General features: G+C 73.3%; 45 protein-coding genes and 3 tRNA genes (2 of these 48 running past the window's edge). 22 read left to right on the top strand and 26 right to left on the bottom strand.

Annotated features, from left to right (window positions below; all coding sequences use genetic code 11):
• Both ACZ67Q_RS19960 and ACZ67Q_RS19965 read right to left on the bottom strand, forming a co-directional pair.
• Window positions 1-142: the 5' portion of a molybdopterin oxidoreductase family protein gene (locus ACZ67Q_RS19960; RefSeq protein ID WP_471183700.1), read on the bottom strand. 2,027 nt of this gene lie to the left of the window's left edge; the window shows 142 of its 2,169 coding nt (coding positions 1-142); its start codon is at window positions 140-142; the stop codon falls past the left edge of the window.
• 160 nt (window positions 143-302) lie between these two features.
• Window positions 303-974, bottom strand: a complete 672-nt coding sequence (locus ACZ67Q_RS19965) for a SanA/YdcF family protein (protein WP_471183703.1) — start codon at window positions 972-974, stop codon at window positions 303-305.
• A gap of 161 nt (window positions 975-1,135) precedes the next feature.
• Between ACZ67Q_RS19965 and ACZ67Q_RS19970 the strand changes: the two genes are divergently transcribed.
• The 7 genes from ACZ67Q_RS19970 (at window position 1,136) to ACZ67Q_RS20000 (ending at window position 11,104) form a co-directional block, all read left to right on the top strand.
• A complete protein-coding gene (locus ACZ67Q_RS19970; protein WP_471183705.1) occupies window positions 1,136-1,984 on the top strand; it encodes a sirohydrochlorin chelatase in 849 nt (282 codons plus the stop codon).
• 166 nt (window positions 1,985-2,150) lie between these two features.
• Entirely contained in the window at window positions 2,151-2,798 is a 648-nt protein-coding gene (locus ACZ67Q_RS19975) for an acetate uptake transporter (protein WP_471183708.1), read from the top strand.
• Window positions 2,795-4,795, top strand: coding sequence for an acetate--CoA ligase (acs, locus tag ACZ67Q_RS19980; RefSeq protein ID WP_471183711.1), 2,001 nt, complete (start codon window positions 2,795-2,797; stop codon window positions 4,793-4,795). The genes ACZ67Q_RS19975 and acs overlap by 4 nt, the downstream gene beginning before the upstream one ends.
• 128 nt (window positions 4,796-4,923) lie before the next feature.
• Window positions 4,924-6,180, top strand: coding sequence for a deoxyguanosinetriphosphate triphosphohydrolase (locus ACZ67Q_RS19985; RefSeq protein WP_471183714.1), 1,257 nt, complete (start codon window positions 4,924-4,926; stop codon window positions 6,178-6,180).
• 145 nt (window positions 6,181-6,325) lie between these two features.
• Window positions 6,326-7,591 (top strand): NAD(P)/FAD-dependent oxidoreductase, encoded by a 1,266-nt coding sequence (locus ACZ67Q_RS19990; RefSeq protein WP_471183717.1) that lies wholly within the window; start codon window positions 6,326-6,328, stop codon window positions 7,589-7,591.
• 200 nt (window positions 7,592-7,791) lie between these two features.
• Window positions 7,792-9,711 (top strand): DNA primase, encoded by a 1,920-nt coding sequence (gene dnaG / locus ACZ67Q_RS19995; protein ID WP_471183720.1) that lies wholly within the window; start codon window positions 7,792-7,794, stop codon window positions 9,709-9,711.
• 220 nt (window positions 9,712-9,931) lie between these two features.
• Entirely contained in the window at window positions 9,932-11,104 is a 1,173-nt protein-coding gene (locus ACZ67Q_RS20000) for an RNA polymerase sigma factor (RefSeq protein WP_471184223.1), read from the top strand.
• A 39-nt stretch (window positions 11,105-11,143) separates the two neighbouring features.
• Here the strand turns inward: ACZ67Q_RS20000 and ACZ67Q_RS20005 are convergent, their stop codons facing one another.
• From ACZ67Q_RS20005 to ACZ67Q_RS20020, 4 genes are all read right to left on the bottom strand, one after another.
• Window positions 11,144-13,072 carry an ABC transporter ATP-binding protein gene (locus ACZ67Q_RS20005; protein ID WP_471183722.1) on the bottom strand — a complete coding sequence of 643 codons (1,929 nt, stop codon included), beginning with the start codon at window positions 13,070-13,072 and terminating at the stop codon, window positions 11,144-11,146.
• Window positions 13,072-14,805: an ABC transporter ATP-binding protein gene (locus ACZ67Q_RS20010; protein ID WP_471183725.1), complete on the bottom strand. Its 1,734-nt coding sequence runs from the start codon at window positions 14,803-14,805 to the stop codon at window positions 13,072-13,074. Before ACZ67Q_RS20010 ends, ACZ67Q_RS20005 begins: the two co-directional genes overlap by 1 nt.
• 127 nt (window positions 14,806-14,932) lie before the next feature.
• Window positions 14,933-16,372, bottom strand: coding sequence for an FGGY family carbohydrate kinase (locus tag ACZ67Q_RS20015; protein ID WP_471183727.1), 1,440 nt, complete (start codon window positions 16,370-16,372; stop codon window positions 14,933-14,935).
• A 184-nt stretch (window positions 16,373-16,556) separates the two neighbouring features.
• Window positions 16,557-16,871, bottom strand: a complete 315-nt coding sequence (locus ACZ67Q_RS20020; protein ID WP_471183729.1) for a YtxH domain-containing protein — start codon at window positions 16,869-16,871, stop codon at window positions 16,557-16,559.
• Between the two features lie 159 nt (window positions 16,872-17,030).
• Between ACZ67Q_RS20020 and ACZ67Q_RS20025 the strand changes: the two genes are divergently transcribed.
• The 3 genes from ACZ67Q_RS20025 to ACZ67Q_RS20035 all read left to right on the top strand — a co-directional run bounded on the left by ACZ67Q_RS20025 (window position 17,031) and on the right by ACZ67Q_RS20035 (window position 17,443).
• Window positions 17,031-17,103, top strand: a tRNA-Asn gene (locus tag ACZ67Q_RS20025).
• 5 nt (window positions 17,104-17,108) lie between these two features.
• Window positions 17,109-17,181, top strand: a tRNA-Asn gene (locus ACZ67Q_RS20030).
• Window positions 17,182-17,369: 188 nt separating this feature from the next.
• A tRNA-Ile gene (locus tag ACZ67Q_RS20035) sits at window positions 17,370-17,443 on the top strand.
• A 104-nt stretch (window positions 17,444-17,547) separates the two neighbouring features.
• On the opposite strand, the gene bla is transcribed toward ACZ67Q_RS20035, so the two are convergent.
• The 3 genes from bla to ACZ67Q_RS20050 form a co-directional block, all read right to left on the bottom strand.
• Window positions 17,548-18,489, bottom strand: coding sequence for a class A beta-lactamase (bla, locus tag ACZ67Q_RS20040; RefSeq protein ID WP_471183732.1), 942 nt, complete (start codon window positions 18,487-18,489; stop codon window positions 17,548-17,550).
• A 300-nt stretch (window positions 18,490-18,789) separates the two neighbouring features.
• Window positions 18,790-18,957: a hypothetical protein gene (locus ACZ67Q_RS20045; RefSeq protein WP_471183734.1), complete on the bottom strand. Its 168-nt coding sequence runs from the start codon at window positions 18,955-18,957 to the stop codon at window positions 18,790-18,792.
• Window positions 18,958-19,022: 65 nt separating this feature from the next.
• Window positions 19,023-19,748: an ANTAR domain-containing protein gene (locus ACZ67Q_RS20050; protein ID WP_471183736.1), complete on the bottom strand. Its 726-nt coding sequence runs from the start codon at window positions 19,746-19,748 to the stop codon at window positions 19,023-19,025.
• Window positions 19,749-19,949: 201 nt separating this feature from the next.
• Between ACZ67Q_RS20050 and ACZ67Q_RS20055 the strand changes: the two genes are divergently transcribed.
• Together ACZ67Q_RS20055 and ACZ67Q_RS20060 are read left to right on the top strand one after the other, a co-directional pair.
• Complete coding sequence (locus ACZ67Q_RS20055; RefSeq protein WP_471183739.1) at window positions 19,950-20,303, top strand: STAS domain-containing protein; 354 nt, start codon at window positions 19,950-19,952, stop codon at window positions 20,301-20,303.
• A complete protein-coding gene (locus ACZ67Q_RS20060) occupies window positions 20,300-21,244 on the top strand; it encodes an anti-sigma factor RsbA family regulatory protein (RefSeq protein WP_471183741.1) in 945 nt (314 codons plus the stop codon). The genes ACZ67Q_RS20055 and ACZ67Q_RS20060 overlap by 4 nt, the downstream gene beginning before the upstream one ends.
• A 186-nt stretch (window positions 21,245-21,430) precedes the next feature.
• Here the strand turns inward: ACZ67Q_RS20060 and ACZ67Q_RS20065 are convergent, their stop codons facing one another.
• From ACZ67Q_RS20065 to ACZ67Q_RS20085, 5 genes are all read right to left on the bottom strand, one after another.
• A complete protein-coding gene (locus ACZ67Q_RS20065) occupies window positions 21,431-22,468 on the bottom strand; it encodes a rod shape-determining protein (RefSeq protein WP_361632077.1) in 1,038 nt (345 codons plus the stop codon).
• Window positions 22,469-22,624: 156 nt separating this feature from the next.
• Complete coding sequence (locus tag ACZ67Q_RS20070) at window positions 22,625-26,956, bottom strand: SAV_2336 N-terminal domain-related protein (RefSeq protein ID WP_471183744.1); 4,332 nt, start codon at window positions 26,954-26,956, stop codon at window positions 22,625-22,627.
• The gene (locus ACZ67Q_RS20075; RefSeq protein ID WP_471183747.1) at window positions 26,946-27,956 is read right to left on the bottom strand and encodes an AAA family ATPase; all 1,011 of its coding nucleotides are present in this window, start codon (window positions 27,954-27,956) and stop codon (window positions 26,946-26,948) included. The genes ACZ67Q_RS20070 and ACZ67Q_RS20075 overlap by 11 nt, the downstream gene beginning before the upstream one ends.
• 20 nt (window positions 27,957-27,976) lie before the next feature.
• Window positions 27,977-29,629, bottom strand: coding sequence for a VMAP-C domain-containing protein (locus tag ACZ67Q_RS20080; RefSeq protein WP_471183749.1), 1,653 nt, complete (start codon window positions 29,627-29,629; stop codon window positions 27,977-27,979).
• Window positions 29,626-30,090 (bottom strand): CU044_2847 family protein, encoded by a 465-nt coding sequence (locus ACZ67Q_RS20085; protein WP_471183752.1) that lies wholly within the window; start codon window positions 30,088-30,090, stop codon window positions 29,626-29,628. Before ACZ67Q_RS20085 ends, ACZ67Q_RS20080 begins: the two co-directional genes overlap by 4 nt.
• 157 nt (window positions 30,091-30,247) lie before the next feature.
• Here ACZ67Q_RS20085 and ACZ67Q_RS20090 point away from each other — a divergent pair, with 157 nt between their 5' ends.
• Window positions 30,248-33,883 (top strand): S8 family serine peptidase, encoded by a 3,636-nt coding sequence (locus ACZ67Q_RS20090; protein WP_471183754.1) that lies wholly within the window; start codon window positions 30,248-30,250, stop codon window positions 33,881-33,883.
• A 277-nt stretch (window positions 33,884-34,160) separates the two neighbouring features.
• Here ACZ67Q_RS20090 and ACZ67Q_RS20095 read toward each other — a convergent pair whose 3' ends face one another.
• The 3 genes from ACZ67Q_RS20095 to ACZ67Q_RS20105 form a co-directional block, all read right to left on the bottom strand.
• On the bottom strand, window positions 34,161-35,498 hold the full coding sequence (locus tag ACZ67Q_RS20095; protein ID WP_471183757.1) for a carboxyl transferase domain-containing protein: 1,338 nt from the start codon (window positions 35,496-35,498) through the stop codon (window positions 34,161-34,163).
• The gene (locus tag ACZ67Q_RS20100; RefSeq protein WP_471183760.1) at window positions 35,491-36,939 is read right to left on the bottom strand and encodes an acyl-CoA synthetase; all 1,449 of its coding nucleotides are present in this window, start codon (window positions 36,937-36,939) and stop codon (window positions 35,491-35,493) included. The genes ACZ67Q_RS20095 and ACZ67Q_RS20100 overlap by 8 nt, the downstream gene beginning before the upstream one ends.
• A gap of 72 nt (window positions 36,940-37,011) precedes the next feature.
• Window positions 37,012-37,614, bottom strand: a complete 603-nt coding sequence (locus tag ACZ67Q_RS20105) for a hypothetical protein (RefSeq protein WP_471183762.1) — start codon at window positions 37,612-37,614, stop codon at window positions 37,012-37,014.
• Window positions 37,615-37,758: 144 nt separating this feature from the next.
• On the opposite strand from ACZ67Q_RS20105, the gene ACZ67Q_RS20110 reads away from it, so the two are divergent.
• Together ACZ67Q_RS20110 and ACZ67Q_RS20115 are read left to right on the top strand one after the other, a co-directional pair.
• Window positions 37,759-38,532: an IclR family transcriptional regulator gene (locus ACZ67Q_RS20110; protein ID WP_471183765.1), complete on the top strand. Its 774-nt coding sequence runs from the start codon at window positions 37,759-37,761 to the stop codon at window positions 38,530-38,532.
• Window positions 38,529-39,380: an SMP-30/gluconolactonase/LRE family protein gene (locus ACZ67Q_RS20115; RefSeq protein WP_471183767.1), complete on the top strand. Its 852-nt coding sequence runs from the start codon at window positions 38,529-38,531 to the stop codon at window positions 39,378-39,380. Before ACZ67Q_RS20110 ends, ACZ67Q_RS20115 begins: the two co-directional genes overlap by 4 nt.
• 433 nt (window positions 39,381-39,813) lie before the next feature.
• On the opposite strand, the gene ACZ67Q_RS20120 is transcribed toward ACZ67Q_RS20115, so the two are convergent.
• The 6 genes from ACZ67Q_RS20120 to ACZ67Q_RS20145 all read right to left on the bottom strand — a co-directional run bounded on the left by ACZ67Q_RS20120 (window position 39,814) and on the right by ACZ67Q_RS20145 (window position 46,295).
• A complete protein-coding gene (locus ACZ67Q_RS20120; protein WP_471183769.1) occupies window positions 39,814-41,229 on the bottom strand; it encodes an FAD-dependent monooxygenase in 1,416 nt (471 codons plus the stop codon).
• A 28-nt stretch (window positions 41,230-41,257) separates the two neighbouring features.
• Window positions 41,258-42,436, bottom strand: a complete 1,179-nt coding sequence (locus tag ACZ67Q_RS20125) for an MAB_1171c family putative transporter (RefSeq protein WP_471183772.1) — start codon at window positions 42,434-42,436, stop codon at window positions 41,258-41,260.
• Window positions 42,433-43,872 (bottom strand): MAB_1171c family putative transporter, encoded by a 1,440-nt coding sequence (locus ACZ67Q_RS20130; protein ID WP_471183775.1) that lies wholly within the window; start codon window positions 43,870-43,872, stop codon window positions 42,433-42,435. The genes ACZ67Q_RS20125 and ACZ67Q_RS20130 overlap by 4 nt, the downstream gene beginning before the upstream one ends.
• Complete coding sequence (locus ACZ67Q_RS20135) at window positions 43,869-44,375, bottom strand: toxin (protein WP_471183778.1); 507 nt, start codon at window positions 44,373-44,375, stop codon at window positions 43,869-43,871. The genes ACZ67Q_RS20130 and ACZ67Q_RS20135 overlap by 4 nt, the downstream gene beginning before the upstream one ends.
• A 118-nt stretch (window positions 44,376-44,493) precedes the next feature.
• Window positions 44,494-45,726, bottom strand: a complete 1,233-nt coding sequence (locus ACZ67Q_RS20140; RefSeq protein ID WP_471183780.1) for an MAB_1171c family putative transporter — start codon at window positions 45,724-45,726, stop codon at window positions 44,494-44,496.
• Complete coding sequence (locus tag ACZ67Q_RS20145) at window positions 45,723-46,295, bottom strand: toxin-antitoxin system, toxin component family protein (RefSeq protein WP_471183782.1); 573 nt, start codon at window positions 46,293-46,295, stop codon at window positions 45,723-45,725. Before ACZ67Q_RS20145 ends, ACZ67Q_RS20140 begins: the two co-directional genes overlap by 4 nt.
• 265 nt (window positions 46,296-46,560) lie before the next feature.
• Here ACZ67Q_RS20145 and ACZ67Q_RS20150 point away from each other — a divergent pair, with 265 nt between their 5' ends.
• The 6 genes from ACZ67Q_RS20150 (at window position 46,561) to ACZ67Q_RS20175 (ending at window position 52,810) form a co-directional block, all read left to right on the top strand.
• Window positions 46,561-47,910, top strand: a complete 1,350-nt coding sequence (locus ACZ67Q_RS20150; RefSeq protein ID WP_471183784.1) for an extracellular solute-binding protein — start codon at window positions 46,561-46,563, stop codon at window positions 47,908-47,910.
• Complete coding sequence (locus ACZ67Q_RS20155) at window positions 47,907-48,848, top strand: carbohydrate ABC transporter permease (RefSeq protein WP_471183787.1); 942 nt, start codon at window positions 47,907-47,909, stop codon at window positions 48,846-48,848. The genes ACZ67Q_RS20150 and ACZ67Q_RS20155 overlap by 4 nt, the downstream gene beginning before the upstream one ends.
• On the top strand, window positions 48,845-49,708 hold the full coding sequence (locus ACZ67Q_RS20160) for a carbohydrate ABC transporter permease (protein ID WP_471183790.1): 864 nt from the start codon (window positions 48,845-48,847) through the stop codon (window positions 49,706-49,708). Before ACZ67Q_RS20155 ends, ACZ67Q_RS20160 begins: the two co-directional genes overlap by 4 nt.
• A 23-nt stretch (window positions 49,709-49,731) precedes the next feature.
• Entirely contained in the window at window positions 49,732-50,694 is a 963-nt protein-coding gene (locus ACZ67Q_RS20165) for an arabinan endo-1,5-alpha-L-arabinosidase (RefSeq protein WP_471183793.1), read from the top strand.
• 81 nt (window positions 50,695-50,775) lie between these two features.
• On the top strand, window positions 50,776-52,290 hold the full coding sequence (arfA, locus tag ACZ67Q_RS20170) for an arabinosylfuranosidase ArfA (RefSeq protein ID WP_471183795.1): 1,515 nt from the start codon (window positions 50,776-50,778) through the stop codon (window positions 52,288-52,290).
• Window positions 52,291-52,348: 58 nt separating this feature from the next.
• The gene (locus ACZ67Q_RS20175) at window positions 52,349-52,810 is read left to right on the top strand and encodes an RrF2 family transcriptional regulator (protein ID WP_471183798.1); all 462 of its coding nucleotides are present in this window, start codon (window positions 52,349-52,351) and stop codon (window positions 52,808-52,810) included.
• A 48-nt stretch (window positions 52,811-52,858) separates the two neighbouring features.
• On the opposite strand, the gene ACZ67Q_RS20180 is transcribed toward ACZ67Q_RS20175, so the two are convergent.
• A complete protein-coding gene (locus ACZ67Q_RS20180) occupies window positions 52,859-53,539 on the bottom strand; it encodes a hypothetical protein (RefSeq protein ID WP_471183801.1) in 681 nt (226 codons plus the stop codon).
• Window positions 53,540-53,713: 174 nt separating this feature from the next.
• Here ACZ67Q_RS20180 and ACZ67Q_RS20185 point away from each other — a divergent pair, with 174 nt between their 5' ends.
• Window positions 53,714-54,364: a DUF4360 domain-containing protein gene (locus ACZ67Q_RS20185; RefSeq protein ID WP_471183804.1), complete on the top strand. Its 651-nt coding sequence runs from the start codon at window positions 53,714-53,716 to the stop codon at window positions 54,362-54,364.
• 112 nt (window positions 54,365-54,476) lie between these two features.
• Here the strand turns inward: ACZ67Q_RS20185 and ACZ67Q_RS20190 are convergent, their stop codons facing one another.
• A complete protein-coding gene (locus ACZ67Q_RS20190; RefSeq protein WP_471183806.1) occupies window positions 54,477-56,087 on the bottom strand; it encodes a pyridoxal phosphate-dependent aminotransferase in 1,611 nt (536 codons plus the stop codon).
• 105 nt (window positions 56,088-56,192) lie between these two features.
• Window positions 56,193-57,266: the 3' portion of an aldose epimerase family protein gene (locus ACZ67Q_RS20195; protein WP_471183809.1), read on the bottom strand. The gene runs 90 nt beyond the window's last position; the window shows 1,074 of its 1,164 coding nt (coding positions 91-1,164); its start codon lies off the right edge, out of view — the gene reads right to left on this strand; the stop codon is at window positions 56,193-56,195.

Here is a 57,266-nt window from a genome sequence, read left to right on the forward strand (position 1 = left end):
CCTTGCCGCACAGCGCGCCCCGGTTCACCGGGAAGTCCGCGCGCTCCGTCACCTCCACCGTCCCCTGGGGGGTGGGCGTCAGATTCATCCCGCACTGCAGGGCGCAGTACGGGCAGTGCGTGGGCGTCGCGGTGTTCTGCATGCCCCTCAGCCTGCGTCGGCCGTGTTACGGGCCCGCACGACGTGGTGTTACACGGCCCGAACGGCGACCTCCCCGCGCCCGGCCGGGCACCGTGAGGCGACGGTCGGAGGAGGCCGGGCCCGGTCGGGCGGCGGCCGCCGACGGCCGGACAGGGCGAGGGTCAGCGGCCGCTCGCCAGGGCCCGCGCCACGCCCGGCTCCTTCGGGCCGAGGAAGCGCGGGTCGGGCCGGAAGAGGGCGTCCAGCGCCGCCTTGCCGGCCGCGAAGACCTCCCGGGTGCCGCCGTAGTACCAGGTGGCGTCGTGCCACTCGTCCACACCGACGCCGTACGACGTCACCCCCGCCGCCTCGCAGAGCGCCACCGCCCGCCGGATGTGGAAGCCCTGGCTGATCAGCACGGCCCGGTGCACCCCGAAGATCTTCCGGGCCCGCACACAGGAGTCCCAGGTGTCGAAGCCGGCGTAGTCGCTGACGATCCGCTCGGTCGGCACCCCGTGCTTGCGCAGGTAGGTGCGCATGGCGTCCGGCTCGTCGTAGTCCACACGGCTGTTGTCCCCGGTCACCAGCACGACCTCGATGCGCCCCGCCCGGTACAGCGCGGCCGCCGCGTCCAGCCGGTGCGCCAGATACGGCGACGGTTCCCCGTCCCACAGGCCCGCGCCGAAGACGACGGCGACCTCGGTGTGCGGCACGTCGGCCGCACCGCGCAGCCGCTCGCCCGCGACGGTGTACAACCAGGTCGAGGGGAGCAGCGCCAGCACGCACACGGCCATCGCCGCCTGCACCAACCGGCGCTGTCCGGTACGCGTCCGGGGCAGTCTCCAACGGCGCATCGTTTCTCCGGCCCCTCCTGATCGGTCCCGATCCATCAGGACGCGCCGGCATCCGATCCGGTTCGCTCACGTCGCACACGGGCCCGCGGTGAGCCCCACGAAAAGACAGCCGTCACGGCCCCGCAACGGGGACGCAACCTCACCCGGCCAGGATCCCTTCCATGACGGCGTCGAACCCTCCCCGTGACGAAGCCCCCCTCGACACCACGGCGCACCTGATGACCGCGATCGGCACCGAGCTGGCCGGCCGGCTCCGCCTGGTCCGCCCCGACGGCCGGCGCCGTCCCGCCCCTCCCGCCCTGGTCCTCGTGGCCCACGGAAGCCGCGACCCGCGCGCCCTGAGCACCGTGCGCACCCTGCTGGAACGGGTCCGCGAACTGCGCCCCGCGCTGCCCGTGCACCTCGGCCACATCGAGCTCAACGCCCCCCTGCTCTCCGACACCCTCACCGCCCTGGGCGACACGGAGGCGGTGCTGGTCCCGCTGCTGCTCACCCGCGGCTACCACGTCAAGCACGACATCCCCGAGCTGGCGGCGGCCTCCCCGGTACGCGCACGCGTGGCCGCCCCGCTGGGCCCCCACCCGCTCCTGGTGGAGACCCTGTACGCCCGCCTCACCGAGGCCGGCTGGCCGGTGCGGACGACGGAGAGCGAGCGCCGGGCGAGCGCCGTGGTCCTGGCCGCGGCCGGCTCCCGCGACCCGGACTCCACGGCCGACACCCGCCGCACGGCCCACCTCCTCGCCGACCGCCTGGGCGTACCGGTCGTCGCGGCGTACGCCTCGGCGGCGACCCCGACGGTGGAGACGGCCCTCCGTGCCCTGACCGCGAGGGGCCGCCACCGCATCGCCGTGGCCTCCTGCTTCACGGCCCCGGGCCGCTTCGCGACGCAAGTCGCGGCGGCGGCTCCGTGGATGGCGGCACAGCCCCTGGGTGCCCACCCGGCGATGGCGCGGCTGGTGCTGCAGAGGTACGACCAGGCGCTGCGGATGCCGGTGACGAGCGCCGCCTAGAAATCCGCTTCCGGGAAACTCGGGGGGTGCCCCGACCGCGCCGGACGTTCGTCGTGCAGGCGGCACCGGTCACTCCGTGCAGGCTGTGCGCGAGGCGTCCACACGCATAGGTGGTGCCTACAATGGATCTGCATCCTTGTGATCCATGTCACAGCAGGAGGCGCACATGAGCACCCCGACCACCGAACAAGGAAAAATCGCCGACCCCGGTCCGCTCGGCCTCGCCGCCTTCGCCGCGACGACCTTCGTTCTCAGCACCTTCAACGCGAATCTCATCCACGACAAGACACTGGTCGCCGTCGTCCTGCCGCTCGCCCTCTTCTACGGCGGGCTCGCGCAACTCCTCGCCGGCATGTGGGAGTTCCGCAAGGGCAACACATTCGGCGCCACCGCGTTCGGCTCCTTCGGCGCCTTCTGGCTGTCGTACGCGGCCTACGCGAAGTTCGTCGCGCCCGGTCTGCCGGCGTCCACCGCGCACCAGGCCACCGGCCTGTTCCTGCTGGTGTGGGCGGTCTTCACGGTCTACATGACCGTCGCGGCGACCCGCACGACAGGGGCGGTCCTCGCCGTGTTCGTCACGCTGTCCGCGACGTTCATCGTCCTGTGCGTCGCCGAATTCGCGCAGTCCCCGAACACCGCCAAGGCCGGCGGCTGGCTGGGTCTGGTCACGGCCGTGTGCGCCTGGTACGCGTCCTTCGCCGGCGTCACCAACTCCACGTACCAGCGTGCCGTCATGCCGGTCTTCCCGAACCTCGGTGAACACCTGCGGCCGCACCGCACGCACCATCGCGGACCCTTCGGAGCCCACGCATGACCGACTCCGGTGGCGGAACACTCTCCAACCTGCTCCACGAGGAGCGACGGTTCCCGCCGCCCCCGGAGCTGGCCGACGCGGCGAACGCCACCGCGGCGGACTACGAACGCGCCGACGCCGACCGCCTCGCCTTCTGGGCCGAGGCGGCCCGCCGGCTGGACTGGGCACGGCCCTTCGACGAGGTCCTGGACTGGAGCCGTGCCCCGTTCGCCCGCTGGTTCACCGGCGGGCGCCTGAACGCGGCGTACAACTGCCTGGACCGGCACGTGGCGGCCGGTCTCGGGGAGCGGGTCGCATTCCACTGGGAGGGCGAGCCCGGCGACACCCGCACGATCACCTACGCCGACCTGACGGCGGAGGTCTGCCGGGCGGCAAACGCCCTGCGCTCGCTCGGGGTGCGCACCGGCGACCGGGTGGCGATCTACATGCCGATGATCCCGGAGACGGTGGTGGCGATGCTGGCCTGCGCCCGCATCGGCGCCCCGCACACCGTGGTCTTCGGCGGCTTCTCCGCCGAGGCGCTGCGCGGCCGGATCCTCGACTGCGACGCGCGTGTGGTGATCACGGCCGATGGCGGCTACCGCAGGGGCAAGCCCTCGGCGCTGAAACCCGCGGTCGACGAGGCGCTGCGCGAGTGTCCCGACGTACGCAGCGTCCTGGTCGTCCGGCGCACCGGACAGGAGGTGGACTGGACCGACGGCCGGGACGTGTGGTGGCACGACCTGGTGGACACCCAGCCCTCCGAGCACGAGGCCGAGGCGTTCGACAGCGAACACCCGCTGTACATCATGTACACCTCCGGTACGACGGCCCGCCCGAAGGGCATCCTGCACACCACCGGCGGCTACCTCACCCAGGTCGCCTGGTCGCACTGGGCGGTGTTCGACGTCAAACCGGAACGGGACGTGTTCTGGACGGCGGCGGACATCGGCTGGGTCACCGGCCACTCGTACATCGTCTACGGCCCGCTGGCCAACGGCGTCACCTCCGTGATGTACGAGGGGACACCGGACACCCCGCACAAGGGCCGCTGGTGGGAGCTGGTCGAGAAGTACCGTGTGTCGATCCTCTACTGCGCGCCCACCGCGATCCGCACCTTCATGAAGTGGGGCGGTGACGTCCCGGCCGAGTTCGACCTGTCGTCGCTGCGCCTGCTGGGCTCCGTCGGTGAGCCGATCAACCCGGAGGCGTGGATCTGGTACCGCAAGCACATCGGCTCCGACCGCTGCCCGGTCGTGGACACCTGGTGGCAGACGGAGACCGGCGCCCAGATGATCAGCCCGCTGCCGGGCGTGAGCGTCTGCAAGCCCGGCTCGGCCCTGCGGCCCCTGCCCGGCATCGCGGCCGACGTCGTCGACGACAGCGGCAAGCCGGTGCCCGACGGCTCCGGCGGCTACCTGGTCCTGACCGACCCGTGGCCCGGGATGCTGCGCACCATCTGGGGCGACGAGCAGCGGTACATCGACACGTACTGGTCCCGCTTCCCCGGGATGTACTTCGCCGGGGACGGCGCCAAGAAGGACGAGGACGGCGACATCTGGCTGCTGGGCCGGGTCGACGACGTCATGAACGTCGCCGGGCACCGCATCTCCACCACGGAGGTCGAATCCGCCCTCGTCTCCCATCCGACGGTCGCGGAAGCAGCCGTGGTCGGCGCGACCGACCCGACGACCGGGCAGGGCGTCGTGGCCTTCGTCATCCTGCGCGGCGACGCGGCAGACCCGGGGGCCGGCGGGCCGGCCGGCGCAGAAGAGGTGGCGGCCGAACTGCGCGCCCACGTCGCCAAGGAGATCGGCCCGATCGCCCGGCCCCGGCAGATCATGGTCGTCGCCGAACTCCCCAAGACCCGCTCCGGCAAGATCATGCGCCGCCTGCTGCGGGACGTGGCCGAGAACCGCGCGCTGGGCGACGTCACGACACTCACGGACTCCTCCGTGATGGACGAGATCCGCGAGCGGCTGCCCTCCGCGGGTTCGGCGGGAGAAGAGGAGGCATAGGCACGACGGGCACGGCCGTGACACCGCTCCGGCCGGCCCGGCCCGGAACCCGCGCCCGGAAACCGGAAACGGAAACTCGGCAGACGCGTAGGCGCACGTTTGTCACACCCCGCGCTTACTGTCGAGACATGCCGTACGACGCGCAGGACACCGAACGCTGGGCCCCCGAACCGGAAAAGCGCCCCGGCCGCACCGCATTCCAACGCGACCGGGCCCGAGTCCTGCACAGCGCGGCCCTGCGAAGGCTCGCCGGCAAAACCCAGGTCGTCACCCCCGGCGGGACCGGCGCGTCCGCCTGGGACGCCAGCCCCCGCACCCGCCTCACCCACTCCCTGGAGTGCGCCCAGGTGGGCCGGGAGCTCGGCGCGGCCCTCGGCTGCGACCCGGACCTCGTGGAGGCCGCCTGCCTCTCGCACGACCTCGGTCACCCGCCCTTCGGTCACAACGGCGAGCAGGCGCTGAACGAGTTCGCGCAGGACTGCGGTGGCTTCGAGGGCAACGCCCAGTCCCTGCGGCTGCTCACCCGCATCGAACCCAAGCGGTTCACCGAGGAGGGCTCCGTCGGCCTCAACCTCACCCGCGCCGCCCTGGACGCCGCCACCAAGTACCCCTGGCCGCGCGGCGCCCACCCCACCGACCCGGCCTCGGGGAAGTTCGGGGTGTACGAGGACGACCGCCCGGTCTTCGACTGGGTGCGCAAGGAGGCCCCCGGCGCGCGCACCTGCTTCGAGGCACAGGTCATGGACTGGTCCGACGACGTGGCCTACTCGGTGCACGACGTGGAGGACGGACTGCACGCCGGCCACATCGACCCCGTCTGCCTGCACGCCGAGCCCGAGCGGCAGGACGTCTTCCAGGTCGCGATCAGCCGGTACGTGCCCGCGGACACCGACCCCGAGGAGCTGGCCGCCGCCCTCGACCGCCTCCAGGACGAGGAGTGGTGGCCGCACGGCTACGACGGCTCGGCCGTCGCCCAGGCCCGGCTGAAGGACGCCACCAGCCAGCTCATCGGCCGGTTCTGCCTGTCCGCCGAGGGCGCCACGCGGGAGGCGTACGGCGCGGGACGGCTCACCCGGTACGCCGCCGAGCTGGTCGTGCCGTGGGAGACCCGCCTGGAGTGCGCGGTGCTGAAGGCGGTCGCCGACCGGTACGTCATGCAGCGCGACGAGCAGGAACGGCTGCGTGCCGACCAGCGCATCGTCGTCCTGGAGCTGGCCGCCGCGCTCACCGCCCGCGCCCCCGAGGGCCTGGACCCGCAGTTCCGCGCCCTGTTCGACAAGGCCGGCGACGACCGCGCACGCAAACGGGTGATCGTCGATCAGATCGCCTCCCTGACCGACGCCTCGGCTCGTTCCCTTCACGCCAGGCTGACGAGACAGACGTGACACTGGGAGGCGCATGTGCCGTAACCACCCATCCGGACGCAACCCAATGTGACCCTCCGTGGCCTGATCGGGCCACACCCTCTTCCCCCATCACGCTCCGTGCGGGACGCTCCCCTGTGGCGGCACCCTTACGAGGAGGCATCAAGTGGTCGACGCGGACCAGACATTCGTCATCGTCGGAGGCGGCCTGGCCGGCGCCAAGGCGGCCGAGACGCTGCGGGCGGAGGGCTTCAACGGGCGCGTGATACTGATCTGCGACGAGCGCGACCACCCCTACGAGCGCCCCCCGCTGTCCAAGGGCTACCTCCTCGGCAAGGAGGAGCGCGACAGCGTCTTCGTGCACGAACCCGCCTGGTACGCGCAGAACGACATCGAGCTGCACCTCGGCCAGACCGTCGACGCGATCGACCGTGCCGCCAAGACGGTCCGCTTCGGTGACGACGGCACGCTCGTCCACTACGACAAGCTCCTGCTGGCGACCGGCGCCGAGCCGCGCCGGCTGGACATCCCGGGCACCGACCTGGCCGGCGTGCACCACCTGCGCCGCCTCGCGCACGCCGAGCGGCTCAAGGGCGTGCTGAGCGCGCTCGGCCGGGACAACGGCCACCTCGTGATCGCCGGCGGCGGCTGGATCGGTCTGGAGGTCGCCGCGGCGGCCCGGGAGTACGGCGCCGAGGTCACGGTGATCGAACCGTCGGCGACCCCGCTGCACGGTGTCCTCGGACCCGAACTGGGCAACGTCTTCGCGCAGCTGCACCGTGAGCACGGCGTGCGCTTCCACTTCGGTGCGCGGCTCACCGAGATCGTCGGCCAGGACGGCGTGGTCCTCGCCGCCCGCACCGACGACGGCGAGGAGCATCCGGCGCACGACGTGCTGGCGGCCATCGGGGCGGCGCCCCGCACCAGCCTCGCGGAGGCGGCCGGGCTGGAGATCGCCGACCGGGCGCACGGTGGCGGGGTCGTGGTGGACGAGCGGCTGCGCACGTCCGACCCGGACATCCACGCGGCCGGTGACGTCGCCTCCTTCCCGCTCGCCCTGTTCGGCACCCGGCTGCGGGTCGAGCACTGGGCGAACGCGCTGAACGGCGGCCCCGCGGCCGCCCGCGCGATGCTCGGCAAGGACGTCGTCCACGACCGGGTGCCCTACTTCTTCACCGACCAGTACGACCTCGGCATGGAGTACAGCGGCTGGGCGCCGCCGGGGACGTACGACGAGGTGGTGATCCGCGGGGACGCCGCGAAGCGGGAGTTCATCGCCTTCTGGGTGAAGGAGGGCCGCGTCCTGGCCGGGATGAACGTGAACGTGTGGGATGTCACAGAGCACATCCAGAAACTGATCCGCTCGGGCAGGCCGGTGGACCTGGACGCCCTGGCCGACCCGCACGTCCCGCTGGACAGCCTGGCTTCCTGAGCCTCCGGAAGGCCGGCCCCGACCCCGTGCCGTGGTCCCGGGGGGCAACCCCCGGGCCCCCGGCCGGGGGCGGGAGGTCTCGTCCGAGGAGTGCCGGTCCGGCCCCGTGCCGTGATCCCCGGGGGGCAACCCCCGGGCCCCCGGCCGGGCGCGGGACGTCTCGCCCCAGGAGTGTCGGTCCGGCCCCGTAGAATCTCCACGTGGCAGGACGGATCAGAGACGAGGACGTGAAGGCGGTTCGGGACGCTGTCCCGATCGACGCCGTCGTCTCCGAGTACCTCCAGCTGCGCAACGCCGGCGGTGGCAACCTCAAGGGCCTGTGCCCCTTCCACGACGAGAAGACGCCGTCCTTCCAGGTCAGCCCGAGCAAGGGACTCTTCCACTGCTTCGGCTGCCAGGAGGGCGGCGACACCATCGCCTTCGTGATGAAGGTCGATCACCTGACCTTCTCCGAGGCCGTCGAGCGCCTCGCCGGCCAGGCCGGCATCACCCTGCGCTACGAGGAGGGCGGCTACAACCCCGCCCACCAGCGCGGCGAACGCATCCGCCTGGTCGAGGCGCACAAGGTCGCCGCCGAGTGGTACGCCGAACAGCTCGCCACCAGCCCCGAGGCCGACACCGGCCGGATCTTCCTCGCCGAGCGCGGCTTCGACCAGAACGCCGCCCTGCACTTCGGCGTGGGCTACAGCCCCCAGGGCTGGGATCACCTCGTGCGCTATCTGCGCGGCAAGGGCTTCAGCGACAAGGAGCTGCTGCTCTCCGGCCTCGCCCAGGAGGGCCGCCGCGGCCCCATCGACCGCTTCCGGGGCCGTCTGATGTGGCCGATCCGCGACATCGGCGGCGACGTCGTCGGCTTCGGCGCCCGCAAGCTGTACGAGGCGGACAACGGCCCGAAGTACCTCAACACGCCCGACACGGCGATCTACCGCAAGAGCCAGGTGCTGTACGGCATCGACCTGGCGAAGAAGGACATCGCGAAGTCCTCCCGCGCGGTCGTCGTCGAGGGCTACACCGACGTCATGGCCTGCCATCTCGCCGGGGTCACCACGGCCATCGCCACCTGCGGCACCGCCTTCGGCACCGACCACATCAAGATCCTGCGCCGCCTGCTGATGGACAACGGCAGCGCGCGGGTGATCTTCACCTTCGACGGTGACGCGGCCGGCCAGAAGGCGGCCCTGCGCGCCTTCGAGGACGACCAGAAGTTCGCCGCCGAGACGTACATCGCGATCGCGCCCGACGGCATGGACCCGTGCGAACTGCGCCTCGTGAAGGGCGACGAGGCGGTCGCCGACCTGGTCGAACCGCGCACCCCGCTGTTCGAGTTCGCGCTGCGCCAGATGGTCGCCCGCTACGACCTGGACACCCCGGCCGGCCGCGCGGCGGCCCTCGACGAGGCGGCCCCCGTCGTCGCCCGCATCAAGAACAGCGGCGCCCAGCACGAGGTCGCCGTGCAGCTCGCCGGGATGCTCGGCATCCTCGACACGCAGTTCGTCGTCAAGCGGGTCGCCCAGCTGGCCCGCTGGGCCCGCGACCGCGGCGGCAAGGGCCCGGCGCCGGCCACGCAGCCGGACCGGCAGCAGCCGGACCGGCAGCAGTGGGCGGCCACCGGCGGCCCGGCGTTCTCCGGCCCGGCCCTCACCCTGCGCAACCCCGTCTACGCCACCGAACGCGAACTGCTCAAGCTCGCCCTGCAACGCCCCGAACTGGTCTCCCCGGCCTTCGACGCGTACGGCGTCGACGAGTTCACCGCCCCGCCCTACGCCGCCGTACGCCAGGCGATCCTGGACGCGGGCGGTGCCGAGCAGGGCCTGACGGACGCGCAGGAGTACCTGGTCCGGGTCCGTGAGGCCGCCCCCGACGACCGGGTCCGCGCGATGGTGACGGAGCTGGCCGTCGAGGCGATCCTGCGCCGCACGGTCGACGAGACCTACGCCGGCACGGTCCTGGTCACCGTCCGCCGCCGGGCCGTGGAACGCCGGATCACCGAGGTCCAGTCCCAGCTGACCCGCCTCGGCGCCGCCGGCGACCCGGCCGCCCTGGCCGCCGTACAGAACGAGCTGTGGGTGCTTCAGCAGTACGACCAGGCGCTTCAGGCGCACGGAGCCGCGGCGCTCTGACCCGGAGCGGCCCCGTGCGGCCCCGGCGCTCCGGTCCTGCGCGCCCGCCGGGATCACCAGCCGGTCACGAAGCGGACGCAAAAAGTCATCGCACGCCCCTCGTTTCCGCGATGTGTCGTACTCCACACTGGGGTGCGGTGCCTGAGTCCCCGGAGCGCGGCCGATCCGTCCCCACGCGTCCCACACCCGCGCGGTCCGCTCACCTCAGCAGCGATCACCCCTGGAGGTCGCCCCCGTGCAGACCCAGACCCTCGTCCAGAACGACAGTTCCGACGGCGCGGAAGCGGAAGCGGACGCCGAGGCCGGTCTCCTGGCCGCCGTTCCGCCGCAGAGCCCCGCCGCGCACCACCCCGAGGCCATGCCCGAGCCCGGCGAACCGCCGGCCGAGGCTCTCACCGAAGCCGAAGCCGAAGCCGAAGCCGAAGCCGAAGCCGAAGCCCGGGCCGAGGCCGTCTCGGTGCCCGCCCGGGCCGAGAGCACCGGGCCCTCCGCCGACCTGTTCCGCCAGTACCTGCGGGAGATCGGCCGCATCCCGCTGCTCACCGCCGCCGAGGAGGTCGACCTCGCCCGGCGGGTGGAGGCCGGCCTGTTCGCCGAGGAGAAGCTCGCGAACACGCCGGACCTGGACAGCCGGCTGGCCCACGACCTGGACCGGCTCGTCGTCCTGGGCCGTCTCGCCAAACGGCGGCTCATCGAGGCCAACCTGCGTCTCGTCGTGTCGGTCGCCAAACGCTACGTCGGCCGCGGGCTGACCATGCTCGACCTCGTGCAGGAGGGCAACCTCGGTCTGATCCGGGCCGTGGAGAAGTTCGACTACGCCCGCGGCTACAAGTTCTCCACCTACGCCACCTGGTGGATCCGCCAGGCCATGTCCCGGGCGCTCGCCGACCAGGCCCGCACCATCCGCGTGCCCGTCCACGTCGTCGAACTCATCAACCGGGTCGTGCGGGTACAGCGCCGCATGCTCCAGGAACGCGGCTACGAGCCCACCCCCGAGGAGGTCGCCGGCCAGCTCGACCTGCCGCCGGAGCGGGTCGGCGAGGTGCTGCGCCTCGCGCAGGAGCCGGTGTCGCTGCACGCGCCGGTGGGCGAGGAGGAGGACGTCGCGCTCGGCGACCTGATCGAGGACGGCGACGCCGCCTCCCCCGTGGAGTCGGCCGCGTTCCTGCTGCTCAGGGAGCACCTGGAGGCGGTGCTGTCGACGCTCGGGGAGCGTGAGCGCAAGGTCGTCCAGCTGCGCTACGGGCTCATCGACGGCCGCCCGCGCACCCTGGAGGAGATCGGCCGCCTCTTCGGCGTGACCCGGGAGCGGATACGGCAGATCGAGTCCAAGACCCTCGGCAAACTCCGCGACCACGCCTTCGCCGACCAGCTGAGGGGCTACCTGGACTGAAGCGGCGGGTCGCCCGGCACCGGGCGACCCGCCGGAGGGTCAGTCGACCTCGGCGACCGCCTGCGCGAACTGCGCCTGGTACAGCCGCGCGTACGCCCCGCCGGCCGCGAGCAGCTCCCCGTGCGAGCCCTGCTCGACGATCGAGCCGTTCTCCATCACGAGGATGGTGTCCGCGTCCCGGATCGTGGAGAGCCGGTGCGCGATCACGAAGGACGTCCGGCCGTGCTGGAGCTTGGCCATCGCCTTCTGGATCAGCACCTCGGTGCGGGTGTCGACGGAGCTGGTCGCCTCGTCGAGGACCAGGATCACCGGGTCGGACAGGAACGCCCGCGCGATGGTGATCAGCTGCTTCTCACCGGCGGAGACACCCGTGCCCTCGTCGTCGATGACGGTGTCGTAGCCGTCGGGCAGGGTGCGCACGAACCGGTCGGCGTGCGCCGCCCGCGCCGCCTCCTCGATCTCCCCGCGGGTGACCTCGCGCGCCGCGCCGTAGGCGATGTTCTCCGCGATGGTGCCGCCGAACAGCCAGGTGTCCTGCAGCACCATGCCGATCCCGGCGCGCAGTTCGTCCCGGGACATCCGCGCGATGTCGACGCCGTCGAGGGTGATGCGCCCGCCGGTCACCTCGTAGAACCGCATCAGCAGGTTGACCAGCGTGGTCTTGCCCGCGCCGGTCGGGCCGACGATGGCGACCGTCTGGCCGGGCTCCACCTTCAGCGACAGGTCCTCGATGAGCGGCTTGTCGGGGTCGTAGCGGAACTGCACGTGCTCCAGCTCCACCCGTCCGCGCAGCTCGGCGGGGGTCTCGGCCGGCACCGGGTCGCTCTGCTGTTCCTCCGCGTCCAGCAGCTCGAAGATGCGCTCCGCCGAGGCCACGCCCGACTGCACCAGGTTCGCCATCGACGCGACCTGCGTCAGCGGCATGGAGAACTGGCGGGAGTACTGGATGAACGCCTGCACGTCACCGATCGACAGCGCGCCCGACGCGACCCGCAGACCACCGACCACGGCGACCAGCACGTAGTTCAGGTTCGACACGCACATCATCAGCGGCTGCATGATCCCGCTGTTGAACTGCGCCTTGAACCCGGCCTCGTACAGCGCCTCGTTCTGCTCGGCGAACTGCTGCGCCGACTCCTGCTGCCGGCCGAACACCTTCACCAGGGCGTGCCCGGTGTACATCTCCTCGATGTGCGCGTTCAGCTTGCCCGTGGTGCGCCACTGCTGCACGAAGTGCGGCTGCGAGCGCTTGCCGACGCGGGTGGCGACCACGAACGACAGCGGCACGGTCACCAGCGCGACCAGCGCGAGGATCCAGGAGACGTAGAACATCATCGCCAGGACGCCGATGATCGTCAGCAGCGAGTTGATGAGCTGGCCCATCGACTGCTGGAGCGTCTGCCCGATGTTGTCGATGTCGTTGGTCGCGCGGGACAGCACCTCGCCGCGCTGCCGCTGGTCGAAGTACGACAGCGGAAGCCGCGACAGCTTCGTCTGCACGTCCTCGCGCAGCCGGAACATGGTGCGGTTCACGGCCCGGTTGACCAGGCGCGTCGCCACCGCCATCAGCAGACCGGCGATGAGGAAGGTGCCGAGCGCGAGCAGCAGGACGTCGCCGACCGCGCCGAAGTCGATGCCCTTGCCGGGCGTGAAGTCGGTGCCGCTGAGCATGTCGGCGACTTGGCCCTGCCCCCGCGCCCGCATCGAGTCGAGGACCTGCTCCTTGGTCGCCCCGGCCGGCATGCGCCGGCCGATGATCCCGGCGAACACCAGGTCGGTGGCCTTGCCGAGGATCTTCGGGCCGACCACGTTCAGCCCGACGCTGACCACCACGCACGCCAGCAGCGCGTAGATGGTGACCCGCTCCGGCCGGAACTGGGAGACCAGCCGTTTGCCCGAGTTCTTGAAGTCCAGCGAACGGCTGTCGGGACCGCCCCCGGCCATCATCCGCCCCATGGGCCCCGCCATCAGGCAGCCTCCGCTTCCGTCAGCTGGGAGAGCACGATCTCCCGGTAGGTCTCGTTGTCCGCCATCAGTTCGTGGTGGGTGCCGCTGCCGACGACCCGGCCCTCGTCGAGGACGACGATCCGGTCGGCGTCGCGGATGGTCGACACCCGCTGGGCGACGATCACCACGGTCGCCTCGGCGGTCTCCCGGCCCAGCGCGGCGCGCAGGGCCGCGTCGGTGGCGTAGTCGAGCGCGGAGAAGGAGTCGTCGAAGAGGTAGATCTCCGGCCGCTGCACCAGGGTCCGGGCGATCGCCAGGCGCTGGCGCTGACCGCCGGAGACATTGGTGCCGCCCTGGGCGATCGGTGCCTCGAGCCCGCCCTCCAGCTTGGTGACGAAGTCCTTGGCCTGTGCCACCTCCAGCGCGTGCCACAGCTCCTCGTCGGTGGCGTCCGGATTGCCGTAGCGCAGGTTGGAGGCGACCGTCCCGGCGAACAGGTACGGCTTCTGCGGCACCATGCCGACCGTGCGGGCCAGCAGCTGCGGCTCGACCTCGCGCACGTCCACCCCGTCGACGAGCACCTCCCCGTCGGTGGCGTCGAACAGCCGCGGGACCAGGCCGAGCAGCGTCGACTTGCCGCTGCCGGTGGAGCCGATCACGGCCGTCACCTCACCGGGCCGGGCGACCAGGTCGATCGCCTTCAGAACCGGCTCCTCGGCACCCGGGTAGCGGAAGCCGGCGGCGCGGATCTCCAGATGGCCGTGCCGGCGCAGCTCGCTGACCGGCGCGAGCGGCGGCACGACGCTCGACTCGGTCTCCAGGACCTCCTGCACGCGCTCGGCGCACACCTCCGCGCGCGGCACCATCATGAACATGAAGGTGGCCATCATCACGGACATGACGATCTGCATCAGATAGGCGAGGAACGCCGTCAGGTCGCCGATCTGCATCCCGCCGCTGTCGATGCGGTGCGCGCCGAACCACACCACGGCGATCGACGACAGGTTCACCACCGTCATCACGATCGGGAACATCAGCGCGAGCAGGTTGCCGGTGCCCAGCGCCATCTCGGTGAGATCGTTGTTGGCCTTGCGGAAGCGCTCCTGCTCGTAGTCGTCGCGCACGAAGGCGCGGATGACACGGTTGCCGGTGATCTGCTCGCGCAGCACCCGGTTCACCGTGTCCAGCCGCACCTGCATGGCGCGGAACAGCGGCCGCAGCCGGCGCACGATCAGCGTGACGCAGATCGCCAGCACCGGGACCACCGCGACCAGCACCCCGGACAGCGGCACGTCCAGACCGAGCGCCAGGACGATGCCGCCCACGCACATGATGGGCGCCGACACCATCAGGGTGAACGTCATCAGGGCCAGCATCTGGACCTGCTGCACGTCGTTCGTCGTACGGGTGATGAGCGAGGGCGCGCCGAAGTGACCGACCTCACGTGCCGAGAAGGACTGCACCCGGTCGAAGACGGCACCGCGCACGTCCCGGCCGAGCGCGGAGGCGGTGCGCGCGCCGAAGTACACGGCGCCGATGTTGCACACGACCTGTGCCAGCGAGATGCCGATCATCAGGGCGCCGTGGCCGAGGATGTAGCCGGTGTCGCCGTTGACGACACCGTTGTCGATGATGTCCGCGTTCAGGGTGGGCAGGTACAAGGTGGCGCAGGTCTGCAGGAACTGCAGCCCCACCAGCAGGGCGATCGGTTTCTTGTAGGGCCTGAGATAGGTCCGCAGGAGTCGTATGAGCACGCTGGGTTCTCTCGGAGTCGGCGACGGGGGCGGTTCGGTTGCCCGTGGCCCCTATCGTCGAACACTCCACCCGCGTTACCTCAACCGATTAACCCGAACCGGCGTGCCCCGGACGAGGGGACACCCCCTACGGCCGCATCGCCCCCGGATGGGTCTGCTCGCGCACCGACACGTACTGCTGGCGCACCGCCTGGCCCACCGCCAGCTCCTCACCCGGCTCCAGCACCTGCGCCGCCGCGCCGTGCCAGGCGGGGGGATCGCGTCGATCGAGGGTGCCCTGCGACACCCCGAGCGCCCACGCGGCCTGCCGCGCCGCGCCGATCGCCGCGTAGTCCGCGGGCTGCGGTACGACGACCTGCGCGCCGAACAGCGCCGGTGCCGCCGCCTGTACGGCCGGCAGCTCGGCCGCCGCGCCCAGCAGGAAGATCCGCCGCACCTCCACGCCGCGGCCGCGCAGCACGTCCAGTGCGTCCGCGAGCCCGCACAGCATCCCCTCGAACGCGGCCCGCGCGAGATGTTCCGGCTTCATCGACTCCCGCCGCAGCCCGGCGAGCGTGCCCGCGGTGTGCGGCAGATGAGGCGTCCGCTCGCCCTCCAGATACGGCAGCAGCACCAGCCCGTGCGCGCCCGGCGTCGACTTCATCGCCAGCTCCGACAGGCTCTCCAGGTCCGGCAGCCCGAGGAGTTCGGCGGTGCCGCGCAGGGCCCGTACGGCGTTGAGGGTGGTGACGACGGGCAGGTGCATCCCGGTCGCGTCGGCCAGCGAGGTGATCATCCCGGTGCTGTCGACGAGCGCCTCGGGGTGGACGGCCATCACGGACCCGGAGGCGCCGAGCGAGACGACCGCGTCCCCGAGCCCGATCCCGAGCCCGAACGCGGCGGCCATGGTCTCGCCGGTCCCGGCCGAGATCAGCAGCCCCTCCGGTGTCGTACCGGCCGCCTCGGCGGGGCCGATGACCTCCGGCAGCATCGCCTGGTGGCCGAGCGCCAGCTCGACCAGGTCCGGACGGTAGGCACCGGTGGCCGCCGACCAGTACCCGGTGCCGGAGGCGCCGCCGCGGTCGGTGGTCCGGCGGACCGGCCGGCCCAGCAGCTGCCACACCAGCCAGTCGTGGGCCTGCATCAGCACCGACGCGCGGCGCGCGTTGTCGGGCTCGCTGCGGGCCAGCCAGCGCAGCTTGGTCACCGGCTGCGCGGCCTGCGGCACGCACCCCACGGCCTGCGCCCACGCCTCGCGTCCGCCGAGCGCGTCGATGAGGTCGGCCGCCGCGACCTGCGCCCGCTTGTCGCCGCCGGCCAGCGCCGGGCGCACGGTGGCGCCCTGCGCGTCCAGCGGGATCAGCGCGTTCTGCTGCGCCGACACGCCGATGGCCTGCACGCCCTCCAGCAGGCCGCCGCCGGCCGCCTCACCGAGGGACAGCAGCCAGGCCTGCGGGTCCACGTCGCTCGGGCGTCCCTCCAGGGGATGCGGGGCATATCCCTGGCGTAGTACGGCACCGGTGTCCGTGTCGCAGACCACGATGCGCGTGAAGTCCGGTGAGCTGTCCAAGCCGGCGACTATCCCCATGGCCACCGATTGTGCCGTAGCGCTGCGCCGGCTCGGGCGGGGGGCGCCCTATCGGTGGGGGTGCCGGTCTTGTTCGGCGGCTGCGGGTGGGAGGTGGTTGCTCGCGCCCACGCGGCGGCGCCGCACATCGGCAGAGTCCCGCGCCCCTGGGTGGGTGCAGCCACCCCTTGCCCGAACTCCGCCGTTACGTGTTGCTGGTGCCCCAGTCGTCGCTTCCGCCTCCGTTGTGGGCGCTGCGGGCCCGGAGGGTCTTGACGCGGTGGGCGACGGAGTCCGGGACGTGGACGTGGTCGCCGACCTTGTCGCTGACGGCGTGATAGGCCTTGCCCGCGAACTGGCGGCCCTGCATGGCGGCCGTCTCTGCGGTGTTGCGCACGGCCGGGTTCTGCGTGACCTGGCGAGCGGACTTCTTCAGCTGCTCGTAGCGTTCGCGCCCGGCCTTCGTGCCCAGTACATAACCCAGGGCGAGTCCGGCGACGAACGTGAGCCGGTAGCGCATGGCGGCCACCCTTCCTCGTGTCGGTCCTGCGGTGCGGCGTCGGCGCCCGGGGGTACCGATTGGCGGAGCACCCCCCTGCTTGCGCTAATGTATGTGTCGCAGCGAGCGAGCGCCCCCTGGCGAATACCCCAGGAGGTCCGTTCGATGCGAACGAGGCATTCCTCCGTAGCTCAATTGGCAGAGCAGCCGGCTGTTAACCGGCAGGTTACTGGTTCGAGTCCAGTCGGGGGAGCTCGGTCCTCCGTAGCTCAATTGGCAGAGCAGCCGGCTGTTAACCGGCAGGTTACTGGTTCGAGTCCAGTCGGGGGAGCATGCTGAACGAGGACCCCGATGGGGTCCTTTTTCATGTGCGCGGGAACCGCGCGCACGGCGTCGCGGTCCTCATGGACGTGACGTGGTCGTGGCGGGCGTGCGAGATCGCCCCTGCGAAGCAGGAGATCGTATGAGCGGCTATGCTGCGGCACACGGCGCGTACACATGTACGCGACACGCCGCTATGGGGCGGTAGCTCAGCCGGTTAGAGCAGCGGACTCATAATCCGTCGGCCGTGGGTTCGAGTCCCACCCGCCCCACCGCGCAATACGGGCGCAGAATCGATCTGACCTGCGGTCCCTCAGCGGCGGCGGTCGCCACGCCGAGGCGGCGACCGCCGTTCACCCGCTCGGGGGCGCCTTCCTCACTCACCCGGCGCCAGGCTGCGGGCCAGAAGGCGCGCCGCCTCCTCGATCAGGTGGTTGTCGACCGGGGCGTCGGGCGCGGCCTTCGACGTCAGCACGGTCAGAACGAGCGGCGTGCCCCTCGTCGTCCACGCCACGCCGACGTCGTGCGCGCTGGCGTAGTCACCGGTGCCGGTCTTGTCGGCGACGGTCCAGCCGGCCGGCAGCCCCGCGCGGAAGCGTTCGCCGCTGGTGGTGTTGCCCTTCAGCCAGGTCACCAGCTGATCGCGGCCCGCGTGGGACAGGGCGTCGCCCAGCGTCAGGGTCGCGTAGGAGCGGGCGAGGGCCCTCGGTGTGGTGGTGTCGCGCGGGTCGCCGGGGACGGCGGTGTTCAGCTGGGGCTCCCAGCGGTCGAGCCGGGTCACCCGGTCGCCGAGCGAGCGCAGGAACCGGGTCAGCCCGGCGGGGCCGCCGATCTGACGCAGCAGCAGATTGCCGGCGGCGTTGTCGCTGTACCGGATCGCCGCCGCGCACAGTTCGTCCACTCGCATCCCGGTGGCGACGTGCTTCTCGGTCACCGGCGAGTTCGGCAGCAGGTCGGCGGCCGGGTAGGCGACCACCCGGTCGAGCGGGGCGCAGTGGCCGTGGTCGCGCAGCACCGCGGCGGCGGCCAGCGTCTTGAACGTCGAGCACATCGCGAACGGCTCGTCGGCCCGGTGGGACACGAACTGCCCGGTGCGCGCGTTGCGGGCGTACACGCCGAGCCGGGCGCCGTAGCGCTCCTCCAGGTCGCGCAGCCGGCCCTCGGCGTCGCGCAGCCGCTCCGGGGACGCCGGCCCGGCGGGGGAGGCGGCGGAGGCGGTGGCGGAGGCGGCGAGAACGGCGGCGGGCGCGGTGAGGCCGGCCTTCAGCAGCGGGCGCCGCGCCGGAGTGGGCGAGCTGGTGGTGGTGGTGGCGGTCATCGCGGGGCCTCCCAGGGTCCGTCGTGCCGGTGATCGACGGGCCCAGCGAAACAGCCGCACCGCGCGCCTGTCCAAGAGCTCCGCCCGCGTTTCGCGGACAGAGACGCGATGACGCCATGACGCCCTGCCGCAATGCCGCTACGAGATGGAGCGTCCGCGCGTGGGTGGTCTGTCCGGGGCTCGTCGGCCCCACCACGCCGGTGGCGCGCAGTGAAGGCGTGCCCGGTGCGCGGAACCGTCGGCGGCGCGCGGGCGGCGGCCGCCGCCGGTGGTGGGTCCGGGACGGCGGCCGGTCCGGGATCACTGCGCTGTGTCGGCGGTCGCCGTCACCTCGGTGTCGTCGTCGCGTTCGCCCTCGGCCTGGGACGGTGTCGTCTGCGGGCTCGTCGGCTCGTCGGTCGGGTCGGACGTGTCGTCGGCGGTCTGCCGCTCGCCCTCGGCCTGCGACGGGGTGGGTTCGGTGGTCATGGCTTCCTCCCGGGTCCGTCGGTCGCCGCCCGAGTACCCCGGGAGATCACCGGACCACACCGGTGTCAGGACCGGTCGTGCCGGGAGTGGTGGTGGGACAGTGCCGTGCGCAGCGCCGAGCGGATCTGTGCCGGCGGGGGAGCGCCGCCGGCGCCGGCCCCGGCGGTGAGCATCGTCGCCACCGCGCGCAGCTTGGTGTTGGCCAGCTGGGAGGTCTCCCGCAGAATCGTCCACGCCTCCTGCGAGGTGCAGCCGTGCGCGGCCATCAGCATGCCGCGCGCCAGGTCGATCACCGGCCGGGAGGCGATCGCCTGCCGCAGCTGGGCGATCTCCTCCTGCAGCGTCCGCAGCCGCTCCGCCCGCTCCAGCGCCACCGCCGAAGTGGTGCGCGGCGGCGGGGCGGCCGGTCCCGCACCGCCGTGGGCGGCGCCGCGCAGCGGTTCCTCGGTGTCCAGGCCGGCCAGCTCCAGGATGCGGCGCGGCTGGCCCTGCCAGTGCGCGGTCCGCACCGGTACCCCGTGCCGGTGGCGATGGTCGTCCAGCAGGTCCAGGAAGCCCAGCCCGGCCGTGTCCATGAAGTGCACCCCGGACATGTCCAGCTCGATCTCCCGCACCCCGTCCGGCAGCCCGGCGAGCGTGTCCGCCAGGGTCCGGGCGCAGCCGTGGACCAGCTCCCCGTGAGGCCGCAGCTCGGCCCGCCCGTGGACCACGCGGGCCTCGACGACCAGCGCGTCCAGCTGTCCGGTCAGCGGCGTACGGTCTGCGCCCCGGTGGTCTGCGACGGTCCTCACGGCGTCGTGTGCCCCCTGTGCCTTTCGGTTCGGTGTGCCGGCCGCGGTCTCCCGCGCGCCCGCGAGGTTCCGGGCTCCTCGCTGTCACGCTGCGCCTGCCCGGCGTACTGTCTCCTACACACGTGCTCCCGCACGGTCGGCGCCGGGCGGCATGGCCGGGTGCCGGGCGGGTAGACAGAGATCGTCGAGGAGGTGGCGGTCATGGGTGACCTGGACGGGGTGCCGACCGCGCCCGTCGACGCGATGCCGGCACTGATGCTGGCCCCGCTCTCCGGGCGGTCCGGGCTGCGGGCCGCGGGCGAGATCAGCCTGGGGACGCGTGGGGAGTGGGAGCGTGCCCTGCGAGATGTGCTGTGCGAGGACGATGATGTGTACTACCTGGAGCTGTCCGCGGTGACGTTCGCCGATGTCGCCGGGGTCGGTGCGCTCGCGGACGCGGCCCGGCGGCTGCCCGACGGGCGCCGTATCGTGCTGCACTGTCCGCCGGCCGTGGTGAGCAGGGTGCTGGAACTGTTCTGGCCCGGGATGGCGGCGATCGAGGTGTCGATGTCATGAGTACGAGCGAGGCGCCAGCCCCGGCCGATCCGTTCGTCCACCCTGCGCTCTTCTACCGCGACCCGCAGGAGTACCTCACCGGCACCGTCCCCTTCGTGCGCGCCGGGCTCGACGCCGGCGAGCCCGTCGCCGTCGCCGTCCCCGGCGACAACCTGGAGCTGATCCGCGCCGAGCTGGGCGACGACGCCCGCCGGGTGCGGCTGCTGGACATGCGCGAGGCCGGACGCAACCCGGGCCGGATCATCCCCGGGGTGCTGCGCGCCTTCGCCGACGCCCAGCCGGCCGGACGCCGGGTGCGGATCATCGGCGAGCCGATCTGGGCCGGGCGCAGCGCCACCGAGTACCCGGCCTGCGTGCAGCACGAGGCGCTGATCAACGCCGCGTTCCAGGGCCGCGAGGCGACGATCCTGTGCCCGTACGACGTCGTCCGGCTGCCGGAGCGGATGGTCGCCGACGCCTACGCCACCCACCCCACGGTGATCCCGACCGGCGCCGTCGACGAACGCCTCAGCCACGCGTACGCCCCCGCCGAGGTCGTCGCCCGCTACAACGAGCCGCTGCCCCCCGCCCCGGACGTCACGGCGTTCGCCTTCGACCGGGCCTCCCTCTCGGCGGCCCGGCACCACGCGGTCGGCGAGGGAGCGCGGTTCGGACTCGAGGGTGTACGGCTGGACGATCTCGCCCTCGTCGCGGCCGAGTTGACCACGAACAGTGTGGTGCACGGCGGCGGGAGCGGCACCCTGCGGGTGTGGGCCGAGGGCAGCCACGTGGTGTGCGAGGTGCGGGACGCCGGGCGGCTCGCCGACCCGCTGGCCGGCCGCCGGCCCGTCCCGCGCGACCAGCGCGGCGGCCGCGGCCTGCTGCTGGTGAACCTGGTCAGCGACCTGGTACGCCTGCACACCGCGCAGGACGGCACCACCATCCGCGCCTACCTCGGCTAGCACCGGCCTCGACCGACGCAGGTCTCGGCCGACGGCTACCTCGGCCGGCGCCAGGGTGCGCAGCGGCCGCCGTCGTGGGATCCGGCGGGATCCGGACGACGGCGCGCAGTGTCTCCAGCTCGGGCATCCGGGCCGCGGCGCGCAGCGGGCGGGGTCCGGGTGACGTGTCTAGTGGCCCCGCGGGGGTCAGGGGGCCAGTGGGTCCAGGTGCAGTGGTTCGATGCGGCCCTCCAGCATGGCGCCCAAACCCTGCGCGGCGCAGATGTCGGGGCGGTCGGCGATGTGCACCGGCATCCCCGTGGCCTGACGCAGCATCTGGTCGAAGCCGGGGAGCAGGGCGGAGCCGCCGACCATCATGATCCCGCGGTCGGCGAGGTCGGCGACCAGGTCGGGCGGGCAGTCCCGCAGCACCTTGCCGATGCCGTCGAGCACGGCGGTCAGCGGTGTCTGGATGGCGTCGCGTACGGCGGCGGTGTCCACGCGGACGCTGCGGGCGAGTCCGGTGGCCACGTCCCGGCCGTGGATCTCGGTGGACGCCGGGCCGTGCGGGGTGAGCCCGTTGCCGGACAGGGCCAGCTGCAGCGGACGTACGGACTGGCTCGGCAGCATCAGCTCGTGTTCGTGGCGCAGATGCTGCACGATCGCGTGGTCCACGGCCTCGCCGCCGACCGGGATGCGTTCGGCGGTGACGATGGAGCCGAGGGAGAGCACCGCCACCTGGGTGGCCGCCGCCCCGCACACCATGATCATGGTGGCCTCGGGACGCTCCACCGGCAGCCCGCAGCCGACCGCGGCGGCGATCAGCGTGTCGACCAGCTCCACCCGCCGCGCCCCCAGCCCGACCAGCGTCTCGATCGCGGCGCGCTGGGCGAGCGGATCGGCGTCGTGCGGGGTGCAGGCGGCGGCCCGCAGCCGGGGCTTGCGGCGCAGCTGGCGGCGGATCTTGTCGCCGAGCAGGTGCCGCAGCATGCGCTGCGCCATCTCGATGTCGACGACCGTCCCGCCCGACACCGGGCGCACGACCCGGATGTAGTGGGGGGTGCGGCCCGTCATCTTCTCCGCGAACTCGCCGACCGCGATCAGCGCGCCGGTGCGGGTGTTGACGGCGGCGGCGGACGGCTGGTCGACGACGAGCCCCGCGCCCTTGACGTAGACGCGGGTACGGGCCGCCCCCAGGTCGACGGCGAAGTGGCAGCGGCGCAGCTGCTCCAGACTGGCGGTCATGGCTGGCGGTTCCTCCCGTAAGTGGCGGCCTGTCTCGCATCCTGAGGGGACGGAGTGGGCGCCGCTTGTTGAAGGGGGCCGGGCGGGGTGCCGCTGAACGGGTGTTTTGTTCGCGGCCCTCCGACGCGCGCCGCCCGCAGGGGAGCAGACGGAGCGTCAGCGGGGCGGCAGGGCGGGCGCCGCCTCCAGCAGCGGATCCAGTGACCGGACGGTGATCTCGCAGCCCGCCTCCCGCAGCTGCCGCTGAAGAGGCCCGGTGCGGGCCAGCCCCACGAAGGGCAGCCCCAGCCGTCGCGCCGCCGCCAGCTCCGCCGGCGAGGACCCGATCAGCACCGCCGCCGACGCGGGACCACCGTCCAGGGCGCGCAGCAGACAGTCCGGGTCGGGCATCAGCCGGGTGAGGTCGTCGCCGCGGCCGTGGACGCCGTCCAGCGGCAGCCGGTACGGCTCCAGATACCGGCGTACGGCCTCCTCGGACACGTCGGTGACCACGCGGACCCGGCGTCCGGAGCCGTGCAGGGCACGGATCAGCGCGGAACAGTGGTGGGTCGTCGGAGCGTCCGGCACCGCCCGCAGCTCCAGCTCCTCCAGGCGCGAGCGCAGCAGCGGTCCGAGCCGGTCGCGGGCGAAGGTGCGCAGCACGTCCAGCGGGTGCACCGAGGCTTCCCGCACCGCTTCCACGGCCAGCGGACGGCCCGTCAGCGCGTCCTCTGGGTCGCGGTGCTCGCCGACCAGCGCGAGCAGGTCGAGCGCGGCCGCGCGGGCCGCCGCCGCGGAGAAGAGGCGGGCGATCGGCCCCTCGAAACCGACGAGCACGGTCCGCGCGTGCGCCAGCACCTCGCTCAGCGGTACGTCCGCCGCCACCGGGGTGCGCGGCTCCGGCGGCAGCGTCCCCTGCGGGGCCAGCCGCACCCGGCACGTCACCGCGAGTCCCGGCACCGGCCAGCGGCCCAGCCCGTTGTTCACCGCGCGCTCGGCACCGGCCGCCCGGCGCACCGGGTGCCGGCCGGTGATCCGAGCCGCCTGCTCCCGCACGTGCGCCGACAGCAGCGCGGCGACGTCCGCCGGGTGCGCGTGCACGAACGCGACCGGGTCCTCGACCCGCCAGGACAGCTCGGCGACGGCCGTGAACTCCCCCTTGCCGGAGCTGGGCAGGGCCATCTCGTGCCGGGCCTGCCGGGGCGTCAGGTCGACCTCGTAGTACGTGGTGACGCGGGCGTCGGCAGCGTGGTGCGGGCGCGCCGGGTCGAGGAGGGTGAGGGGGCCGTCGGCGTCGAGGTGCACGAGGGCCGTGCGGCCGGGGGCCGGTATGCCGAGGGCGCGCGGATCCCGGGCGATGAGGGGCCCGCGGACCAGCTCCCGTTCCTCCTCGTCGGCCGACGGTGACAGGGGGCAGTACCAGGCGAGGGGCGGATCCTGGGGCGAGGCACCCCACAGCGGCCGGAACCGTGGGGGCCGCGCGGCGGCGGAGCTGGCGGCGAACTCGGCGTAGAGCGAGGGCGGTACGACGACATGGCGGCCCACGGGCAGCCGGTCCGGCAGCGGGGCCCGCGGGAACGTCACGCGCAGCCGGGGCTGGGCGGGCAGGAGGCCGGGGAACATCCGCACCACGGCGACCAGGAGGGGGAGGAGAGGGGCTCCGGGGTCGGTGTGGACGAGGTAGCCGTCCTCCCGGACCAGCACCTCGTACTGGTGCGGGGACAGGGAGCGGGAGAAGACCTCGTGCACGGCCGCTTCGAGGGAGATGCGGTCCTCCGGGCTGCGGCGGAGGCTTGCCGTCCGGATGGAGACGGTGGGCCACGGGGACGCCGCGGCGGCCAGGGATTCCAGGTCGCGGCGCATGAAGTCCAGCTCCGCGCGGGCAGCCCTGGCGGCGGGTCCGGGCACACCTTCCAGCGGAGTGCCGCGCCACAGCTTCAGCGCCTCGCGGGCCAGTTCGCCGCGGAGCGCGGGGTCGTCGGCGGACCGGGCACGGCCGGCGAGGCGGGCGGCGAGCAGTGTGTCGACGTCGCCGGTGGAGGGGGTCGGGCGCAGCGACACGGTGTCGTCGTCGACGACGATGTCCGCGTGGGGCGTCAGGGCCGAGCTCAGATCGCGCAGGCGCCGGGTGACGGCGTCGTGGCCCATCGGCTGCCGTGACATCTCCGAGGCCAGCTCTTCGAGGGTGGCGGTGCCGCCCCGCAGCAGCAGCACACCGAGCAGCGTCCGGGGCGACCCCGCGGGGATCTGCAGCACTTTGTCCCCCCGGGTGACCTTGGGCGGGCCCAGCAGCCAGTAGCGCAGCCGGTCCGACGGCCAGGTCAGACGGCGCAGCCGGTCGGCGCCGCTCTCCTGGTGCTCGGGGAGGTCGGACGTGAGTTCGGAGCGCGCGGTGGCCAGTTCACGGGCGGGCTCCGGAGGCAGCTCCTCCACCGGGCAGAGCGAGGGCAGGAGATGCCCCAGCGTCCGCAGGTCCTCCGCCCGGCCCCCGGTGTCCGCGGACAACCCGTCGAGACAGATCAGCACCGGTCCGCTCGCGGTGAGCAGGACCTGCGAGGGACGGAACCGGCCGTGCGGGCGGCCGTGCGCGTGGAGGGCGTCCAGGGCGTCGACCAGGGGCGGGAGCAACGCGACGGCGGCGGCCGCACCGAGGGCCTGCGGGGACCCGGCGAGCATGTCCGTCAGCGGCTGTCCCTCGACGTACTCCTGGACCAGGTACGTGAATCCGCCGGCCGTCCCGTGGTCGCGGACGGTCGCGATCCGGGGGTGGCGGACCGCCGCGAGGCGCCGGGCCATGTCCTCGAAGCCGCCGTCGGCCCACATCAGCGGGCTGTGCCGGCGCACCACGACCTTCGCGCCCGCGTCCTCGGTGTCCTGTGCCAGCCAGCTCGCGCCCGCCACGCCGAGCCGCCGGATCAGCCGGTACCGTCCGGCGAACAGCTCCTCGGCGTCCCGGCTCTGTGTCAGCCGGCGCACGCTGTCCTGCCGGACGTGGGCGAACGCCTCCCCGTCCACGCCCTGCGGGCGGCCCGACTCCGCCGGGGTCGCCGCCCGGAACTCGCCCCGCGCCCGGCCCGCCGCCGTGTCGATCAGGCCGCCGATCCGCTCCAGCAGCTCCGTCGTGCTCTCGCGCGCCGAGCGGGGCAGGCTGCGCAGCAGCAACTCCCGTACGCCGGGCCGGAAGGCGTAGGAGCCCGGTGGGCCCAGCACCGTCGTCAGCATGCCGCTGAGGATCACCTCGGCCAGGTGCCGCGGCTGCGGATCGGGCTCCACCGCGGCCTGGACGAGTCGCATCACGGGCAGGTGCGGGCGGCCCACGGCGAGATGCCCGGCCAGCCGGAACGCCTCCGGGGACGCCGTCGCGCGAAAGCGCAGCACCAGGTCCTCCGCGGACAGCCGGGACACGTCCGTGCGGTCACCGGCGTCGGTGGGCAGCGGGCCGCGCAGGGCGGCGCCGGCGGCGGGGACCTCGGTGCGGCCGGGAGTGGCGAGCAGCGTGGCCCAGTTCGCCAGCCAGCGCGGCCCCGGCTCCAGCACCGGCAGGACGATTCGTGCGTCCGCCTCGTACGGGTCGGGCGGCTCGTACGGCGTGAAGGTCAGGGCGGCCGCCGGGGCCGCCGGGTGCGGGGCCGACAGCCGGCCCGGGACCGCGGGCAGGGCAGTGTCGCGCCACAGGTGCTCCGGCAGCGGCTGCACGACCGCCACCGGCATCCGGCGGGCCCAGCGGCGCAGGGTGGTGTACCAGCGGCTGCCCGCGGAGCCCTCCCGCCACTGCGGGCCCATGCAGTCGCTGACCAGCAGCAGCACCGTGCGGCCGTCGGCGGGCGCGGCCGGACCGTGGACCGTGCCGTCGGGGTCGGCGCGGTAGCCGGTGACCGTGCGGAAGAGGCCCGACCGGGCCAGCGTGGTGTGCAGTTCGCGCACCAGCGGCCGCCACACCGGCATCGTGGGCCCGGCGTCGTACACCACGTGCAGGCGCAGCCAGCGCTCGCGGGCCGGACGCAGCACCGGCAGCCACCACTGCGGGCCCGCGCCCAGGCGGGCGATGCGCTCGGCGGTCGCCCGCTCGTCCAGTTCCCGGCCCGTGGGGGCGTCGACGCGGCGGCCCAGCGGGCGCAGGGCGCGCTGCAGGGCCAGCGGGTGCGGCAGCATCGGCGGCGCGGGCGCCAGCAGCGAGGCGTGCGGTGCGGTCGGGGTGCCCGGGGCCGGCTGCGGGGCGGGCAGGTGCAGCGGGGCGCGCGGCGGGGCGGGGGCGGGCGCCGGCGGGGGCACGGGCGCCGGGCGCGGCCGGTCGTCCGGTTCCGGGCACCGCGGTACGGCCGGGGTCCGCGGCTCCTGCACTACCGGCTGCTCCTCGTCTCCCTGCTCCATCTGCCGGGCCAGCCACAGCACTTCCGCCAGCTCCAGCGGGGTCGGCCGGGGCCCGCCCGCCGCCTCGGCCAGCACGTCGGCCAGGCGTCCCAGGGCCGCCGGCAGGGCCGGCGGGGCGGGGGAGGGCTCAGAAGACATCGGCCTGCGCGCCCTGGCCCAGGTACGGCATCAGCCGCTCCGCCAGCTCGTCCAGGGAGGTGGCGTCGAGGTCGGCGGAGCGGGCCAGGTAGATCGCGTTCAGCAGCTGGTCGGTGGCCAGGTCACCGGCGCCCGCCCGGGACAGGAACCGGTCGATCAGCCGCCGCGCCCGCTCGTCCGGCTCGCCCAGGTGTGCCCGCACGATCTCGGCGAGATGCCCGTCGCCGGGCTGCCGCAGCCGCAGGGTCACACAGCGGCGCAGGAACGCGGGCGGGAACTCGCGCTCGCCGTTGCTGGTCAGCACCACGAACGGGAAGGCCCGGCAGCGCACCCGGCCCCGCTCCACCGGCACCCGCTCGTCGGTGCCGTCGATCATCACCTGGGCGCGGCCCTCGGGCGCGTGCCGGGCGGAGCGCACCAGCTCGGGGATCTCGTACTGGCCCTCCTCCAGCACGTTCAGCAGGTCGTTGGGCAGGTCCAGGTCGCTCTTGTCGATCTCGTCGATGAGCAGGGCGCGGGGGCGGGCGTACGGCAGCAGGGCGGTGCCGAGCGGGCCGAGGCGCAGATGGTGCTCGATGCCGGCGTCCGCCGCCTGCGGCCCCTGCCGGGCCGCGTACAGCCGCGACAGCGGGTCGTACTGGTACAGGCCGTCGTGCAGGGTGGAGCGGCTGGTGATGTTCCAGCGCAGTACCGGGCCCAGCCGCAGCTCCCGCGCCACCGCGTACGCCAGCGACGACTTGCCGGTGCCGGGCGGGCCGGTGACCAGCAGCGGGCGGCGCAGATACAGGGCCGCGTTGACCAGCTGGACGGTCTCCTCGGTGGCCTGGTAGGTGGCGGCGCGGTGGGCGCGGTCGGGGGAGACGGCGGCGGCGTCGGCACGCTCGTCCGGTACCTCGAGCACCGGGCCGCCGTCGAAGGCCCGCCAGGGCGGGGGCGGCGGCAGCCGGTCGACGCCGTCGTGCGGGGTGCCGGTGCCGGTGTAGACGGGCCACAGAGGCATGGGTTCCTTGCTCCAGGGGGTTATCGGGCGACCGGGGTGTGCAGGCTCGCGGCGGGCTCCGGGAAGCAGCGGGGGTCGTCCCACAGCAGCTGCAGCTCGCGCGCCCAGTGCCCGTCCGGGTCCTCGGCGTCCGCGGTCAGCCGCAACTTCTGTACGTGACGGGGCAGTTCGGCGGGGGGTACGCCGGTGAGGGACGCCGTCAGCTCGTCGAGGAACGAGGTGCCCGCGCACGGGCCGTCGTGCCCGGTGCCGGGGCAGCCGGTGCGCCGCCACAGCAGGACCGGAACCGGGACGGTGAGCGAGACCGCGAAGTGCTCGGCGGCTGCGCTGGGCGGCACGGCGAAGCCCGCCAGATGCGCGTCCCCGTCCCACAGCCGTTTGCGCAGCCCGCCGGGGCGCTCCCTGGTGCCGCACTCCACGCGGTGCACGTCCACGCCCGGCGAGGCGTCCAGCTTCTGCCACTTCTTGCGCAGCTGGTGGCGCAGCCGGCCGCTGCGGTGCCGCGCCCGGTCGGTCACCACCAGCGGATAGGCGCAGCCCAGTGGCGTACTGTCGTCCGCGCTGCACTCCCACTGCGCGACCGGCTCGTTCAGCCACTCGCGCGGCAGGACGAACGTCACCAGCTCCTCGGCGTCCGGCGCCAGCTGGTCGGCGGCCTCGTCCAGGCGCTGCTGGACGTAGGCGCGCACCGCGTTCCTCGGCAGCCGGCGGGTGCCGACGGGCCGCCGCCGCCCGTCGCGGTACGCGGACACCTCGACGGTGACCTGGTCGGGCCCTTCGCCGCTGTGGTCGATCTCCACCACGACCGGCGACCAGGCGGCGGCCGGCTGCACCGGAAGGGCCCCGTCGAGGAGTTCCTCCAGCCGGTCGGCCAGCCGGGTCGCGGCCTCCGGCTCGGGCACCTCCCACTGCACGTACGCCGCCGCCGCGGACAGCGAGGCGAAGCCACCCGGGGGCAGCGGCGGTCCGAAGGCACCCACCGCGTCCCCGTACAGCCGGTTGGCGTCGGCCGCCCGGCCCTGCGCCTCGGCCCGCCGCACCAGCGCGTACAGCCGGCGCAGGGTCTCGGGCCGGTGACCGGTCGGCACCAGCTCGCCGAGGGCCGGCCAGTAGCGGGCGATGACCTCGGTGGGCAGCATCCGGCCCACCCGTACGTCCCGGCCGCCCGCGACCGCCGTGACCATGCCGACGACGAAACCGTCCTCCAGTGTCACCGCGGCCCCGCTGAATCCGGCCGCCAGCGGCTGCCCGTGCCCGGTCAGTGCCTCCAGCTGCACCCACTCGTCGGAGATCCGCGGGCCGGGCAGCGCCCGGTAGGAGGCGAGCATGCCCTCGTCGTAGCCGCGCGGGAAGCCGTAGGCGACGAGTTGCCGGCCGCCGCGCTCGGCGCCGGGCGGCGCGAACCGGGCCGGGGTGAGGGGCACGTCCTCGGACAGCTCCAGCACCGCGACGTCCCCGGGGTCCGCCGCGCCGCCCTGCCAGCCGCCGTGCACGGCCACGGCGGCCGGTAACCCGGCGAGGTGACGGGAGTTGGGGAAGGTCACGCCGACCGGGTCCGTGCCGGCCTGCCGCACCACGTGCGCGCAGGTGAGGACGTGGCGCGCGGAGACGAGGAAACCGGCGCCGACCTCGTTGCCGCAGACGATGCGGGCGTGCCAGGCGGTGCCGCTCATGACGAGGTCTGCTGCGGATCAGGCTGCTGGGGGTCGGGCTGCTGAGCCGGGGTCCGCTGAGGGTGGGGCTGCTGATCGCCGGCCTGCCGCGCGTCCGGCCGGTCCCCGCCCGGCGACCAGCTGAGCTTGACCACCAGGTGGGCCTCGGCCGCGCCCTTGGCGATGACGGCTCCCGCCTCGGCGCTCATCTTCACGCCGAACTCCAGCTCCACCGCGTCCGGTCTGAGCGCGCCGCCGCGCAGCACCCGCAGCGCGGACTCGGCCGCCGTGCGCACGCCCGCGAGGGAGTCCTCGAAGGAACGCGTGGCCTGGGCCGCCCCGCCACGGGAGACGAGCCGGGCGCCGGCCTCGTCGTCGACGCCCTCCACCACGACCTGGGCGCCCTCCACGGTCGTGAACTCCACCAGTTGCTCCATCGCGCGCCAACTCCCCCGTACCGTGGTGACCTTGCCGGTAGACATTGTTGCGGACGGTGCCGGTGCGGTGAACCGGGTTCTGCCGCCGGTCACCGGACGCCTGGCGGAAACCCGCCAGGGCGCCTTTCCGCCGTCTCCCGTCAACTCCCCGGCCACACAAGCCCCGTGACACTCGTCGGACACACGACGAAATGAGGCGTGGATGAGCAGAGGACCAGTCAGACGCGGGGCGAGTCTCCTGTCGGCCGGGCTCGTGATCGCCCTGCTGCCGGCGGGTGCGGGCGCAGCGGCCGGCGGCGGTACGGCCACCACCGCACCCACCGCGAGCGCCGCACGGACCGCGGACGCCGCCCGTACCGTCACCCTCGTCACCGGGGACCGGGTGACCGTCACCGACCTCGGCGGCGGCAAGCGGACCGTCACCGTCCAGCGGCCCCGGGGCGCGAGCGGTGCCGTGCGCACGCAGAGCGCGAACGGCGAGATCAGCGTCGTACCGGACGAGGCGCTGCCGTATCTGCGGGCGGGCACCCTCGACCGGCGGCTGTTCGACGTCAGCGCCCTGATCCGGCAGGGACTCACCGACGACGAGGCCGGCGCGCTGCCGCTGATCGTCACCCACGGCAAGGGCGTGCGCGCGGCCCTGCCGCGGGGGGCCGAGCGGGTGCGGGCGCTGCCCAGCGTGCGCGGGGACGCCGTGCGGGCGCCCAAGGGCCGCGCGTTCTGGCAGGCGGTCACCCGGCAGGGCGGCGTGGAGAAGGTGTGGCTCGACGCGCGGGTCACGGCCGACATGGCCGAAAGCAACGCCCAGATCGGCACACCGAAGGCGTGGGAGGCCGGGCTGACCGGCAAGGGCGTCACCGTCGCCGTCCTCGACACCGGCGTCGACGTCACCCACCCCGACCTCGCGGGCCGGGTCACCGCGACGAAGAGCTTCATCGAGGGCCAGGAGATCGCCGACCGCAACGGTCACGGCACCCACGTCACCTCCACCGTCGGCGGCAGCGGCGCCGCCTCCGACGGCCGCGAGAAAGGCGTCGCACCCGACGCCACGCTCGCGGTCGGCAAGGTGCTCAGCGACCAGGGCTCGGGCAGCGAGTCGCAGATCATCGCCGGCATGGAGTGGGCCGCGAAGGACGTCCACGCCAGGATCGTCTCGATGAGTCTGGGCTCCACCGAGCCGAGCGACGGCACCGATCCCATGGCGCAGGCCGTGAACACCCTCACCCGGGAGACCGGTGCCCTGTTCGTGATCGCCGCGGGCAACACCGGCGCGCCCTCCTCCATCGGCTCGCCCGGCGCCGCCGACGCCGCGCTCACCGTCGGTGCCGTCGACTCCGCCGACCGGGCCGCGTACTTCACCAGCGCCGGACCCCGCCACGGGGACAACGCCCTCAAGCCCGACGTCTCCGCGCCGGGCGTCGACATCCTTGCCGCCCGCTCCCGACTCACCGAGGGCAGCGGGCCGTACACCTCGATGAGCGGGACGTCGATGGCGACCCCGCACGTCGCCGGTGTAGCCGCGCTGCTCGCGCAGCTCCACCCGGACTGGACCGGTGCGCGGCTCAAGGACGCGCTGATGTCCACCTCGGAGCAACTGGACGCCTCCGCCTACGAGCTGGGCAGCGGGCGGGTCAGCGTGCCTGACGCGATCGACGCGACCGTCACCGCGACCGGCAGCGCCGACCTCGGCTTCCACAGCTGGCCGTACGACGCGAACCAGCCGGTGACCCGCACGCTCACCTACAGCAACTCAGGTGATGTCCCGGTCGCGTTGAAGCTCTCCGTGACGGGTGCGCCGGACGGTGTCGCCACCCTCGCCGACACCGCCCTGACCGTCCCCGCGCACGGCACCGCCTCCACCACCGTCACCGGCGACGGCGCCAAGGCACCCATCGGCACCACCAGCGGTCGGATCGTCGCCACCGACGTGGCCGGCACGCCTGTCGCGCACACGGTGTTCGGGCTGGTCAAGGAGGAGGAGAGGTACACGCTCACGGTGCACGTCAAGGACCGCGACGGCACACCCGCGGCCGCGAACCTCGCCGTGCAACAGCTCGCGGCCGGCGTGGACGCGTTCCCCGCGCAGGTCGGCGACTCCGGCACGCTGACGCTGCGCCTGAAGCCGGGGACGTACAGCCTGACCTCCTTCCTCGACGTGCGCGGCAGCCACGGCGCCGACTCCCTCGGCCTCGGTTTCCTCGCCGCCCCCGAGGTCACCCTGGACCGCGACCGCGAGATCACCCTGGACGGGCGCACGCTGCGGGAGGTGCGGGCCGAGGCCGGGCGGCGCACCGAGACCCGCCAGCTGCTCATGGAGTACGACCGCGACGCGGGCGGCTCCGATCTGTTCGGCGCGGTCCAGGTGCCCGTGAAGTACGACAGCGTGTTCGCGGCGCCGACCCGGAAGGTCACGCAGGGCACCTTCGAGTACCGGACCGTGTGGCGGCTCGGCAAGCCGCTCATGGAGGTGCGCGGGGTCGGCGAGGCCGTCGCGCAGCCCGGAGGGGCCCTCACCGACGGGCGGCTGCGGCTGCCGCTGGCCGACGTCGGCACCGGTCCTGTGACCGGCGTCGCGGGCAAGGCGGTCCTCGTACGTCTCACCGACGGCACCGACCCGGCGGCCCTCGCGCAGGCCGCGCAGGACGCGGGCGTGCAGGCCCTGTTCGTCACGGACGACGCGCCCGGTCGCCTGAACGCCTGGTGGGGCGCGGACGACGGCAGCGACCGGCCGTTCCCGATCGCCACGCTGAACACGGCCGACGCCCGGCGGCTGCGTCAGGCGGGACGCGTGGACCTCACCGTCACGCGCGACACGCCGTACCTGTACGACCTGTCCGAGGGGCACCCGGGCGCGATCCCGGACCGGGACCTCACCTACGCGCCCGGCACCCGGCAACTCGCCTCGGTCGGCGTGAAGTTCCACGCGGTGAAGCCGGTCTCCGGCGGTGAGTTCCGGTACTCGATCACCGGCACCTTCCCCATCGGCATCGGCTTCCAGGAGCGCGCCGACTTCCCGGCCGAGCGCACCGACTACGTCTCCACCGGTCCCGGCCAGCTGTGGCACGAGTCCGTGACCGCCGCCGACGGGGCGCTGGAGGAGCGCAGCGGGCTCGTCGCCTACCGGGGCGGCACCCGGCCCGGGCTGAACTGGTTCCGGCCGGTGTGGCACCCCTGGCTCGGCACCGGACTCGGCTGGGGACAGCAGCGCACCGGCAACCAGTTGCAGTTCAACACGCCCGGCTGGGGCGACTCCGGGCCCGATCACACCGGCTTCGGGGACGTGTGGAGCGAGGACAGCGGCATGAGCCAGGCCACGTCCGTCTACCTCGACGGGACGCTCGTCGACACCGGCCGCAGCTCCGCCGCGTACGTGTGGGACGCCCCCGCCGACGAGCACCGGTACACCGTCGTCACCGAGACGGCCCTCGACGCCGCCCGCTGGGGCAGGGCCACGCGAGGCCGCTCCGAGTGGACGTTCCGTTCGGCCGCGACCCCCGAGGACCGGCAGACCTTCCTGCCCCTGATCAACCTCGCCTACGACGTGGGCACCGACCTCGCCGGCGACGTCCGGGGCGGCAGCCGCGTGCCCGTGGGCCTCAGCGCCTCCCACGTCGAGGGCGCGCCCGGCACCGGCACGCTCGGCGGCGGCCGGCTCGAGGTGTCCTACGACGACGGGAAGACCTGGCGTCCGGTGCGCCTCGACGGCTCCGGCGCGTCCTGGCGCGGCACGCTCACCGTGCCGCGCGGCGCCGCGTCGGTCTCGTTGCGCGCGTTCGCCCGTGACGACCACGGCGGCTCGGTGCGCCAGGAGATCCTGCGGGCGGTGGGTGTGAAGTAGTCCGCTTTCGGATACACGGACGGCGGCGCCGCCTCCCTGGGACGGGGAGACGGCGCCGCTGTCGCTGCCTGGGCCTTCGCCCTAGACCAGCCAGCCGATGAAGTGGACGAGGCCGGCGAGGACGTCGGTGAGCAGGTTCATGATCGTGCTTCTCCTTGCGGTGGTGCTGTGATGTGGGACCTGTGCGTCGACTACGGTCTGCAGCCCGTCGCTTGCACACCGTGAGTATCGCTGGTCTCACCCGCCGCAGTCGCCCTCACGAGTGACGATCACCTGTTCAAGGGAACAACTGATCGCCTGTTCGGATCACGCCCAGCTCCGCCAAGTCCTGTGGGCGGATGCGGAGTTGACCCGCCGTCGCCTCGACCTCCTCCGGCGGGCGCTTGAGGATGGCCGCCGCGAGCTCCGGCGCGATGACGGAGAAGTAACTGTCCGGAGTGGCCCATGTGTTGCCGGGTGCCGCGAGCGCCAGCGCGCCGCCCGAGCCGCCCTCACCGATCACCAGCGTCGTCACCGGCGTCCGTGCCGACGCGACCGCCGCGAACACCTCCGCGATGGCCGGGCCCGCGCCCTGCCGCTCGGCCTCGGCGTCGTTGGCCGCACCCGGGGTGTCCACCAGCGTCAGCACGGGAATGTGGAGCCGGTCCGCGAGCCTGATCAGCCGGGCCGCGGTGCGATAGCCGGCCGGCCGGGTCGCCGTGCCGGTCTGGGCGGCGTAGGCGACCGTCCGCCCCTCGTGCTCACCGAACCCGCAGAGCATGCCGTCCGGGTCCCGGCCGCCGCAGCGGTCGCCGCAGATCGCGGCGCGCTGCGTGAAATAGGCGTCGAGATACTGCTGTGCGCGCGGGCGCCGGGGGTCCCGGGCTCGTCGGACGGCGTCCCAGCCCGAGACCGGAAGCTCCCGCGCCCCGAGCGCCTCCGGCATCGGTGCGGGCGCCTCGGACGGGCGGGTCAGCAGCCGCAGCCACCGCCCCAGCACCGCCCGCAGCTCACCCGGCTCCACCACCGCGTCCGCCGACCCCGCCGCCACCTGCGCCTCGGCCGTGTACGCGGCCGGGTCGGCGTCCGGCGGCCGTACCCGTGAGCCCGCGAAGCCGACCTGGGCGCCGGGCAGCGCGAGCACGACGTCGGCGCCCGCGCCGAGCGTCGCCCAGCCGCCGCCCGTCGCCGGGTCCCGCAGGACCGCTATCTGCGCCAGCCCCGCCTCCCTGGTCAGCGCCGACTGCCGGGCCACCCGCTGGAGCTGGGTGAGCGCGAGCATGCCCTCCTGCATCCGGCTGCCGCCGGTGGCGACCAGCGGCACGACCGGCAGTCGGTGGGCGCGGGCATGGGTGTACGCCTGCTCCAGCCGGTCGCCGGTGCGTTCGCCGAGGGAGCCGCCGAGGAAGCCGAACTCGAAGGAGATCAGCATCGCCCGGGTGCCCTCGACGGTGCCAGTGCCGCAGACGACGGACTCCTCCTCGCCGGTGCGTTCGGCGGCGCGGGCGCGGGCGTCGTCGTAGCCCTGCCAGCCCAGCGGGCCGTCGGGCCGCGATCGCCGCTCGGGGGCGGGAAGTTCGGCGAAGTCGTCGGTGACCAGGGCGAGGGCCGCCCGGGCGGACGCGCGCTCAGCCATGGGACAGCGCCCGCTTCATGATCTTGCCCATGTCGTTGCGGGGGAGGGCGTCGACATAGCGGACCGCGCGGGGCCGCTTGTGCGGGGCGAGCCGGTTTGCGACATGGCCGGCCAGCTCCTCGGCGGACGGCGGCGCCGCGGGGTCCGCCGGGACGATCCACGCCACCACCCGCTCGCCCAGGTCCGGATCCGGCTCCCCGGTGACGGCCGCCTCCCGCACACCCGGATGCTCCAGGAGCGCGTTCTCGATCTCCCCGGCGCCGATCTTGTACCCGCCGCTCTTGATGAGGTCGGTGGCCTTGCGCCCGACGATCCGCACATAGCCGTCCGCCTCGCGCACCGCCATGTCCCCGGTGCGGAACCAGCCGTCGTCGGTGAACGCGGCGGCGGTGGCGTCGGGCCGGTTCAGGTACGCGGTGAACAGGTTCGGGCCGCGCACCTGGATCTCGCCGATGGTCTCCCCGTCGTACGCCGCCACCGGGGAGCCGTCCTCCTGCACGAGCCGCAGCTCCACGCCCGGCAGCGGCACGCCGACCGTCCCGGCCCGGGGCTCCCCGTCGGCGCGGACGCTGGTGTTCATCAGCGTCTCGGTCATGCCGTACCGCTCGAGGACCCGCCGCCCGGTCGCCGCCGCGATCCGCTCGTGGTCGTGCACCGGCAGCGCGGCCGACCCCGACACCAGCAGCCGGGCCCCGGCCAGCGCCTTCGCCAGCTCCGGGTCGCCGGGCAGGGCCTCGGCGATGCGGTGGTACATGGTCGGCACGCCGAAGAGCATGGTGGCGCCCGAGCCCAGCTCCCTGGCCACGCCCTCGGTACTGAACCTGCCGAGGTGGCGCACCGAGCCGCCGCGGCGCAGCGGGCCGAGGACGCCCAGCACCAGTCCGTGCACATGGAACAGCGGCAGTCCGTGCACCAGCACGTCCGCTCCGGTCCACTGCCAGGCGTCGGCGAGCGCGTCCAGGGTCGCGGCGATCGCCCGGCGCGGGATGACGGCGCCCTTGGGCGGGCCGGTGGTGCCGGAGGTGTAGACGACGAGTGCGGGGTCCCTCTCGTCGGCCGCCCGGTCGTCGGGGACGGGGCCCGCGGCGCGTACGTCGACGTCGACGCGCTCGTATCCGGCCAGGGCCGCGGGGAGGTCGTCGCCGGGGGCGGCGAGCACGAGGGCGGGTGCGCTGTCGGTGAGGATGTGCCGCAGCTCCTTCTCGCCGGACTTCGGGTTCAGCGGGACGGCGGCGCCTCCGGCGAGGAGTGTGCCGATGACGCCGACGGCGGTCTCCAGGGCGGGGGTTGCCCAGACGGCGACCCGGCCCCGGCCCCGCACCCGGTCCCCGACGGCGCCGGCCGCGGCGGCGAGCTGCGCGTAGGTCAGCCGACGCTCGGCGAAGCGGAGGGCTTCCCGCTCGTCGGGGGCGTTCGTGAGGGCGGGGAAGAGGGAGGGCACGGGGGCTCCTTTTCGCGGGGGCTCGGCGTCTGCTCGGGGCTCGGCGTCCTTCCTACCCCAGGGAGGTCGAAGTCACCTCGGCTGCGACGTGACCGCCGTGCGTTGGAGCAGGCCCCAGGTGAACTCCGCGACCACCTCGTGGGGTGCTCCGCTCGCGTCCGGGGCGGTGAAGGCCAGGCCCCAGCGGGTGGGGGCCGTGCCCTCCAGGGGGCGGGCCGGTGCGAAGGCGCGGGCCGCCTCGTCGACCGTGCAGGACCAGGGGGTGAGGTCCTCCAGGGTGCGCAGGTCGGGGCCGGGGGAGTCCGGGGCGCGCACGAGCCACTCGTTCCAGACCGCGCCGCGCGGGCCGACGAGCACCTCGAAGCGCAGGTCGGGCCAGAGGGGGAGCGGCCACTGCCAGGCGGCGCACTCCAGGTCGCCGATCGTGCGCTTGCCCTCCGAGTCCGGGGGGCCGAGGACCGAGCGGTACCGGGAGGCAGCCGCGCGGGCGCGGGGCGAGCGGACCATCGCCTGCCATCGTCTGTTCGCCTCGCGCATCTCGGCCAGGGAGACGCCGAGGGTGCGGCGGGCGTCGTCCACCAGCTCCGGGTTGTGGTCGGCCATGCGGCGCAGCAGGACCAGCTGGAAGTCACGGCGGGTGAACGGGGCGGCGGGGCGCGGAGAGGAGGGCGGCACGTCCTCCATCGTTCCCCGGTTCGTCCGCGCACGTCCGCACCATTGCCCGGGCGATCGGGATATGACTAGCCTGTGTTCGTCATGCCGACAGCCTGTTGAAATATCGAACGCAGGCTTTTGACCTACAAAGGGAGGGGGCCGGCCGTGGGACGCCTCGTACCTGCCGTGACCCGGGCTCTGGACATTCTGGAGCTCTTCCTCGACGGGGACGGCACGCTCTCCGCCCCCGACATCGTGCGCAAGCTGCAACTGCCGCGCACCACCGTGCACGAGCTGGTCACCACGCTCGCCGCCCGCCAGTACCTGGTCACCGTCCCCGGTCAGCCCGGACGCTACCGGCTCGGCGTGCGCCCGTACCAGCTCGGCAGCCGCTACGCCGAGCAGCTGGACCTCGCCGCCGAGGGGCAGCAGGTGGCCCGCGCCGTCGCCGAGACCTGCGACGAGACCGTGCACGTGGCGATCCTGGAGGGCACCGACGTCATCTACATCGCCAAGGTGGACTCCACCCACGCGGTGCGGATGGTGTCCGCGGCCGGCCGCCGGCTGCCCGCGCACTGCACCTCGGTGGGCAAGATGCTGCTGGCCTCCCTCCCGGAGCAGGAGCTCGCCGCCCGCGTCCCGGACGACGCCGAGCTGGTCGCGATGACCCCGAACAGCATCACCGATCCGGCCGCCCTGCGTGAGGCCCTGGCCGAGATCCGCGCGCGCGGCATCGCGGTGGAGTCCCGCGAGTCCAACCCGGACGTGTCCTGCGTGGCCGCACCCGTGCGCGACCGCACCGGGCAGGTCGTGGCCGCGCTGTCCATCTCCGTGCCGATGATCCGCTGGAGCGAGGAGCGCCGGGCCGAGCTGGAGCAGCTCGCCGTCAAGGGCGCCGCCGAGCTGTCGGAGAACCTCGGCCACCGGAGCGCGGTGTGAGCGGGCCGGCGTACGAGGTCGCGGTGAGGGCCGAGGCGACCCTCGGCGAGGGGCCGACCTGGGACGCGGCCGCCGGCCGGCTGATCTGGCTGGACATCCTCGGCTGCCGTGTCCACACGTACGACCCGGTCACCGGCCGCCGCACGGTGCGCACCACCGAGCAGCACGTCGGCGCGGCCAAGCCCCGCGCCGGCGGCGGCCTGGTGCTGAACCTGCGCGACGGCGTCGGCCTGCTCGACCCCGACGGTGCCTTCCGCTGGCTGCACCACGAGCCGGTGCCGGGGCGCCGCGCCAACGACGCCGCCGTGGCCCCCGACGGCGCGCTGTGGGCGGGCACCATGCGCTACGACGAGGCGCCGGGCGGCGGCACCCTGTCCCGGTTCACCGGCGACGGCGCGGCCGAGGTGGTCCTCGACGACGTGGCGGTGAGCAACGGCACCGGCTGGAGCCCGGACGGCCGCCTGATGTACTACATCGACTCACCCACCCGCCGCGTCGACGTCTTCTCCTGCACCGGGGGACGCGTGGCGGACCGGCGCCCGTTCGCCGAGATCGAGGAGGGCGCCGGCTTCCCCGACGGCCTCACGGTCGACGCCGACGGCTGTGTGTGGGTGGCGCTGTGGGACGGCGCGGCGGTGCGCCGCTACACGCCCGACGGCCGCCTGGACCGGACAATCGCGCTGCCCACGCCGAGGGTGACGGCCTGCGCCTTCGGCGGGCCGGACCTGACGGACCTGTACGTCACGACGGCCCGCGTGGGTCTGGCCGCGCCGCATCCGGCGGCCGGTTCCCTGCTGGTGGTCCCGGACGCGGGCAAGGGCCTGCCACAGCCGGCGTTCGCGGGCTGACCCCACCGGGGGGGCTGACCCCGCCAGGGGGAGGGCCGGCCCGCCGGACCTTCCGCCTGCCGTGTCGGCTTCTCCGGGCGGGGGCTTCCGCATGCTGCCCCGGCTTCTCTCGCCGGGGGCCTCCGCCTGCCGTGTCCGCTTCTCTGGCCGGGGGCTTCCGCATGCCGCCTCGGCTTCTCTCGCCGGGGGCCTCCGCCTGTCGCCCCGGCTCCTCCCGCCGGACCTTCCGCCTGCCGTGTCGGCTTCTCCGGGCGGGGGGCCTCCGCCTGCCGTGTCCGCCTCTCCGGCCCGGGGCTCCCGCACGCCGCCCCGGCTTCTCCCGCCGGGCGCCTCCCCCTGCCACGTCGGCCTCTCCCGCCGGGGCTTCCGCCTGCCGCCCCGGCTCGTCCGGCTGGGGCTCCTGCCCGCCGCCCCCGCATCTCCCGCCGGGGTCTCACCCGCGCCCCGGTTCCTCCCGCCCCGTGCGGTCCAGTTCCGCCAGGATCTTGCGCTCCGCCGGGGTCAGGGGTGGTCCCGACAGGGCCGGGAGGAGGGGGCCCGTCACGGCGGCCAGGATCGCGTCGGGGCGCAGGAGGCGGGTCGGGCCCGTGCGCAGACTCGTCACGTCCCACAGCACCCGCGCCGCGTCGTGGGAAGAGGTCGCCGCGCCCGTCAGGCGGCGGGAGTAGCGGGTGACGAGGCGGTCGGCGACGCCGGGCCGGCCGCCGCGTACGTCCGGGAACCAGATGTCCTGGCCGACCGCCGACGCCCAGGCCGCCTCCACCGCCCGGGCCGCCCCGCGCTGCACCCGGCGCGCCAGGCCGGTCGCGGTGGGCCCGCCGCGCTCCAGCTCCCGGCGCAGTCCCGCGGCGCCCAGCGCGGCCACCGACATGCCCTGCCCGTAGGCCGGGTTGAACGTCGCCACCGCGTCCCCGAGCACCACGAGTCCCTCCGGCCACTCCCGCACCCGCTCCAGATAGCGGCGGGAGTTCTTGGTGCTGCGGCTGACGTGCACGTCGCCCAGCGGCTCGGCGCCGGAGATGAGCCGGCCGACGATCGGGTGCGGCAGGTCGAGCGTGTACCGCAAGAAGCCCTCCGGGTCCGCCGGCGGCTCACCGCCGCGGGTGCCGGCGAGGCTGACCATCCAGCGGCCGCCCTCGATGGGCAGCACCATGCCGCTGCGGCCCGGCCGGGACACGTACGGGTCGGCCTGCAGGACGGCCAGCGGGAAGTCCTCGGCGCCCTGGGGCGTGCGGTACACGCGCGTGGCGTTGACGAGTCCGGCGTCCACGGTCTTCTCCCGTATCCCCGACACCCCGAGCCGCTCCAGCCAGTCGACGACCCGCGAGCCGCGCCCGGCCGCCTCGACCACCAGGTCCGCGGTGAACTCCTCCCGACCGGAGGCCGTTTCCACCAGCACACCGCGCACCCGGCTGCGGGAGCCGGTGAGTTCCAGCGCCCGTCCCCGCTCGATCCGGATCCCGGGGTGCTCCAGCACCAGGTCCCGCACCACCCAGTCCAGCAGCGCCCGGCTGCACGTGATCATGCGGGGGCCGCCGTCGCGCCAGCGCCGCAGCCAGCCCTCGGGGGTGAGCGCCAGCATGCCGGAACCGAGCGGAACCTCGTGCGCACCGGCCGTCAGCAGCGCCTGCCGCACACTCACCCGCGGCAGCAGCTCCTCCATCGCGTCCAGCCCGCCCGGCATCAGCAGATGGGCGTGCCGGCCCTGCGGGAGCCCCTTGCGGTGGTCGGGACCGTCGGGCAGGTCGTCCCGCTCCACCACGACCACCTCGTCCACGGTGGCCGACAGCGCCGCCGCGGCCAGCATCCCGGCGAGGCCGGCTCCGATGACGACAGCTCTGTGCGGCATGGGGCTCCTTGGGTCGGCGAACGGGAGTTCAGCGGGGGGAGGCGGCCCTTACCGTACCCGCGCGCCCGTCCGCGTCGAGAGGGGGACGGGACAGCGCACGGGCCAGTTCCACCAGACCGCTGGTGCCGGGGACCTCCGTGGCGTGCAGCCGGTAGGGGCTCGGCGCGTCCAGCGGCGGCTCCTGCGCGGCGGCCCGCCGGGTGGCGGCGGCCAGCATGGCGGCCTCCGCCTCGATCCGGGCCCGGTGCGCGGAGCGGCCGGCCCGCAGCGCCTCGTCCAGGGCGCGGACGCGGACCCGCTCGTCGAAGTACGGGGCCAGCGCGAGCAGCGCGTCATGGATGGACACCTCGCGCCAGCGCAGCCGTTCCTGCGGCAGCCACCACCAACTGGCCTCCGGCTTCGGCGCGGTGGAGGCGAAGCGCACCGCGGACCACAAGGGGCGCAGCGTGCGGTTCTCGCCGTACCCGCGCCACTGCGCCACGACCGCCGGCAGCAGCCTCGGCAGCACGAACCCTGCGGAGCAGATCAGCGCCCCGAGGGAGGCCATGGGCGGCGCGACGGTCGTGGACAGGAAGTCCAGGTCGTGACCGGACCAACGGGCCGCCACGGCGGTGTACTTGGCGGCCTGGAAGCCCAGCAGGTCCAGCAGGGCGCCGGTCAGGATCAGGCGCAGCCCGGCGCGCAGCAGGCCGGTGACCTCGCGGCCCCACTTCAGGCACACCGCGCACATCGCGAGCATGGCCGCGCTGTGGCCCAGCAGGTACAGCAGGATCATCTCGCGCAGGCCGGGCGTGGTCGCGTAGTAGGTGTCGAGGTCGGTGAGCCGTTCGGTACGGGCGTCGGCGAGGGCGAACAGCGCGACGATGGCGACGATCACCGCGCCGTAGGCGGCGACGCAGCGCAGCACCAGCCGCCGCACGCGCTCCCGGGAACCGCCGCGCCAGTTGATCAGCAGGATCAGCAGGGAGCAGCTGTACGCGGAGAGCATGCCGTACGTCAGCGGGGCGCCGAAGTTGGGGATGCCGGTCAGGTCGTTGACCGCGGCGAGCGTGAGGGGGGCGGCGCACACGAACACGAGCGAGCCGAGGACGATCGCCGCGCACGTGGACACCGTCAGCGGGTCGCGCAGGGCGGTGCCGGGCCGGCGGAAGAGCAGCACGGAGGACAGAGCGAACACGCAGGCCGCCAGATACACGACGAGGCTCATCGCGGACGCGCTCCGTCCACGCCCCGCGCCGGCCCGCGCACCCCGGCGAGCGCGTCCGCGATCCGGGGCAGATCGACGGGACCCCCCGGTGGAAGGGCCACCGGCTCGCCGACCACCGCGACGAGCCGTGGGGGAGCGGGCTCGGCCGCTGCCGCGAGCCGTACGGGAGCCGGGTCGGCCGCTGTCGTGAGCCGTACGGGAGCCGGGGTTGCCGGGTCGGTCGGCGCCGCGAGGCGTACGGGGGGCGACGCCGGGTCGGCCGCTGTCGTGAGCTGTACGGGAGCCGGGTCGGCCGCTGTCGTGAGCCGTACGGGATTCACCTCCGCAGGGGTGGCCGGTGTCCTGAGCCGGACCGGTGCGCCGTCGGGCGGCCGCAGGTGGGGGTTCCGGGGCGACGGCGGGCCGGCCCCGTCCTCCCGGTCCCGTTCCGCCGCCGCCGCGATCACCGTCGCCCAGGCCGTCGCGGCCGCGTCGGCGGGGTCGCCGGTGGCCTCGAGCGCGGCCTCGTGGGTGCGGGCGTACAGGAGCGGGTCGTAGGCGCTGTCGAGGTGGCCGAGGGCGTTGTGGATGCTGGTCTGGCGCCATATCAGGCGGGTGGGCGGGGTGGCCCAGCGCGGCCGGGGCAGGCGCAGGGCGCGGCGGGTGAGGACGTCGTCCAGCGCCCGTTCCAGCGGTGCGAGCCGCACGTACGCACGCCGGGCACGGTGCCACTCCGTGAGCCGGGGTCCGGCCAGCGGTATGAGGATGCCGACGGAGGTGAGCAGAGCGCCGAGTCCCGCCGCGGCCGGTGAGACGCCGGTGTCCAGCGGCGACCAGTCGTGCCCCGTCCAGCGGGCGCCCACCGCGACGAGCTTGGCGGCGCTGTAACCGGCGCCGGACAGCGTGCCCACGCCCAGCACGAGCAGCCCCGCGCGCAGCCAGCCGGTCACCCGGCGGGCCCAGGAGAGCGCGGAGACCAGGGTGACGGTGGCGGCGACGAGGTGCGCCACCAGATACAGCACGATCATCTCGGCGATGAACGGCGTCGTCGCGTAGTAGGTGTCCAGATCGGTACGGCGCTCCACGGGCGCGTCACCCAGCGCGAACGCCGTACCGATGCCGAGGGCCACCCCCGCGTACGCAACGATCCAGCGGCGCGCGGTACGCCGTACGCCGGGACCGCCCCGCCAGCGCACGATCAGCACCTGGGAGGCGGCGCCGTACGCGGTGATCGCCGCGTACGTCAGCGGCGCGGCGAGGTTGGCGACGCCGCTGAGGCGGTTGACCGCGCCGATGGTGGGGGGCGCGCCGAGGAAGAAGCACAGCCCGGCCAGGCCCAGCACCGCGCAGATGGCCCGCAGATAGGGGTCGTGCCGGTGCCGCACCAGGTCGGGCGCCTTCAGGGCGAGTCCGAGCCACAGCACGCCGCAGCTGAGGTAGTTGGTCAGGCCGTTCATCCGCGTGTCCCGCGGTAGCCCAGCGCGGCGCCGATGCGGCCGGCGAGATCCTGGGGGCCGCCGGTGCCGACGCTGCCGGCGGCGGGCACCGAGTCCGGGGACGCCTCGAGCCAGGCCCGCAGCCGGCGGCCCATCAGCATGCCGAAACGGTCCGCCTCCTGCTCCTCGGCGAGGCTGAAGTCGGTGCGCGCGGCGACCGGCCGCGGCAGCTCACCGAGGTCCACGGGCTCCTCGTCCCGCCGGTTCATGTGCCAGACCTCGTGGCAGAGGATCACGATCTGGTGCCACACCGCGGCCCGCCGGTCGACGACCACGATGTCCTGGCCCTCGCGCTCCAGCCACAGCCCGCTCGCCGTGTGCGGCGGGAAGACCTCGCGGTGGACGGTGACCTCCCGGCCCCGCCAGGCGCTCACGGAGTCGACGAGTGCGGCGAACAGCGTCTCGGGGTCCGTGGGCAGGGGCACCTGCATGGGGTCGATGAGGGCGTCGGCGAGCCGACGCATCTCCTTGCTCGTACGCCACCTACGCACTGTTCTCGGCACCGTCCCGGTGTGCTCGTGCGGTCATCGTGCACTTTGCCAGCCCCCGTCGTGCACTATGCCAACCCCGGCGCCCCCTGAGCTACCTCGTGCCCTGCGCGGATCCGAAGACGGCGGCGCGGGCGCGCACTTCCTCGACCGTGTCCCGGCGGCGCAGCGCACGCGAGACGGCGCCGATCTCCCGCAGCAGCCGGGCGGTGTCCACGCCGTCGGCCGTCTTCTCGTCCCCGCCGGTGCAGCGCCGTGCCTCGACGGCGTCCACGAGGGCCACCGCGGCGGCGAGCGCCCGCGCCCGTTCCGGCGGGTGCCCGAGGGCGAGGGCGGCGTCCTCGGCGCGGCGCCGCAGATCCTCGTCGAGGTGGCGGGCCAGCGGGAGCAGGACGTCGCGGATGTACGTCTCGCGCCGGATCAGCCGCAGTTCGGGCGCGGCGCGCAGTACGCGGGGCACACCGCGGCCGTGCACGGAGCGCAGCAGCTGGTACAGCGGGGCGAGTTCGCGGTGGGCGAGCCGCATCCGCCAGCGGTCCTGCAGGTACTGCCCGATGTGCGGCAGGATGAAGCCGACGGCGATGAGCACGGCGGACAGCCCGGCGACCGGCGGCGCCGCGTTGGTGGAGAGCCAGTCCAGGTCGTGCCCGGTCCACCGGGCGGCCAGGGCGGTGAGCTTCGCGGCGTCGAAGACGAGGTTCATGGCGTAGCCGCCGCCGAGGAAGACCAGTCCCCAGCGCAGCCAGCCGTCGAGGCCGTCGGTGCGCACCCAGTTCCAGATCAGCCGCGAGGTGATCAGGACGGCCACGCTGTGCGCGAGGAGGTAGAGCAGGATCTCCTCGCGCATGAACGGGGTGGTGGCGTAGTAGGTGTCGAGATCCCGCAGCCGCTCCACGGGCACGTCGGCCAGGGCGAACAGCGCCCACAGGGCGACGATCACCGCGCCGTAGGAGGTGACGACCAGGCGCCGGGCGCGGCGGGTGGTCGGCGAGTGCTCGGAGGGGCCGTTGCGCCAGGCGATGATCAGCAGCAGGCAGGACCCGCAGAAGGCGGTGAGCAGCGAGTACACCAGCGGCGCGGCGATGTTGGGCACGCCGGTGACCCGGTTGGTCCAGGCGATGGTGGGCGGCGCGACGAACACGAACACCGAGCAGGCCAGCAGGAGCAGTCCGCCGACCGCGCGCAGCAGCGGGTCCTTCCACAGCCGCACGATCGTGGGCAGTTTGACGGCCAGCGCGGAGGCGAGCACCAGCGTCGGGATCCACCAGAACGAGGTGTAGAAGTCGGTCACGAACGCCGACGGGGTGAGCGCCAGCCGTTCCGTCACCGTGGGGTCCGTCCGCGCCCGTGGTAGCCGAGGGAGCGCTGCAGCGGGCCGGCCGGGCGCCCGTCGGCGGTGCCGGTGACGAGGTCCCGGCACAGCGCGGCGAGCCGGTGCCCGAAGTCGTCGGCGTCCGCCTCGTCGCGCGAGCGGGAGCCGCCGCGGGCGGCGGCGCCGAGCGCGAGGTCCTGCCAGCCGGGCCGCCCGGCCAGCGCGCGGGCCGCGGCGGGGGTGGCGACCTGGTGCCGGTGCCCGGCGTGCAGATGCCACAACTCGTGCCCGAGGACGACCAGTTGCTGCACCTCCTCGGCGCGTTCCTCGACGATGACCAGGTCGAAGTCCTGGAACTCCACCCACAGTCCGGTGACCCCGATGCCGTCCGGGAACTTCTCGAAGCGCAGTTCGACGGGCCGTCCGCCGCGCCGCTGCGCCATCGCCGAGCACAACGCCCGGCACAGGTCCCGCACATCGCCAGGGCGCTCGCCGGCCCGGCGTGCGGCGGTGGTGAGGGAGGCGGCGAGGGCGCGCATGGACGAGCGGTTCCGTGAGCGCCGCAGCAGCGTCGTGATGTCCATCCGCCTCCTTCCGCCGCCGCTTTCAGGGCTGTTCGAGCCTACGTGGCCGGGCGTGTCCGCGTCACGCCCTCCACCGGCCAGGCGTGCGGGGCGCGTTGATCACGTTTCGACAACCCGGATCGAAGTCGTGTCCGAACCATTGACGTCCAGGCGCTCCGACCTTACGTTCCCGTTCGAAGTTACGAGCGTCATTCGAAATATCGAACGAATGGGAATGGCGCTGCGGGCACAAGGGCACGACGCCCTCGAAACGTAAGGGCAGGCAATGGGACGACCTGGCCTGAATCGCAGGCACCTTCTGGCCACCGCGGGCGGCCTCGCCGTCGCGGGGAGCTTCGGCTTCGCGGCCCTCGGCACGGGCGCCGACGCGCTCGCCGCGGGTGCGCGCACCCGCGTGCGCTACTGGAACCTCTTCAGCGGCGGCGACGGCTCCAACATGATCGCCATGCTCGACGCCTTCCGTAAGGAGAACCCCGACGTCGCGGTCAAGGACTCCACCCTCCAGTGGGGCAACCCCTTCTACACCAAGCTCGCCATGGCGGCCGCCGGCAACCGCGCACCGGAACTCGGCGTCATGCACCTCGGCCGCGTCACCGGCTTCTCACCCGGCCGCCTGCTCGACCCTTGGGACGTCGAGCTGCTCACCGAGTACGGCGTGCGCGAACAGGACTTCAACCCCGCCCTGTGGAAACGCGCCGTCATCGACGGCAAGCTCTACGCGCTCCCGCTCGACATCCACGTCCAGCTCTGCTTCTACCGCAGGGACGTGCTGAGGAAGGCCGACCTGATCGGAGACGACGGCCGGCTCGTCCCCGTCACGTCCCCCGCCGAGTGGTTCGACGTCCTGAAGAAGGCGAAGAAGGTCACCAGGAGCGGCCTGCAGACCATCGGCCTGTGGACCAACGACCAGAACTTCCAGTGGTGGTTCTTCGTCGCCTTCTACACCCAGCTCGGCGGCACCTGGTTCGACGCCGCGAACACCGAGGTCACCTTCGACGCCGACAAGGCCACCGAGGTCCTGGAGTTCCTCCGCCGCCACGTCACCGACGGCTACGTCATCCCCGGCGCCCCCACCGGCGAACAGTTCATCAACGGCGCCCCCTTCACCTGGGAGGGCAACTGGTCGGTGCCGGTCTTCTCCGGCGCGGAGCTGGACTACGGGGCGACCCCGCTGCCGCCCGTCTTCGGCAAGCGGGCCACCCACGCCGAGTCCCACTCCTTCGTACTGCCCCACCAGTCCGGCCGCGGCGGCGCCACCAATGAGGGCGCCCACCGGCTCGCCGCCTACGTCGTCAAGCACGCCCTGCAGTGGGCGGCCGGCGGCCACATCCCGGCGTACACACCGACGCTGTCCACCGCCGCGTACCAGAAGCTCACACCGCAGCACGAGTACGTCAGCGCCATGGACCATCAGGCCACCGAGCCGAAGGTGTGGTTCGCGGGCTCCACCGGCATCCTCGCCCAGGACCTCGGCCCGATGGTCGTCTCCTCCACGATGGGCTCCGCCAAGCCGGACACGGTCGCCCGGCGGATGAGGACCGAACTCGTGAAGCTCCTCGCCTCGAAGAACCCGATGGACGGCCACACCGCCGCGCAGGGAGGTGCCGTCGCATGACGACGACCAGCGCAGAAGCCGTCGTCCCACCGGTGCGGGCGACGACCGCGACCGCCGGCGCGGCCCTGCGCCGCAAGCAGGGCTTCCAGCACGGGGGCTGGTTCGTCGCCCCGTTCCTCGCGCTCTTCGTGCTCTTCGTGATCTGGCCGCTCCTGCGCGGCATCTACCTCAGCCTCACCGACGCCAACATCTCCGGCGAGAGCGCGAACTTCATCGGCCTCGGCAACTACCGCGAGGCCCTGAACGACGCGGCCATGTGGGACGCGCTCGGCCACAGCGCGTACTTCACCCTCCTCGTCGTCCCCTGCATCACCGTCCTCGCCTTCCTGCTGGCGATGCTCGCCCACCACATCGAGCGCGGGAAGTGGCTGTGGCGGCTGTGCTTCTTCGCCCCGTTCCTGCTGCCCTCGACGGTCGCCGGAAACATGTGGCAGTGGCTGTTCACCCAGGGCATCGGCCTGTTCAACCAGACCCTCGGCATCGACACGCCCTGGCTCACCGACAAGTCGTACGCGATGCTCGCCATCGTCATCGAGACCCTGTGGTGGACCGTCGGCTTCTCCTTCCTGCTCTACCTCGCCGCCCTCCAGGGCATCCCCGCCCACCTGTACGAGGCCGCCAAGCTCGACGGCGCCAACGCCTGGCACCGCATGGTCCACATCACCCTGCCGATGCTGCGCCACATCACCGGTCTGGTCGTGGCGCTCCAGATCCTCGCCTCGCTGCAACTCTTCGACCAGGCCGTCGTGATGATGGACTTCGGGCCCGGACCGGAGCTCAGCACCCGCTCCTTCGTGCAGTACACCCTCGAACAGGGCTTCACCAGCTACCGCGTGGGCTACGCCTCCGCCATCTCCATCATCTTCTTCGTGATCATCGCAGTCGTCGCCCTGGCGCGGATGTGGCTGCTGCGCAACCGTGAGGAGGGCGGCCGATGACCACCGCCACGACGACCGTACGCACCAGGTCCAGCAAGCGCTGGACCCCCAGCCAGATCGTCCTCACGCTGCTCGGCGCCGCCGTCTCCGCGCTCTTCGTGGCGCCGATCGTCGCGGCCCTGCTCACCTCGCTCAAGTCCGAGGCCGAGGCCGCCGAGATCCCGCCGCACTGGCTGCCCGAGCACGTCTCCGGCCAGGCCTGGAAGGCTTTGTTCGACACCGGCAACATCACGAACTGGCTGGTGAACTCCCTCGTCGTCTCCGTCTGCGTCACCGCCATCGTGCTCATGGTGAGCGCGCTCGCCGGATACGGCTTCGCCCGCACGGAGTTCCGCGGCAAGGCCGTCGTGATGGGCGTGGTCATGGCGGGCCTGATGATCTCGCCGGCCGTCCTCGGCGTGCCCCTGTTCACGACCGTGCAGCAGATGGGGATGGTCGACACCTACTGGGGCATGATCCTGCCGCAGTGCGCGCCCGCCGCGATGGTCTACATCCTCTACAAGTTCTTCCAGGGCATTCCGCGCGAACTGGAGGAGGCCGCCTTCATCGACGGCGCCGGGCGCTGGCGGGTGTTCTTCACCGTCGTGCTGCCGCTGTCGCGCTCCTCGCTCGCCGCGGTCGGCATCTTCACCTTCATCGCCTCGTGGAACAACTTCCTGTGGCCCTACATGGTGACCAACAACCCCGACCTGATGACCATGCCGAACGGCATCGCCACCGTCATGAACTCCTACGGCATCCAGTGGGCCCAGCTCATGGCCGGCGGCCTGATGGCCGGCCTGCCGCTCATCGTCGTCTTCGTCTTCTTCCAGCGCCAGATCGTGGCGGGTGTCGCGCACACCGGCCTCGCCGGCCAGTGACCCCCGGAACAGGAGCCGCTGTCTTGAAACCCCTCCGACTCGCGACGGCACTCGCCGCCGCCGTCCTGGCCGTCCTGCCGTCGACGGCCCAGGCCGCCGACCACCCCGACCCAGAGCCGATCACCGGACAGCAGATCATCCACGACCCCACCGTCATCCGCCTGAAGTCCGGCGGTTACGTGGCCTATTCGACGGGCGGGGTGATCGGCGCCCGCACCTCGAAGGACATGCACCGCTGGGACGACGCGGGCAACGCCTTCGCGACCCCGCCGAGCTGGTGGTACGAGTACAACGCCACCGGCGACCCGTGGGCCCCCGACATCTCCTACCGGGACGGCCGCTACTGGCTCTACTACGCCGTCTCCTCCTGGGGCACCAACCACTCCGCGATCGGCGTCGCCACGTCCCCGACCGGCCTGCCCGGCACCTGGACCGACCACGGCAAGGTCTTCGGCTCCGAGAAGACCGACAGCTGGAACGCCATCGACCCGGCCGTGATCCGCGCCGACGGCCGCCTGTGGATGACCTTCGGCTCCTACTGGACCGGCATCCGCATGATCGAACTCGACCCCGTCACCGGCAAGGCGCTCCCCGGAGCCGAGGTCCACCACCTGGCCACCCGCCCCGACGCCCCCTACGCCGTCGAAGGCCCGTACATCGTCAAACACGGCCGCTACTACTACCTCTTCGCCTCCTACGACGCCTGCTGCGCCGGCGTGAACTCCACGTACAAGATCCGCGTCGGCCGCGCCATGTCCGTCACGGGCCCCTACGTGGACAGCACCGGCAAGCCCCTGCTGGAGGGCGGCGGCGACCTGCTGCTGGCCGGCCACGGCAGATACGTGGGCCCGGGCGGAGAGTCGGTCTTCCGCGACGGCGGCCAGGACTGGCTGGCGTACCACTACTACGACGCGACGGACAACGGCACGCCGAAGCTGGGCCTGAACAAGGTGACCTGGAACTCGGGCTGGCCCGAACTCCGGTAGGGGCGCGGGGAACTGCGCGACCAGCCACAACGAACCGGTAGTCGCCCACGCGACAGCACCACCCACTCGGAAAGGCGAACATTGCATCCCGCCCGATTCACCTTGGACCCCGCCTTCACCATCGGCGAAGTGAACCCCCGTGTCTTCGGCTCCTTCGTCGAACACCTGGGCCGCTGCGTCTACACCGGCATCTACGAGCCGGACCACCCCACCGCGGACGCCGAAGGCCTCCGCACCGACGTACTGGAACTCGTGCGAGAACTCGGCGTCACCGCCATCCGCTACCCCGGCGGCAACTTCGTCTCCGGCTACCGCTGGGAGGACTCCGTCGGCCCCGTCGAGGACCGCCCCCGCCGTCTCGACCTCGCCTGGCACTCGACGGAGTCGAACCGCTTCGGACTGTCGGAGTACATCGACTTCCTGAAGAAGATCGGCCCCCAGGCCGAGCCGATGATGGCGGTCAACCTCGGCACCCGGGGCGTCGCCGAGGCGCTCCAGCTCCAGGAGTACGCCAACCACCCCTCCGGGACGGCCCTGTCCGACCTGCGCGTCACCCACGGCGACAAGGAGCCCTACGGCATCAAGCTGTGGTGCCTCGGCAACGAGATGGACGGTCCCTGGCAGACCGGCCACAAGACGGCCGCCGAGTACGGCCGCCTCGCCGCCGAGACCGCACGCGCCATGCGCCAGATCGACCCGTCCGTCGAACTCGTCGCCTGCGGTTCCTCCAGCCAGGCCATGCCCACCTTCGCCGCCTGGGAGGCGACGGTGCTGCAGGAGACGTACGACCTGGTCGACCACATCTCGCTGCACGCCTACTACGAGCCGATCGACGGCGACGTCGACTCCTTCCTGGCCTCCGCGGTCGACATGGAGTCCTTCATCGAGAACGTCGTCGCCACGGCCGATCACGTCGGCGCCAGGCTCAAGTCCAAGAAGAAGATCAACCTGTCCTTCGACGAATGGAACGTCTGGTACCTGACCCGCTGGGAGGAGCGGGCCAAGACCTTCGCGCCGGACGACTGGCCCGAGGCGCCGCGTCTGCTGGAGGACAACTACAGCGTCACCGACGCCGTCGTCTTCGGTTCCCTGCTCATCGCCCTGCTCCGGCACGCCGACCGGGTGACCGTCGCCTGCCTCGCCCAGCTGGTCAACGTCATCGCCCCGATCATGACCGAGCCGGGCGGCCCGGCGTGGCGGCAGACGACGTACTTCCCCTTCGCGCAGGCGTCGAAGCACGGCCGCGGGCAGGTGCTGGACGTCCGCGTCGACTCACCGACGTACGAGACGAAGAGGTACGGCGAGGCCGACCTGCTGCACGCCACCGCCGTTCGCGCCGAGGACGGCACCGTCACCGTCTTCGCGGTCAACCGCAGCCGCACCGAGCCGCTTCCGCTGGAGGTGGCGCTCAGCGGCCTGGACCTGACCCGGGTCGTCGAGCACAGCGCTCTCGCCGACGCCGACCCGGACGCCCGCAACACGCTCACCGAGCCCGAGCGGGTCGTCCCGCACCAGGTCGCCGGCACGTCCCTCGCCGACGGCCGCCTGACGGCCGTACTGGAGCCGCTGTCCTGGAACGTGATCAGACTGGCGTAGAGAAAGGGTCACACGGGCCGGGCGGGGGCACCGGTGGCCCGAGCCGCACAATGAACGCATGAGGATCTCGGCGCGGGCGGACTACGCGGTGCGGGCGGTGCTGGAGCTGGCCGTGCGGCAGGAGGGCGACGACCCGCTGAAGGCGGAGGCGATCGCCGCGGCCCAGGGCATCCCGCACAAGTTCCTCGAGGGGATCCTCGGCGACCTGCGTCGCGCCGGCATCGTGGACAGCCGGCGCGGCGGGGGCGGCGGCTACCGGCTGGCCCGGGAGGCGTCCGCGGTCACGGTGGCGGACGTCATCCGGGCCGTGGACGGCCCGATCGTCTCGGTCCGCGGCGAACGCCCCACGGGCCTGACCTACACCGGCAGCGCCCAGCCGCTGCTGCCGCTGTGGATCGCCCTGCGCGCCAACGTCCGCAGGATCCTCGAGGGCGTCACGCTCGCGGACATCGCGGCCGACGCCCTCCCGGAGCCGGTACGGCAGCTGGCGGCGGAACCGGCGGCGTGGGAGAACCCGTGAGCCGGGGCCCGTCCTCCGGATCGGCCCGGTGTGGCCGAGCGGCAGGCGCTAGCGCCGCCGGGCGTCCCGCAGGACGCTTGTGAGCGCCTGATCGCCCTGCCCCAGCAGGGCCTTCTCCAGGCTGTGGTCGTCGTGCCGGTCGAGCCGCTCCCCGTGGGCGAACCCGTCCGTGTCCACGACCTGCCCGCACCACTCCCCGCGCCCCACCACATGCCCGTCGTACGGCACGACACCGCCCTCGCCGAGCGCCACCCACCGCCCCTCGCGGTGGCGCAGGGCGAGGATGTAGGTGTGGCCGGGCACGACGCGGGGCGCGTCCCCGGTCAGCACGTCGACCCGGTCCCGGCTGCCGCGGGTGATCTTCCAGCCGGGCGCGACATAGGCGAAGGTCGCGCCGACGGCCGGGTGGGACCGCTCCCGGGACGTGTACGGCACGGACTCGGCGCGTATCCGCACGGTGCGCTCGACGGCGTACCGGTAGGGGCCCAGGGCCAGCTCCCGCCGCCCGCTCTCCCGCTCGCCGACCACCTGCCCGACGACCACGACATCGGCGTACGTCACCCAGTCCCGCGCGGTCTCGGACGGATAGGGGTTGTCCGGATACCCGCACCCGTTGACGGTGTCGAGCCCGCCCCACCCGACGAGCACCCCGCCGACCACGCCCAGGGCGGCGAGCGCGGCGACGAGGGCACCTGTCACGGAGGAGGCGGGCAAGCGGGATCTGCGCATCCGTTGATCTTGGAGGCCGCCCCGGCGCCGGGCTGTGGTGGAAGCCATAACTCCGGTCACAGCCGTGTCACAGGAGGGCGCCACGAATGGCCGGAGGCCGCCTTCACGGGTCCCTCACACATCCCCGACAGTCGGTGCGACACAGCCACCCCCCACCGAACGGACGGAGAGACCATGACTGGTGGACTCCTGATGAGCGGCGTCCTCGCCGCTCTGCTCGGCACGGCATTACCGGCGCAGCACCCGTCCTCCGGGTTCACCGACCCGCCCCCGGACAAGATCGTCATCAAGGTCGCCACGGTGAACGGCTCCGGCTGCCCCCAGGGCACCACCGCGGTCGCCGTCTCCGAGGACAACACGGCCTTCACCGTGACCTACAGCGACTACCTGGCCCAGGCGGGCGGCAACTCCGACCCCACGGCGTTCCGCAAGAACTGCCAGCTGAACCTCGTCGTGCACGTCCCCCAGGGCTTCACCTACGCCGTCGCGAGCGCCGACTACCGCGGCTTCGCCGCACTCCAGCAGGGCGCGAACGGCACGCAGAGAGCGTCGTACTACTTCCAGGGCTCCTCGCAGACGGCGTACCGCAACCATCCGCTGACCGGCCCCTACAACGACAACTGGCAGGCCACCGACACCACGGACTGGGCGCAACTGGTCTGGGCGCCCTGCGGGGTCCAGCGCAACTTCAACATCAACACAGAACTCCGTGTGACCGCCGGCACCTCGGCGCCCGGCAAGGTCAGCTTCATGACGATGGACTCGACGGACGGCGACATCAGCACGGTGTACCACCTGGCGTGGAAGGAGTGCCCGGGCCGCTGAGCCCGACGCAGGGGCAGGCCCCGCGGTCGCCGTCACACACGGTGGCCGCGGGGCCGGCTTACGGGGCCGCGCGGGCTGCCGAGCGGTGACGCCTGAGCCGTCGCCCCCTGCCTCAGCCCGCCCGCCCCATCCCCGCCGCGTTCGGCCAGCCCGCCGCCGGCGCCGCCGTCAGGCCGTCCGGCATGCCCGTCGTACCGCGCACCTGGGCCGCCGTGAGGCCGCCCTGCGCGGGGACTCCCACGGTGGCCACCGCCGGAAGTCCCACCGGTGCCGCCGCCGGAACGCCCAGCGGGGCCGCCGCCGGCGGCTGTCCCGCCGGAATTCCCGCCGGGACAGCCGCCGGCGGCAGCGGCTGGGGCCACGGCTGGGCCGGGGGGAGCGGCACGCCCGTACCGTTCGTCTGTCCGATCATCGGTACGCCCGTGCCGTTCGTCTGTCCGGTCATCCGTACGCCCGTGCCGTTGGTCTGTCCGATCATCGGTACGCCCGTGCCGTTCGTCTGTCCGGTCATCCGTACGCCCGTGCCGTTGGTCTGTCCGACCAGCCGGTCCACCGCAGCCGTGCCCGAGCTGTAGCCGCCCCCGGGGAACGGTTCGGCGGCATCCCTCGTGGACGTCCCGAAGAGGGCCTGCTGCAGGCCGGACACCAGGCGACGCACGTCCACCTGGGGCCGCACCACGAGCCGCAGGAAGCGGCTGGAGGAACCGATCTTGTTGCCGCACTCGCGGACCAGGATCCGGTGCCCGGTGAGCAGCCGGTCGCGCACCACCGTGCCCTCGGCGCCCACGGGAAGCCGCACGAAGAGGAAATTGGCCTGGGAGGGATAGACGGTCAGGCCCGGCAGGGCCGACAGCGCGGCCGTCATCTCCTGGCGGTCCCGGCGGACCTGCTGGAGGCTGCGCGCGTACTCCCGGCCGTGTTCCCGCAGCATGAACACCACATGCTCGGCGAGGGAGTTGAGGTTCCACTTCGGCAGCATCGACCTGACCCGGCCGGCCAGCGCCGGATTGGCCACCAGGTAGCCGAAGCGGACGCCGTGCAGCCCGAAGTTCTTGCCCAGGCTGCGCAGGACGATCACGTTCGGACGGAGCACGGCCTCCTGGACCACGGAGGGGTCCGCCTCCGCGTCCGCGAACTCCAGGAACGACTCGTCCACGACCACCAGGTCCAGGTCCGCCATCGCGTCCAGGAACCCCACCAGCGCCTGCTTGTGCTGGTAGCCGCCGTCCGGGTTGTTCGGGTTGCAGACCACCGCCACCCGGGTGCCGCGGGCGCGGATGAAGTCGGCGTAGCGGGAAAGGTCGAGGGCGAAGCCGTTCGCCTCCTGCAGCGGGAACATGTCGACCCGCTTGCCGGTCTCCATCGGCTGGTCGGTCCAGCGCCCGAAGGTGGGCACGGGCACCGCGAGGGACTCGCGCACCAGCAGATGGTCGATCCAGGTGATGAGCTCCGTGGAGCCGTTGCCCATCGCCACACAACTCGGCGGCAGCCGCAGCAGATCGCACAGCTCGGCGGTGACGGTCTCCGCGCTGCTCGGGTAGTACGTGAGGATCTCCCGCAGCCGGGCCGCCAGCTCCTCGAACATCGCCGGGGTGGGGAAGTACGGATTGCAGGGGATGCAGAAGTCCAGCGGTCCCGCCCCGTCGCTCTCCCGCGTCAGCGCCGCCATCGAGGGACTGTGCGCGGCGTGCTCACGGAACAGCGAAGTGACGTTGTCTGCCAAGGGGGCCTCCGTGTCCAAGGGCGGCCCGTGCCGGGGGAGCACGGACCGCCCTTGTGTACGCAGACCGGCGGGGCGTCGTTCAACACCCTTGCCGTCTCCCCGGGTTCACGCGGAGAAGCGGTGGACGGTCCGGGTGCGGTACGTCTCGCCCGGGCGCAGCACCGTCGACGGGAACGCCGGGTGGTTCGGCGAGTCCGGGAAGTGCTGCGTCTCCAGGCACAGCGCGTCGCCCTGCCGGTAGGTGCGCCCGCTGGTGCCGGTGAGGGTGCCGTCGAGGAAGTTGCCGGAGTAGAACTGCAGGCCCGGCTGGTCGGTGGCGATCTTCAGGGTGCGACCGGAGGCGGGGTCGCGCAGCGTGGCGACGTGCTCCGGCTCGTCGGTGATCCCCTTGTCGAGGACCCAGTTGTGGTCGTAGCCCTTGGCGAGGACCTGCTGCGGATGACCGGCCCGGATGTCCCGGCCGACCGGCTTGGCGCGGCGGAAGTCGAAGGGGGTGCCCGCGACCTTCGCCAGCTCGCCGGTGGGGATCAGGCCCGCGTCGGTGGGCGTGAAGCGGGAGGCGGCGATCTGCAGCTCGTGGTCCTCGATGCTGCCGCTGCCCTCGCCGGCCAGGTTCCAGTACATGTGGCTGGTGAGGTTGACGACGGTGGCCTTGTCGGTGGTGGCCGCGTAGTCGATGATCCAGTCGCCGCCCCGGGTGAGGGTGTACGTCACGGTCACCCGCAGCGTGCCCGGGTAGCCCATCTCGCCGTCGGCAGCGGTGTAGTGCAGGCGCAGTCCGACGTCGGAGCCCGCGGCGAGCGGCTCCACGTCCCACACCCGCTTGTCGAAGCCCTTGGCGCCGCCGTGCAGGCTGTTCTCGCCGTCGTTCACGGACAGCTGGTAGCTCTTGCCGTCCAGGGTGAAGCGGCCCTTGGCGATGCGGTTGCCGTAGCGGCCGATCAGGGCGCCGAAGTACGGGCTGGACGCCACGTAGTCGTCCAGGTTGTCGAAGCCGAGGGAGACGTTGGTGCGGCGGCCGTGCCGGTCGGGGATCTCCAGCGACTGGACGACACCGCCGTAGGACAGGACGCTCAGGCGGGTGCCGCCGTTCTCCAGCGTCCAGCGGTACACCTTCGTGCCGTCGGCGAGCGTGCCGAAGTGTTCCTTCACCGGCCTGCGGCCGTGCCGGCCGGTGGC

It is taken from the genome of Streptomyces sp. NPDC036813 (assembly GCF_055609245.1).

Excerpts from the sequence above, each read along its gene's own strand:
- ACZ67Q_RS20160 (WP_471183790.1), top strand. The coding sequence starts at position 48,845 with ATGACCACCGCCACGACGACCGTACGCACCAGGTCCAGCAAGCGCTGG.
- ACZ67Q_RS20135 (WP_471183778.1), bottom strand. The coding sequence starts at position 44,375 with ATGCGTCGGCTCGCCGACGCCCTCATCGACCCCATGCAGGTGCCCCTG.
- ACZ67Q_RS20090 (WP_471183754.1), top strand. The coding sequence starts at position 30,248 with ATGAGCAGAGGACCAGTCAGACGCGGGGCGAGTCTCCTGTCGGCCGGG.
- ACZ67Q_RS20075 (WP_471183747.1), bottom strand. The coding sequence starts at position 27,956 with ATGCCTCTGTGGCCCGTCTACACCGGCACCGGCACCCCGCACGACGGC.
- acs (WP_471183711.1), top strand. The coding sequence starts at position 2,795 with ATGACCGACTCCGGTGGCGGAACACTCTCCAACCTGCTCCACGAGGAG.
- ACZ67Q_RS20120 (WP_471183769.1), bottom strand. The coding sequence starts at position 41,229 with ATGCCGCACAGAGCTGTCGTCATCGGAGCCGGCCTCGCCGGGATGCTG.
- ACZ67Q_RS20180 (WP_471183801.1), bottom strand. The coding sequence starts at position 53,539 with ATGCGCAGATCCCGCTTGCCCGCCTCCTCCGTGACAGGTGCCCTCGTC.
- ACZ67Q_RS19975 (WP_471183708.1), top strand. The coding sequence starts at position 2,151 with ATGAGCACCCCGACCACCGAACAAGGAAAAATCGCCGACCCCGGTCCG.
- ACZ67Q_RS20055 (WP_471183739.1), top strand. The coding sequence starts at position 19,950 with ATGGGTGACCTGGACGGGGTGCCGACCGCGCCCGTCGACGCGATGCCG.
- ACZ67Q_RS20060 (WP_471183741.1), top strand. The coding sequence starts at position 20,300 with ATGAGTACGAGCGAGGCGCCAGCCCCGGCCGATCCGTTCGTCCACCCT.
- ACZ67Q_RS20150 (WP_471183784.1), top strand. The coding sequence starts at position 46,561 with ATGGGACGACCTGGCCTGAATCGCAGGCACCTTCTGGCCACCGCGGGC.
- ACZ67Q_RS20080 (WP_471183749.1), bottom strand. The coding sequence starts at position 29,629 with ATGAGCGGCACCGCCTGGCACGCCCGCATCGTCTGCGGCAACGAGGTC.
- bla (WP_471183732.1), bottom strand. The coding sequence starts at position 18,489 with ATGACCGCCACCACCACCACCAGCTCGCCCACTCCGGCGCGGCGCCCG.
- ACZ67Q_RS20045 (WP_471183734.1), bottom strand. The coding sequence starts at position 18,957 with ATGACCACCGAACCCACCCCGTCGCAGGCCGAGGGCGAGCGGCAGACC.
- ACZ67Q_RS20125 (WP_471183772.1), bottom strand. The coding sequence starts at position 42,436 with ATGAGCCTCGTCGTGTATCTGGCGGCCTGCGTGTTCGCTCTGTCCTCC.
- ACZ67Q_RS20085 (WP_471183752.1), bottom strand. The coding sequence starts at position 30,090 with ATGTCTACCGGCAAGGTCACCACGGTACGGGGGAGTTGGCGCGCGATG.
- ACZ67Q_RS20145 (WP_471183782.1), bottom strand. The coding sequence starts at position 46,295 with ATGGACATCACGACGCTGCTGCGGCGCTCACGGAACCGCTCGTCCATG.
- ACZ67Q_RS20020 (WP_471183729.1), bottom strand. The coding sequence starts at position 16,871 with ATGCGCTACCGGCTCACGTTCGTCGCCGGACTCGCCCTGGGTTATGTA.
- ACZ67Q_RS19970 (WP_471183705.1), top strand. The coding sequence starts at position 1,136 with ATGACGGCGTCGAACCCTCCCCGTGACGAAGCCCCCCTCGACACCACG.
- ACZ67Q_RS20155 (WP_471183787.1), top strand. The coding sequence starts at position 47,907 with ATGACGACGACCAGCGCAGAAGCCGTCGTCCCACCGGTGCGGGCGACG.
- ACZ67Q_RS20175 (WP_471183798.1), top strand. The coding sequence starts at position 52,349 with ATGAGGATCTCGGCGCGGGCGGACTACGCGGTGCGGGCGGTGCTGGAG.
- ACZ67Q_RS20130 (WP_471183775.1), bottom strand. The coding sequence starts at position 43,872 with ATGAACGGCCTGACCAACTACCTCAGCTGCGGCGTGCTGTGGCTCGGA.
- ACZ67Q_RS20065 (WP_361632077.1), bottom strand. The coding sequence starts at position 22,468 with ATGACCGCCAGTCTGGAGCAGCTGCGCCGCTGCCACTTCGCCGTCGAC.
- ACZ67Q_RS20095 (WP_471183757.1), bottom strand. The coding sequence starts at position 35,498 with ATGGCTGAGCGCGCGTCCGCCCGGGCGGCCCTCGCCCTGGTCACCGAC.
- ACZ67Q_RS20005 (WP_471183722.1), bottom strand. The coding sequence starts at position 13,072 with ATGGCGGGGCCCATGGGGCGGATGATGGCCGGGGGCGGTCCCGACAGC.
- ACZ67Q_RS19985 (WP_471183714.1), top strand. The coding sequence starts at position 4,924 with ATGCCGTACGACGCGCAGGACACCGAACGCTGGGCCCCCGAACCGGAA.
- ACZ67Q_RS19965 (WP_471183703.1), bottom strand. The coding sequence starts at position 974 with ATGCGCCGTTGGAGACTGCCCCGGACGCGTACCGGACAGCGCCGGTTG.
- ACZ67Q_RS20070 (WP_471183744.1), bottom strand. The coding sequence starts at position 26,956 with ATGTCTTCTGAGCCCTCCCCCGCCCCGCCGGCCCTGCCGGCGGCCCTG.
- ACZ67Q_RS20015 (WP_471183727.1), bottom strand. The coding sequence starts at position 16,372 with ATGGGGATAGTCGCCGGCTTGGACAGCTCACCGGACTTCACGCGCATC.
- ACZ67Q_RS20185 (WP_471183804.1), top strand. The coding sequence starts at position 53,714 with ATGACTGGTGGACTCCTGATGAGCGGCGTCCTCGCCGCTCTGCTCGGC.